We start from the raw sequence: 55,961 nt of genomic DNA, 5'->3' as shown, positions 1-55,961 counted from the left end.
GATCGGCGGCATCCTGGCGCTGTGCATCCGTGCCGAGCTGTTCCAGCCGGGCCTGCAGTTCTTCAATCCTGAGCTGTTCAACCAGTTCACGACGATGCACGGCCTGATCATGGTGTTCGGCGCGATCATGCCGGCCTTCGTCGGCTTCGCGAACTGGATGATCCCGCTGCAGATCGGCGCGTCGGACATGGCCTTCGCGCGGATGAACAACTTCAGCTTCTGGCTGATGATCCCGGCGGCGCTGATGCTGGTGGGCTCGTTCTTCATGCCCGGCGGCGCGCCGGCGGCCGGCTGGACGCTCTATGCGCCGCTGACGCTGCAGATGGGCCCGTCGATGGACGCCGGCATCTTCGCGATGCACATCCTGGGCGCGTCCTCGATCATGGGCTCGATCAACATCATCGTGACCATCCTCAACATGCGCGCCCCCGGCATGACGCTGATGAAGATGCCGATGTTCGCGTGGACCTGGCTGATCACCGCCTACCTGCTGATCGCGGTGATGCCGGTGCTGGCCGGCGCGATCACGATGACGCTGACGGACCGCCACTTCGGCACCAGCTTCTTCACGCCCGCGGGCGGCGGCGACCCGGTGATGTACCAGCACATCTTCTGGTTCTTCGGCCACCCCGAGGTCTACATCATGATCCTGCCGGCCTTCGGCATCGTGAGCCAGATCGTCCCGGCCTTCGCCCGCAAGCGCCTGTTCGGCTATGCCTCGATGGTGTACGCGACGGCCTCGATCGCGATCCTGTCCTTCATCGTGTGGGCGCACCACATGTTCGCCACCGGCATGCCGGTGACGGGCCAGCTGTTCTTCATGTACGCGACCATGCTGATCGCGGTCCCGACCGGCGTGAAGATCTTCAACTGGCTGGCGACGATGTGGCGCGGCTCGATGACCTTCGAGACCCCGATGCTGTGGGCCGTCGGCTTCATCTTCGTGTTCACGATGGGCGGCTTCACCGGCCTGATCTGCGCGGTCGCGCCGGTCGACATCCAGATCCAGGACACCTACTACATCGTGGCCCACTTCCACTATGTGCTGGTCGCGGGCTCGCTGTACGCGCTGTTCGCCGGCGTCTATTACTGGGGGCCGAAGTGGAGCGGCGTGATGTATTCGGAGACGCGCGGCAAGATCCACTTCTGGGGTTCGCTGATCTTCTTCAACGTCACCTTCTTCCCGATGCACTTCCTCGGCCTGGCCGGCATGCCGCGACGCTACGCCGACTACCCGATGCAGTTCGCCGACTTCAATGCGCTGGCGTCCATCGGCGCCTTCGGCTTCGGTCTGATGCAGGTCTACTTCTTCATCGCCGTGGCCATCCCGATGATGCGCGGCAAGGGGGAGAAGGCGCCGCAACGGCCGTGGGAAGCCGCTGAGGGCCTGGAATGGGAAGTGCCGTCGCCGGCGCCGTTCCACACCTTCGAGACGCCGCCCAAGCTGGACGTGACGGCCACGAAGATCGTCGGCTGACCGGCGCCGGTCCAAGGGAACGAGCCATGGCCCTGACACCCGAGCAACGCAAGAGCAACCGGCGGCTGGGCCTGATCCTGGCCAGCGTGGCCCTGGTCTTCCTGGTCGGCTTCGTGGTGAAGATCGCGTTCCTCGGCGTGTCATGACCGGGCCGACCAAGCGCGCCACCTGGATCCGCAAGGAGAACCTGCGGATGACCGGCAAGTTGCTGGTCGTGGTGGCGGTGATGTCGTGCTTCGGCTACGCGTTGGTGCCGATGTACCGCGCGATCTGCACGGCGCTGGGCATCAACGTGCTGTCGCTGTCGGAACGCCAGCACGCGGTGCGCGCCGAGGACGTGAAGAACACGCAGATCGACTACAGCCGGACGATCTCGATCGAGTTCGACGCCAACGCGCGCGGCCCGTGGGATTTCAAGCCGGCCAAGCGCCACCTGACGGTCCACCCGGGCGAACTGACGACGGTGATGTACACCTTCCAGAACATCCAGGCGCGGACCATGTCGGCGCAGGCGATCCCGAGTTACGCGCCCAAGCAGGCGACGCCGTATTTCAACAAGCTCGAATGCTTCTGCTTCAACGAGTACACGCTGAAGCCGGGCGAGCAGAAGGAATGGCCGGTGGTGTTCGTCATCGACCCGAAGATCCCGAAGGACGTGCGCACGATCACGCTGTCGTACACCTTCTTCGAGGTCGCGGGGAAGGGCAAGGCGCAGGCGGCCGCGCCGGTCGATGTGAAGGTCGGATCGGGCGCCTGAGCGTCCCGGGCCGGTGGAAACGACGATGTCCGATGACCTGCAGCCGGGCGAGGATCTGAAGCGGGCGATGCGCCGCAAGGGCTCCCTGCTGGGGACCTTCCGGGCGGTGGCCTGGTCCTTCTTCGGCGTGCGCAAGGGGTCGGGACACGAGGAAGATGTATCGCAGCTCAATCCGCTGCACGTGATCGTCGCCGGCGTCATCGTCGCGGCGATGTTCGTGGTCGGATTGATCCTGCTGGTCCGCTGGGTGGTGAGCAGCGGTGCGGCAATGAACTGAGAACCGAGTTCGAGGAGAAGAACGCATGTCGGCAACGACGACTCATGGCAACACGCCTTATTACTTTGTGCCCGGCCCGTCGCGGCATCCGGCGATGGCCGCGTTCGGGCTGTTCTGGGTGATCCTGGGCGCGGGCCAGTGGATCAACGGCCACGACTGGGGCAAGTGGTCGCTGCTGTTCGGGCTGCTGTGGTGGGCGTTCACGCTCAAGCAGTGGTTCGGCGACGCGATCCGCGAGAGCGAGAGCGGCCAGTACAGCGACCGCATCGACCTGTCGTTCCGCTGGAGCATGGGCTGGTTCATTTTCTCGGAGGTGATGTTCTTCGCGGCCTTCTTCGGCGCGCTATTCTGGTCGCGCGGCTACAGCATCCCGACGCTGGGCAGCCTCGACAACGCGCTGCTGTGGCCCGACTTCAACGGCCTATGGCCGAGCGTGGCGGCCGGTGCGACGGCCTCGCCGGCGGGCACGGTGGATGCGTTCGCGACGATGGGCCCGTGGCCCATCCCGACGATCAACACCGCGCTGCTGCTGACCTCGGGCATCACGCTGACCATCGCGCACCATGCGCTGATCGCCGGCAAGCGCGCGAAGACGATCGCCTGGATGTGGACGACGGTGATCCTGGGCGTGACCTTCCTGGGCTTCCAGGGCTACGAGTACTGGCACGCGTACCAGGAACTGAACCTGAAGCTGAGCTCGGGCATCTTCGGCTCGACCTTCTTCATGCTGACCGGTTTCCACGGCTTCCACGTGTTCGTGGGCATGCTGATGCTGCTGTTCATCACGTTGCGGCTGATGAAGGGGCACTTCACACCGGATCGCCACTTCGGCTTCGAAGGCGCGGCCTGGTACTGGCACTTCGTGGACGTCGTGTGGCTGGGCCTCTACGTCATCGTGTACTGGCTGTGACCGCGCTTCACAGCGCGATCCCCTGAATGAAGAAGCGCCGCTCGATGCGGCGCTTTTCTTTTCCGGCGGTCGGATCAGGCGATGATCGACCGCCGGTCAAGGACCCTTCATTTCCCGATCGGCAGTCCGGTGGGGTGGATCCATCCCATCCAGGCGCTGAAAAGGATGAACAGGAACAGCGCCACCGACAGCCCGACGCGCACCGCCAGTGCGCGGGCCATGGTGGCCTTGCCCTTCTGCTTGCGCAGCATCAGGACGCCGGCCGAGAAGAGCGCGGCCAGGATGCCGATGAACGCGATGAGGACGATGACTTTCATGGCGGACGATTATTCCCATCCAGGCCCTTCGGGGCCATCGGGCCGGGCCCGAAGGCCCCAGGCCAGAGGGCGTCAGGCTGTCGTGGTGATCGCGACCGTCGCCGGCGTGGCGGCGGCGCTGTCGCTCGGGGCCTGGCAACTCGATCGGGCCGATCAGAAAAAGACGATGCAGCGGGCGATCGACGAACGCGGGCAGGACGCGCCGCTCGCGACCGCCGCGCTGCCGTCCGCGGATCAGCCGCCGCCGTCGGGGCTTGAACATCGTCGCGCAGTGCTGACCGGCGAATGGGAGACGGCGCACACGGTGTACCTCGACAACCGCGTGATGGACGGCCGCACCGGCTTCTACGTGGTGACGCCGCTGAAGCTCACCGGCCGCCACGACGCGATCCTGGTGCAACGCGGCTGGGGTCCGCGCAACGTGGCGCAGCGCGAGGCGTTGCCGCCGATCGCCACGCCGACGGGCGAGGTGCGGATCGAAGGCCGCTTGGCGGCGTCCGTGTCCAAGGCCTATGCGCTGGGCCGGGACGCGGAGACGGGGCCGATCCGGCAGAATGTGGACCTCGCGGGCCTCCAGGCCGAGACCGGTCTGCGGCTGCTGCCGCTGGTGCTGCTCCAGACGGAGCCGGAACTGGCAGCGCCGACGGTCGGCGCGCCTGCGTCGGTCCCCGGCGCGGAGGCCGCCGACGGCCTGCACCGGCACTGGCCGCCGCCCGCGGTCGACATCCACAAGCATTACGGGTACGCGTTTCAATGGTTTGCGCTTGCGGCGCTGATCCTGGGTCTTTATGTCTGGTTGCAAGTCCTCGCTCCCTACCGCGCTGGCCGAGCCGCCCGTGCCACCAAGGTCTCCGATGAACAGCGTCTCCCGTGAACGGCGTCTCCCATGAGCAGCGCGATCCGCGATGAGCACGACCACGGTCGCGATGCCGCCCCGGCGCCGACCGACACCCCGCTGCCGCCTGACGGTCCGGTGACGATGGCGGTCCATTCGGTGCCGGTGCCCGACCTCGATCCGCCCAAGCGATCGCGCTGGACGCTGTGGCTGGTGATGCTGGTCTGCGCGGCGCCGGTGATCGCGTCGTACTTCAGCTTCTATGTGCTGGACCTGCGCGGTCGCGCCTACAGCGACCTGATCACGCCGACGCGCGATCTGCCGTCCGCGATGGCGCTGACGACGCTGCAGGGCGCGCCGGTGAGCGCCGAGTCGCTCAAGGGCCAATGGCTGCTGACCTACGTGCCGGACCGGGCCTGCGATGAAGGCTGCGAGCGCATGCTCTTCATGCAGCGCCAGCTGCGCGAGATGCTCGGCAAGGACCGCGACAAGCTCGACAAGCTGGTGCTGGTGCCGGACGACGTCACGCTGACGCCGGCGCAGATCGACGCCCTGACCGGTCACGGCGCGCCGGCGACGGTGCTGCGCGCCCCGCGCTCGGCGATCGAGGGCTGGCTGATGGCCGCGCCGGGACGCCGCATGGGCGAGCACCTGTTCCTGGTCGATCCGATGGGGCGATGGATGCTGCGTTCGCCGGCGACGCCGGAGCCGTCGCCGCTGAAGAAGGACCTCGAGCGCCTGATGCGCGCCAACGCCGGCTGGGACAAGCCCGGGCGGTGATGACGAGGACGACCCGCGCATGAACGGATTGGCGATCGGTTTCGATTTCGAGCCGCTGCTGGAGCTGCTGGCGATGGCCGCGCTCGTCGGCGCGGTGCCGCTGGTCTGGTGGCAATGGCGGCATCGCGGCGATTCCGCGGCGAAGCGGCTGCGCGCGCTCACGCTGCTGGCGACCTTCCTGACCTTCGACCTGATCCTGATCGGCGCGCTGACGCGGCTGACCGATTCCGGCCTCGGCTGTCCGGACTGGCCCGGCTGCTACGGCAGCGCCTCGCCGATCGGCGCGAAGGCCGAGATCCTCGCCGCGCAGTCGGCGATGCCGACGGGGCCGGTGACGCACGGCAAGGCCTGGATGGAGATGCTGCATCGCTACATGGCGGGCGGCGTCGGTTTCCTGCTCGTGGTGCTGGTGATCCTCAGCTGGTGGGTGTGGTCGCGCGGCCGCCGCACCGGCGAGACGACCCCGTCGCCGTGGTGGGCGACGCTGTCGCTGGTGTGGATCCTGGTGCAAGGGGTCTTCGGCGCCTGGACGGTGACGATGAAGCTGTTCCCTGCCATCGTGACGACGCACCTGCTGCTGGCGCTCGGGCTGCTGATGCTACTGGCGTGGCAGGCCGAATCGTATGCACCGAAGCCGCTGACCTGGCCCGCCGGCTTGAGACGCGCATTCGCGGCCTTCACGGTGCTCGCGATCGTGCAGGTCGCGCTGGGCGGCTGGGTCAGCACGAACTATGCGGTGCTGGCCTGCCAGGACTTCCCGACCTGCCAGGGACAATGGCTGCCGCCGACCGACTTCGAACATGGCTTCACGCTGTGGCGCGAACTGGGTCGCGGCGCCCACGGCGGCTGGTTGCCGTTCGAGGCGCTGACGGCGATCCACCTGGCGCATCGTGGCGGCGCGATGATCGTGTTCGCCGCGTTGCTGGCGCTGGCCTGGGCGCTGTGGCGCCAGGGCGGTGTCGAGGCCGGCGGTGAAGGGCTCGAAGCCCGGCGCTGGGCGCGCCGCCTGCTGGCGGTGGGCGCGTGGCAACTGGCCTCGGGCTTGTCGAACGTGGTGCTGGGGTGGCCGCTGGTGGCTGCGCTGGCCCATACCGGCGGCGCCGCGGCGCTCCTGCTGATGTGTGCGATCGTGCTGGCGCGGCTGCGTGCCGGCCGGACGACCACTGTGATTGAGCCGGCGCCGGTGCGCGCCGGCATCCTGACGATGGGTTCGAAATGAGTTCCGCGACGCAGGCCGCCATGCCCTCCCGCTGGTGGCAGTTCTACCAACTGACCAAGCCCCGGGTCGTGCAGCTGATCGTGTTCTGCGCGTTCATCGGCATGGCGCTGGCGATCCCCGGCCTACCGCAGGGCGACGAGTGGGTGCGGCTGATCGCCGGCACCGGCGGCATCTGGCTGGTGGCGGGCGCGGCGGCGGCGTTCAACTGCCTGATCGAGCAGCACATCGACGCCAAGATGAAGCGCACCGCGTGGCGTCCGACCGCGCGCGGCGAGCTCAGCCGCAACCAGACGTTGCTGTTCTCGGGCGCGCTGTGCGCGTTGGGGTCGGCGATCCTGTACGTGCTGGTGAACCCGCTGACGATGTGGCTGACCTTCGCGACCTTCGTCGGCTACGCGATCATCTACACGATGGTCCTGAAGCCGACGACGCCGCAGAACATCGTGATCGGCGGCGCGTCGGGCGCGATGCCGCCGGTGCTGGGCTGGGCGGCGATGCGCGGCGAGCTGGGCTCCGAAGCCTGGCTGATGTGCCTGATCATCTTCCTGTGGACGCCGCCGCACTTCTGGGCGCTGGCGCTGTACCGCAGCGAGGATTACCGCAAGGCCGGCCTGCCGATGCTGCCGGTCACGCACGGCAACGAGTTCACCCGGCTGCAGATCTTCCTCTACACCTGGATCCTGTTCGCGGCGACGCTGCTGCCTTTCCTGACGGGCATGAGCGGCTGGATCTACCTGGCTGCGGCCCTCGTGCTGGGGCTGATGTTCTGCTACTACGCCTTCAAGCTGTGGAGAGCATATTCGGAAGCGCTGGCGCGCAAGACCTTCATGTTCTCGCTCCTGCACCTGTCGCTGCTCTTCGGCGCGCTGCTGCTGGACCACTACGTCAGTCCGTGGATCAGTTGAGCTGACTCGGACGACGGACCTCGGAACCTTCCTTCGGATCGGATGTACGGATGATCTCGCGACGTTCTCTCGGACTCGGCGCCCTGGGTTCCCTGGGCGCCCTCGGCGCGGCGACGCTGCTGTCGGGCTGCGACAAGCTGGGCTTCTCCTCGGCGCCCAAGGCCAGCTTCCAGGGCGTGGACCTGACCGGCGCGGCCTACGCGCGCGGCTTCAGCCTGCCCGACCAGAACGGCAAGACGCGCACACTGGACGACTTCAAGGGCAAGGTCGTGGTCGTGTTCTTCGGCTTCACGCAGTGCCCGGACGTCTGCCCGACCACGCTGGCCGAACTGGCGCAGGTCAAGAAGGCCCTCGGGCCGGACGGCGACAAGGTCCAGGGCGTGTTCGTCACCGTGGATCCGGAACGCGACAAGCCCGAGCTGCTGAAGGCCTACCTCGACAGCTTCGACCCCGGCTTCGTCGCGCTGCGCGGCTCGCCGGAGCAGCTCAAGGAGACGGCCAAAGAATTCAAGATCTACTACGCCAAGGTGCCGGGAAAGACCCCCGACAGCTACACCATGGACCACACGGCGGCCAGCTTCCTGTTCGATCCGCAAGGACGGGTGCGGGTGTTCTCACGCTACGGCGCGGGCGCGCAGGCGTTGATGAGCGATATCAAGGCGTTGATCGCTGGGCAGTAAACCAGCGCTCGGCCTGCGGGGGCCAGGGGGCCGGCCCTCATACGTGTCACATGTTCCACAAATCGGGTCAACCCCCTGGCCCCCGCAGGCCTCAGGCACGGGTGGTGGTGGCATCGAAAAAGACAAAGGCCCCGCATCGCGGGGCCTTCGTCATGGGGCGTCTATCAGGCGATCGAGCAGGCTCGGATCAAGCGGCTTCCGCCACCATCGCCTTGCGCATCTTCTTCATCGCAGCGACTTCGATCTGTCGGACCCGCTCCGCGGAGACCTTGTACTCGGCCGCCAGCTCGTGCAGCGTCATGCCGCCCGAACCGTCGTCGTTGACGTTCAGGTAACGCTCCGTGACGATGCGGCGGCTGCGGTCGTCCAGCAGGTCCAGCGCCTTCTGCAGGCCGTCCGTGGCCAGACGGTCGCGGGACCGGGACTCGATCACCCGCGTCGGTTCCTGCGCGTCGTCCGCCAGGTAGGCGATCGGCGCGAAAGTCTCCCCGTCGTCGTCGGTCTGCGGTTCCAGTGCCACATCGCCGCCGGAGAGCCGCGTCTCCATCTCGACCACGTCCTCGGGCTTGACGTTCAGCTCTTCCGCCACCAAGGCGATCTCGGCTTCCGTCAGCGAGGTGCGCTGCTGGTTCTCGGCGTGTTCCTTCAGCGCGTGCTTCTTCGAGCGCAGGTTGAAGAACAGCTTGCGCTGCGCCTTGGTCGTCGCGACCTTGACCATGCGCCAGTTCTTCAGGATGTACTCGTGGATCTCGGCCTTGATCCAGTGCATCGCGTACGAGACCAGGCGGACGTTCTGCTCCGGATCGAAGCGCTTGACCGCCTTCATCAGGCCCACGTTGCCTTCCTGGATCAGGTCGCCCTGCGGCAGCCCGTACCCCAGGTACTGGCGCGAGATCGACACCACCAGCCGCAGGTGCGACAGCACCAGCCGGCCGGCCGCGTCCACGTCGCCATGCGTCTTCAGACGCGTGGCGTAATCCTTCTCTTCTTCCGGCGTCAGCAGCGGGATGTGGTTGATCGCCGTGATGTACGCATCCAGGTTCCCGAGCGACGGCACCAGGGACCAGGGATCGCGGACCTTCAATGCAAGGGTGTTGGACATGGGTTCGTTGCTCCTGTATCGGGGCGGTCCTCCGACCCGACGCCAACGATATTAGCACTCATGCGGGAGGAGTGCTAAGGCTCGCCAGATCGGCTGGGTCACGGGAGGGCTACCCTTGAAACCGAGTGTGAGCCTGCCGTCTTAGGACCGACTTAAGTCATTGATCTACCGAAGAAATCGGAAGATCAAAGCTGAAAGTGGCCCCCTCGCCGGCGATGCTGGCCACCCGCAGGCGGCTGCCCATCAGCGCCAGCAGCCGCTGCGTGATCACCAGCCCGATCCCCGTCCCCTCGATGGCGCCCACCTCGCGCCCCAACCGGTTGAAGGGTTGGAACAGCTGCCCCATCTGACCCTCCGTGAGGCCGGGGCCGGTGTCGCTCACGCTGAGTTCAACCTGCGAATCGTTGATGCGTCGTGCCCGCAGCCGGACCCGTCCGCCCTCGTGGTTGTACTTGACGGCGTTGCTGAGGAGGTTGGTCAGGACCTGCTTGAGCCGGGTGGCGTCGGCGCGCAGCCGGCCGGCGTCGGGCGCGAGCTCGACGTCCACCGCCACCCCCCGACGCTGGCGCTGGGTCTCGATCATCGCCAGGCTGTCCGAGACGATGGGCGCCAGGTCCTGGTCGTCGATCTGCACGCGCAGGCCGCCGGCGTCCAGGCGCGACAGGTCCAGCGTGTCATTGATCATGGCCAGCAGGTGCCAGCCCGATTGCTGGATCTGCGCCAGCCAGCCGCGCTGCCGCGCGCTCAGCGCCGACTCGGGGTCCGACTCCAGCAGTTGCGAGAAGCCCAGCATCGCGTTCAGCGGGGTGCGGAGCTCATGGCTCATCCGGGAGAGGAACTCGTTCTTGGCGCGGTTGGCCGCGAGTTCGGCCTCATGGATGCGCTCCAGCTCCGCGAGCCGGAGCTGTTCGCCGATGTCCTCGACCACGCCCAGCAAGCGCGACGGCTGGCCCTGCGCGTCGCGCAGCAGGCTGACGGTGGACCGGACGGTGATGACCTGACCCTGGCCGCCGATGTAGCGCTTGACGCGGCTGTAGCGACCGAGTTCGCCCCGGATCAGCGCCATGCCGAGCCGGCTGTCCTCGGCCCGGTCCTCGGGATGGGTGATCGCCAGGATGGAGCGCGCCTTCAGCTGCTCGAGGCTCATGCCCAGCAGCTGGCAGAAGTAGGGGTTGATCTCCTGAGGCCTGGCGTTGAGGTCGCAGGTAACCACGCCGATCGGCGCGTGTTCGACGATGTCCCGGAAGCGCTCCTCGCTGGCGCGCAGGCGGTGGGTGGCTTCCTCGACCCGCCGGGCGACCCGCGCGGTGCTGCCGGTGACGGACAGCAGCAGCAGGCCCAGCAGCGCGGTGCCGGCCAGACCCGCGATCGCGAAGGGCAGGGCGGCGCCGCCGTCGAGCATCGGCAGCCCGGACGGGTTGTAGACGACCAGCCGCCACGCGCGCCCGGCGAAGTCGAAGTCGCGCGAGCGGCTCGGCAGCGCGGCCGGCAGGCGCAGACAGCGCTCGTCGCCGGCCAGCAGCGGACGACGGCTGCCGGCGGTGACGTCGATCAGGCAGTAGTCCAGCCGACCCTTGCGCGCCGCCAGCGCGTCGTGCAGCAGCGTTTCGGGCCGCAGCGTCGCGAAGGCCACGCCGGTGGGCCGGCGGGCGCGGCCCGCGGCGTCGCGGAGATCGGTGGAGCCGCCCTCATAGAGCGCGCGGTAGACCACCACGCCCATCAGCGTCACGCCCGCGTCCTGAGACAGCGGGAAGCTCTCGCTGGCCGCCGGCTGGCCGGTCGCCATCGCGCGTTCCTGCGCGGCGCGCGCCTGCGGGATGTTGCGGACGTTGGCGCCCATCGCCGGCCGGTTGCGGGCGAACGGCGCGATCAGGCGGATCGGCAGCCGGTCTTCGGCGGGGTTGGGGGTCAAGTCGCCCGGCCGGCGCCGTTCATACACGCGATAACCGACGTAGCCGTCCGCCTGCGCCGCCTTCTCGAAGGCGGGCAGGTCCTGCGGACGCACCAGCGGCGCCCAGCCGACCGCGTACACGGCGCCGCCGGCGCGGGCCCGCTCGGCATGCGCGCGCTCGAAGTCGACGCGGCTGATGTTCGGCGCAACCAGCAGCAGGCTGTGGTTGGCCTCCAGCGCGGTCAGCGGCATCGACAGCGTGTCGGACAAGGTGTTCAGCGCATTGACCGCTTCCAGGTCGAAGGCGTGACGCCGACGTCCCTCCTCGTTCCGGGCGACATGCAGCGTGGCGCCGAACAGCAGTGCGCAGGCGATCAGCATGGGCAGCGCCACGCTCAGCCGTCGCGGCGCCCAGTGCTTGCGCGGCAGACCGAACAGCGCCAGCGATACGGGCGCGCCGATCAGCACGCCGATCGCGTCGCCCACCCACCACGCGAGCCAGTGCGGGATCACCTGCGCCGGTCCGATCGCGCCGGTGATCCACAAGGCGGCGACGCCGACGCTTGGCCCGACCAGACAGGCGATGCCGGCGGTCGCGACCAGGAAGCGCACCAGTTCTGCGGGTTCGCACAGCGGGGGATGGTCGCCGGTCCAGCGTCTGGCGAGCCAGGCGCCCAGCCACGCCTGCGCCGCGCCGCCCAGGCCGACGAGCACGGGCTGCAGCGGCTGGACGTGCGAGCGGTCGAGTCCGATCGTGAGGCTGACCGCTGCGCCGCCGATCGCGATGCCCGGCAGCACGCCGGGTCCCCAGCGCAGCGCGGCGGCGACCGCGAGTCCGGCGGCGGGATAGATGGGGGAAACGAAGTCCGGCGGCAGGATCAGCTTCAGGGACAGGACGCCGAGCGCGAGGTAGGCCAGCGCGAGGGCGACGTTGAGCAGGGCCGACCGGACCGCGGCGCCCGTGGCGGTCCCGGCAGACGGAGCGGGGGAGGACGCATCGGTCATGAGCGCCAGCCTACCCCCGCCCGAAGGTGCCCGATACGGCGGATTGCCCCCCGGATCGGGCGCTTGTCCTGCGAAACCAACGACGGCGTCAGGTCGGCAGATCCCAGCCGAGGCCGAGGCTCTTCTGCAAGGCCACGAAGTCCTTCAGCAGGGCGGTCTCGCCGTCCAGCGCCTTCAATCGTGCCTCGGTGTCGCGGCGTTGCGCGTCGAGCAGATCGATCTGGCTCGCGGCGCCGGCCTGGCGACGTTGCCGGGTCAGATCCAGCGTGCGCGATGTCGAGCCCTGCTGCGCCAGCAGATGCTGGACCGACTGACGCTGTCTGCCAAAGCGGGCCAGCGAGGTGTTCGCATCCTGCAGGGCAGCGAGCACCGCGGCCTTGTAGTTGGCGACGGCTTCGTCTCGGCCCGCTTCGGCCTCGCGCACCGCGGCTGCTGTCCGGCCGAAGTCGAGGAAGTTCCAGCTCAGGTAAGGCACGGCGGCCAGCGCGAGGTGGTCGGTGCGCAGCAGCTTGCCGGGGTCGGTGCCGGCGACGCCGATGTTGCCCAGCAGGCTGAGCTTGGGGAAGTACTTCGCCTTCTCCTGGCCGATCTGCGCGTTGCGGCCGGCGAGACGGCGCTCGGCCGCGCGGATGTCCGGACGGCGCTGCAGCAGGGCGGCGGGATCGCCGATGGCGACGCTGTCCGGCGCATGAGGCAGCGCGAGCGGCCCGGACTGCGAGGCGGCCAGTGGTTCGTCGAGCGCGCCGGGGGCCTGTCCCGTCAGCAAGGCCAGCCGGTCGAGCGAGGCGGCGATCTCCGCCGCCACGTCGGCGAGCGAGGACTGCGTCGCCTCGGCCTGCTGGGCGCGTTGCTCCACGTCGTCGGCGCTCGCGACGCCCTGGTCGCGCCGCTGGCGCACCAGCGTCAACGCCTGCGCGTCGAAGGCAGCCGTGTCGCGCAAGAGCGCCTGCCGACGCTGCTGGGCGCGCAGGCCGACGTAGGTCGATGCGACCTCCGCCGTCAACGAGACCTGCGCATCGGCGAGGTCCGCCTGCACGGCCTGCGCCTGCGCGGAGGCGGCCTCGACCGCGCGCCTGGTGCCGCCGAAGAGGTCGACTTCCCAGGTCGCGTCGAAGCCGACGCTGTAGAGATGGAGCGAGTTCTCGTGGTCGGTGCCCGGGCCTTGCCAGACACCGACGCCGAGCGCCGACGCCGAGCCCTTCGGACGACCGTTGGCTTCCTGTTCGTTGAACGCGGCGCGCGCGGAACGCAGACGCGCTTCGGCGGCCTGCAGCGTCGGGCTCTGGCTCAGCGCCTGGTCGACGAGTCCGTCGAGCGTGGCATCGCCGAGCGCGCGCCACCACTGCGCCGCGACCGGCGCTGAAGCGTCGTCGGAGGTCGGCGCCGTCGCGCCGGTCGACGCGTCGTCGCGCTTGAAGCGCGGTTGCTGGAGCGCATCGGCCGCGACGGCCGGCGCGCCCTTGTAGTCGGGACCGACCGTGGTGCAGCCGGCGAGCAGCAGCATCGCCGCTGCGGCCGCCACGGCCGACAGCGTCGTGAGCGTGGTGAGCCGGAGCGGTCCCGACAGCCGGAAGCGGGAGAGCGGAGCGGAAAGGAGCGGAAAGTGGAGCATGGGAATCTCAATGCGCGTCGTTGGACACCGGCGCCTTGCCGGGCTGCAGCGGTGTCTTGAGCGTGAGCGCGAGCGGGACGCAGAGCAGCAGCGCGGCCGCGAGCACGTAGAAGGTTTCGGAGAAGGTCATGACGCTGGCCTGCTGATGGATGGTCAGCACCATCTCCTTCATCGCCTGCAGCTGCGCGTAGGCGAAATCGCCGACCTGCGCGAAGTGGCTCGCGGTGCTGCCGGCCAGGCGTTCCTGGACCAGCGTGGCGTTCGCGTTGAGCGTCTCGCCGAGCCGGTCGATGTGCAGGCTGTTGCGGCGGTCGATGAAAGTGCCGATGACGGCCAGGCCGACCGAGCCGCCGAGGTTGCGCGCCATGTTGTAGATGCCGGCGGCGTCGCCCGATTCCTCGCGCGTGACCGTGGCCATCGACGCCTGGTTGAGCGGCATCATGCAGAGCATCTGTCCGACGCCGCGCAGCAGCTGCGAGCCGACGAAGTCGTGGCCGACGCTCTGGGCGGTGAGGCTGATGTCGAGCAGGCAGCTCGCGGCGAAGGCGGCCAGTCCCAGGATGACCATCACGCGCAGGTCCACGCGCGAGATCAGCCGCGGCAGGATGGGCATCATCAGGAAGGCGGGAAGCCCTGCCAGCAGCATGATCGCGCCGGACTGCTGCGCGTTGTAGCCGGCGATCAGCGCCAGGAACTGCGGCACCAGGTAGGAGATGCAGTACAGCCCGGCGCCGACGGTGAACACGATGACGATGACGCTGGCGTAGTGCCAGTTGCGCATCAGGCGCAGCCGCAGGATGGGCTTGGCGGCGTAGTGCTGCGAGAGCGCGATCATCGCCATGCCGATCGCGGAGACGAGGCTCAGCGCGATGATCAGCGAGGACTCGAACCAGCGCTCGCGCTGACCTTCCTCGAGGACGACGGTCAGCGTCGACAGCCCGACCGCGAGGCCGACGATGCCCAGCCAGTCGGCGCGGATGAACTCCTCCAGGTGCATGCGCTGCGCGGGCAGGCCGAGCAGGAGCAGCGCGAGCAGCGCCGCGCAGACCGGCACGTTGATGAAGAAGCACCAGTGCCAGCTGGCGTTCTCGGTCAGCCAGCCGCCGAGCACCGGCCCCAGCAGCGGCCCGAGCAGCACGATCAGCCCGAACAGCGTCATGCCGACCGGGAGCTGATGCCGCGGCAGTCGGGTGCGGATGATGGTCTGCGCGGTAGGGATCATGGCGCCGCCGGTGAAACCCTGCCCGATGCGGGCGAGGATCAGCATCGGCAGGCTGCCCGAGAGGCCGCACAGCACCGAGAAGAAGGTGAACAGCGCCGCGTTGCCGACCAGGAAGTTGCGCAGCCCGAAGACGCGCGTGAGCCAGGCGGCCAGCGGGATCATCACGATCTCCGACATCAGGTAGCCGGTCGAGATCCAGGTGCCCTCGGTGCCGGTCGCGCCGATGGCGCCCTGGATCTGCGGCAGCGCCGAGTTGGTGATCGAGATGTCCAGCGTCGCCATCAGCGCGCCGAGCGCGCCGGCCGCGACGGCGATCCAGTCGCCCGTGCCGGCGTTGGGCTCGGCGTGCGGGGCGGCTCCGGGAGCGTTCGACGCGCCTTGCGCACCGGGCACGGCCGACGGGGCGGCCTCAGCCATGGCGGGCTCCGCGGGTGTCGACGTCGGTGGTCACGGAGAGTCCGGGCAGCAGGCGATCGCGCAGCGCGGAATCCGCCTTCGGATCGAGGTCGACCCGGATGCGCACCGGCACACGCTGGACGATCTTCGTGAAGTTGCCGGTGGCGTTCTCCGACGGCAGCAGCGCGAATTGCGCGCCGGTGCCGGGCGAGAAGCTCTCGACGGTGCCGTGCAGGTCGAGGTCGGGCAGGGCGTCGACGTGCAGCGTCACCGGCTGCCCGGCGCGCATGCGGCCGATCTGCGTCTCCTTGAAGTTGGCGACCAGGTAGACGTCCTGCGTCGGCACCACGGTCATCATCCGCGTGCCCGGTTGCACGAACTGCCCGACGCGCACGGTCGTGTCGCCGATGCGGCCGTCGATGGCGGCGCGCACGACGGTGTCGTCGACGTCGAGGTGGTTCTGGCGCAGCGCGGCCTCGGCGGCCTCGACCTGCGCCTTCGACTGCGCGACCTGCGCCTCGCTCGACTTCAGCCGGCCGTCGGCGGCCTTCACCGCGGCCTCGGCGGCGGCGAGGCTGGCGACGGCTTGGTCGCGGTTGTTGCGCAGCTCAGCCAGGCGTTCTGCGGTCGTCGCGCCGGTGGCGGCCAGCGGCGTGTGGCGCGTCACCTCGTCCTGCGCATGCGCCAGCGCCAGGCGCGAGGCTTCGGCCTGGGCGCGCGTCTGCGCGAGCTGGCCCTGCTGCTGGAGGATGTCCGCCTCGAAGCGGCGGATGTCGGCCTTGCGGCCGTCGATGGTCGCCTTCGACTGGTCGGCGGCGGCCTGGTACTGGCGCGCGTCCAGCTTCACCAGCGGATCGCCGCGCTTCACGGTCTGGTTGGCGACCACGTAGACCTGCGTCACATAGCCGCCGACCTTGGGCGCGGCGGTGACGCTGTCGGCCTTCAGGTAGGCGTCGTCGGTGGTTTCGATGAAACGGCCGGTGGTCCACCAGTGGACGCCGTACGCGCCGGCGGCGACGAGCGCCGCGACGGCGACGGCCAGCAGCACGGGCCTGCGGTTCGAAGAATTTCCGGAGGTCTGGGAAGACATGGGGGAGCGCCGGGTCGACCGGTTTGCAGAATTATTCCGGTCGCTATCTTTTTCCAGTTGGAAGATTTCTGTCAACTGGTATATTTTTGACTTCAATCAGCTTTACACATGACCGAACGCCCCGTCAGAGCCCCCCGACACCGCGCCGACGCTGCCTATGCACGCGGCGAGGAGACGCGCCGCCGCATCATCGACGTGGCACTGCGGCTGTTCAGCGAGCGCGGCTTCGAAGGTGCGTCGACGCGCGAGATCGCGAAGGCGGCCGGCGTGAATGCGCCGGCGCTGCAGTACTACTTCGACAACAAGGAAGGCGTTTACCGGGCCTGCGCGCAGTACATCGCGGACAGCCTGACCGCGCATTTCGATCCAGTGGTGACGCGAACGCAGGCGGTGCTCGACGACCCCGCAGCCACGGGGGAGCAGCTCTTCGAGGCCTTCGGAGACATGCTGGATGCGCTGACCGACTTCCAGTTGCTGCCGGACGACGCCGAGCATCGCCGGTTGTTCATCGCTCACGAGCAGATCGGTCACGCGCCCGGTGTGCTGTTCGAGTTGTTCGACCAGGGACAACGTCCGAAGATGGGTGAGCTGTCGGCGCGCGTGCTGGCGCGCTACTGCGGCATGACGGAGAAGGATCCGCTGCTGGCGATGCGCGTGATGATGCTGTGCGGGCAGATCATGGTGTTCTCGCTCGGACGGCGGACCATGCTCACCAAGCTCGGCTGGGAGCGCTTCGGCCCGGAGGAGGTCGCGACGATCAAGCGCGCCTCGCGCGAGCACAGCCGGGTGCTGATGGACAGCTGGCGTCGCGAGTCCCTGACGCATGCCCCTGGCAGGTGACGAAGGTCAGTAGGGACTCGGCGACCGGATCCCTAGACTCCGCCGCTGTCGTCATCTCCGGGACTTCCATGACTTCCGCCGCCATTGCCACCCGCAACTACTTCGAACACCTCGGCGTCGTGCCGGACATTTCGCGCCAGGTCGGCCAGCCGCCGGTGCTGCGCGCCGACGGCGCGATCCAGTGCGCGGAGCTGGTGAAGGCCTTGGCCGGCGCGCCGCGCACGCAGCCGGACAACTGGAAGAAGGGCACGTCGCTGACCCCCGCTTTCGTGAGCTCGCTGCAGCCGGGCACGCCGATCGCGAGCGGCTGGAACGCCGGCGGCTTCTATCCGAACGGCTCGACGGGCCAGCATTCCGGTTTCTTCTCCGGCGTGGTCAAGGACAAGAGCGGCGTGGTGATCGGCTTCAAGATCGTCGAGCAGTACCGCGGCGTGGACGCGATCAAGGAACGTGAGGTCTACTTCGACCCCACGGCCCACAAGAAGGCCAACACCTATTTCTACCGCGGTCTCGACTACGCAACGATCCAATGGTGACCCTCTTTCTTCGGGCCGCGCTGCCCGCCTCGATGATCCTGGCCTGTGCGTCGGCGTTGGCCGCGCCGGAGCCCTTCTCCTGCCCCACGGAACTCGGCGCGACCGAGCAACGGGCCGCCGCCGCGCCGTCCGGCTGGGAAGCCGCCGTGGAAGGCGCCGGTCCGACGCGACACGCGCTCACGGGGTTCCAGATCAACCTGGGACCGGTGAGCAAGTCCGACGGCGCGATCTACGACGACCTCAAGGAGAAGAAGGACCCGAAGGGCGGCGTCACCGAGACGGCGACCTGGAAGGTCGGCGCGCTGGAAGACGCGTATGCGGTGTGCAGCTACCACCGCACGGCGGTCGTGCTGGTCCGTCCGCTGAAGGGCTACGCGGAATGCCGGCTGGTGAATCAGCGCACCAAGGACACAGCGTTCCGGCTGAAGGAAGCGGGCTGCCGCTGAGCGTGCCGACGTGCCCATGCAAAACGCCCGCGGAAGCGGGCGTTTTGCATCGCGGGGAGGCAGTGCGAGGCGATCAGCTCAGCTTGATCCTCGCCGCCTCGAAGTTCTTCGGCGCGGTGGCGAGCACGGTCAGCGCCTGGATGAGGCGCTCCAGGTCCAGCAGCTTGTCGTAGAAGCCGTCGATGCCGGCGTCCACGCACTGCGGACCGTACTCGCTCTCGTCCGCGGTCGTCAGGAGGTAGGAGGTGCCGTTGAAGCCGCCGGCGCGCAGCCGCTGCAGCGCCGTGAAACCGGACCCCGTGCGCAGTTCGACGTCCGCCAGCACCACGTCGGGCGCGCAGAGCGAGGCGGTGACCACCGCCTGCTCCTCGCTGCCGGCCTGACCCACCACCATCGCGCCGGGGACGACGCGCAGGCGTTCGGACAGGTACTTGCGGAAGGTGTCGGAGGCGTCGACGAGGAGGATCTTCATGATGGTGCTCAGCCAGGAAGTGGCCACACCATTCTGAGCCTCCACCCTGTCCCGGGGGAGCAGGGAAGGGCGCAACTTCCTGTCGGGATTTGCCTGACAAAAACGACAACGCCCGCGTGAGCGGGCGTTTGGCGGGTCGGGGAAGGGCCGGTCAGACGTTGAACAGGAAGTTCAGCACATCCCCGTCCTTGACGACGTAGTCCTTGCCTTCCGCGCGCATCTTGCCGGCGTCCTTCGCGGCCTGTTCACCCTTGAACTGGATGAAGTCGTCGAAGGCGATCGTCTGCGCCCGGATGAAGCCGCGCTCGAAGTCGGTGTGGATCACGCCGGCCGCCTGCGGCGCCGTGTCGCCGACGTGGATGGTCCACGCGCGCACTTCCTTCACGCCCGCCGTGAAGTAGGTCTGCAGTCCGAGCAGCTTGAAGCCGGCGCGGATCAGGCGGTTCAGACCCGGCTCGTCCTGGCCCATCTCGGCCAGGAACATCGCGCGGTCCTCGTCTTCCATCTCGGACAGCTCCGCCTCGGTCTTGGCGCAGATCGCCACCACCGGCGCGTTCTGGCCCGCCGCGTATTCCTTCAGCCGGTCCAGGAAAGGGTTGTTCTCGAAACCGTCTTCCGACACGTTGCCCACGAACATCGCCGGCTTGGCCGTGATCAGGCACAGCGGCTTCAGGATGACCAGTTCTTCCTTGCTGAAGTCGATGGAGCGCACCGGTTTGGCCTGGTCCAGCGCGACCTGGCACTTCTCCAGCACCTTCACCAACGCCGCCGCCTCCTTGTCGCCCGCACGCGCCACCTTGTTGTAGCGGTGCAGGCTCTTCTCCACGGTGCCGAGGTCGGCCAGGCACAACTCGGTCTGGATCACCTCGATGTCGGAGATCGGGTCCACCTTGCCGTTGACGTGGATCACGTTCGGGTCTTCAAAGCAGCGCACGACGTTCACGATCGCGTCGGTCTCGCGGATGTGCGACAGGAACTGGTTGCCCAGGCCCTCGCCCTTGGACGCCCCCGCCACCAGGCCCGCGATGTCCACGAACTCGACGATCGCCGGCACGATGCGCTCGGGCTTGACGATCTCCGCCAGCTTCCCCAGGCGCGGATCGGGCAGCTCGACGATGCCCACGTTGGGCTCGATGGTGCAGAAGGGATAGTTCTCGGCGGCGATGCCGGCCTTCGTCAGCGCGTTGAAGAGGGTGGACTTGCCGACGTTGGGCAGGCCCACGATGCCGCATTTGAGGCTCATGGTTGGCTTTCGGGGGAGACTGGGGGAAATGCTGGGGGAATGCTGGGGCGGTTCGGGCCTGCGGCAGCGCGCGGGCGAAACCGGCATTTTAGTCAGGCGGCGCCGCCACCGCCGATCCCGCCTTTGATCCCGCCTGGAAGTCCGCCCGGGACCCGTGCACCGCCCCTGCCTACAATCGCCGTCCATGGAAAAGTTCGACGTCCTGGTGCGCGGCAACGGCTGCGTCGGTCGCAGCCTGGCGCTGGCGCTCGGCGCGCGCGGCCTGCGCGTGGCCCTGCTGGCCCGGCCGACCACCCCTTCGGCCTCGGCCGACGTGCGCGCCTACGCGCTCAACGCGGCCTCCGTCGCGCTGCTGACCCGGCTGCGCGTGTGGGAAGGCCTGGCCGAGGATGCCCGCACCCCGGTGCACGACATGCGCATCCACGGCGACCGCGCCGGCGCGGAGCTGCACTTCAGCGCCTGGCAGCAGGGCGCCGGCGAGCTCGCCCACATCGTCGACGCGGCCGCGCTGGAGGACCAGCTCGACGCCGCGCTGCGCTTCGCGCCGCACGTGCAGCGCGTGACCGAACCGGTCCCCGCCACGCTGCAGGCCCTGTGCGAAGGCCGCGATACCGGCGCCGCGCAGGAATTCGGCGTCCACTACGAACGCCACGACTACGGCCACATGGGCGTGGCCACCCGGCTGACCGCGAGCAAGCCGCACCAGGGGCAGGCCTGGCAGTGGTTCCGTTCTCCGGACGTGCTGGCGCTGCTGCCTTTCGACCGCCCCGAGCCCGGCCACAGCTACGGTCTGGTCTGGTCGCTGCCCAAGGACGAGGCCCGCCGCCTGATGGCCGCCGGCCCGGCCGAATTCGAATCCGCGCTGCTCGAAGCCACCGGCGGCGCCGCCGGCACCTTGAAGCTGGCTGGCGAGCGTCAGGCCTGGCCGCTGCAGCTGTGCCGCGCCGATGCGCTGTGCGGCCCCGGCTGGGTGCTGCTCGGCGACGCCGCGCATCTCGTCCATCCGCTGGCCGGGCAGGGCCTGAACCTGGGCCTGGCCGACGTCGAGGCGCTGGTGGACGTGATCGTCCGACGCGAATCCTGGCGCAGCCTCGGCGACGAGAAACTGCTGCGCCGCTACGCCCGCGCCCGCATCGCCCCGACCTGGGCGATGGGCGAGTTGACCGACGGCCTGCTGCGTGGCTTCGCCAGCCAGGCGCCGGTGCTGGCGCGCCTGCGCAACGAGGGCCTGCGCCTGGTCGACCGCGCGGGCCCCCTCAAGAAATGGCTCACCGCGCGCGCGCTCGGCCATTGAACGGCTTCGCCCGTTCATCCTGAAGTTCCCTGAAAGTTCCCATGACCGCCTTGCTGTCCAAGTCCTTCTCCCGTGCTTCCCGCGTCTGCGGCGTCTCGCGCCTGTCGCGCAAGACCGTGGCCCTCGTCGCTTCCCTGGCCGCGCTCGGCCTGTACGGCTGCTCGGCCCAGGCCAACGAGGACACCATCCGCAAGAACCTCGCCACGGTGATGCCCAAGGAGATCAAGATCGATGAGATCCGCCCCAGCCCCATCGCCGGGCTGTGGGAAGTCCGCATCGGCAGCGAGATCCGCTACACCGACGCCAGCGGCCAGTACCTCATCGAGGGCGAGATCCTCGACCTGAAGAACCGCAAGAACGTCACCCAGGAGCGCGTCGAGAAGATCACCGCGATCGACTTCGCCTCGCTGCCGCTCAAGGACGCGATCGTCTGGAAGAAGGGCGACGGCAAGCGCCGCATCGCCGTCTTCGCCGATCCGAACTGCGGCTACTGCAAGCGCTTCGAGAAGTCGCTGCAGGAAGTCGACAACATCACCGTCTACACCTTCGTGGTCCCGATCCTCGGCGGCGATTCGCCGGAGAAGTCGCGCACGATGTGGTGCGCCAAGGACAACACCGTCGCCTGGCGCAACTGGATGATCGACGGCACGATGGCGCCCCCGGCCGACGCGAAGTGCGACAGCTCCGCCATCCAGCGCAACCTGGCCCTGAGCCAGAAGATCCGCGTCAACGGCACGCCGGCCATCCTGTTCGAGAACGGCACGCGCGCCCCGGGCGCGCTCAGCCCGCAGCAGCTCGAACAACGCTTCCAGGCGATCCAGGAAGCGGACAAGAACCAGAAGAAGTCCTGATCCCGATGAGCGACCGCACGCCCCACCATCCCGCGCCGGTGCACGCCGCCTCGGCCTCCGTCAACCCGATCGCCGCGCGACTGGGTTATGCGGGCCTGATCCCGTTTGTGCTGGGCGCGCTGCTGGTCTGGCTGGTGCGGGAGGACGCCCATCCCTACGTCACCGACGGCCTGTCGCGTTACGCGGCCATCGTGATCACCTTCCTGGGCGCGATCCACTGGGGCCTGGGCATGCGCCAGAGCGTCCCGTCGCCGTCGCCCTTCATCTGGGGCGTCGTGCCGGCGCTGCTGGCCTGGATCGCCTCGACGATGCCGCCCTATGCCGGCCTGGTGATCGAGGGCTTCCTGCTGATCGCCTGCTACGTCGCCGACCGCAAGCTGTACCCGTCGCTGGGCGCGTCGGCCTGGCTGACGCTGCGCTTCCGGCTCAGCGCCGTGGCGGCGCTCAGCTGCTTCATCGCCGCCCAGGGCACCTGAAGGCCCCGAACCCGCACAGGCGTCGATCCGGGCGAACCCTGGTCCGGCGCCCTGAACGGGAACCGCCCAAAAACGCGCGCCCCGTGCACCACGCGCGGGCCAGCCTTGGTAGGCTGTTCCTCATGACTGCTCGCCCCACGATCCATTACCGCATCGCCGTCGCCGACCCGCACGCGCACCGCTTCGAGGTCACGCTGACCGTGCCGGCGCCCGAGCCGCGCCAGGCCCTGAGCCTGCCCGTCTGGATCCCCGGCAGCTACCTGGTGCGGGAGTTCTCCCGCCACCTCGGCGCCGTGACGGCGCGCCAGGGGCAGCGCGAGGTGCTGGTCACGCAGACGGCGAAGAACCGCTGGGAGTTCGACTGCGCCGGCCGCGGCGCGCTGGTGGTCAGCTATCCGGTCTACGCCTTCGACACATCGGTGCGCGCCGCCTTCCTGGACGCGCAGCGCGGCTTCTTCAACGCGACCGGCCTGTGCCTGCGCGCGCACGGCAAGGACGACCTGCCGCATCGCGTCGAGCTGACCGGCCTGCCCGAAGGCTGGGACGTCGCCACGGCGATGCCGCCGGTCGAGGACGCGCCGCTGCAGTTCGAGGCGGCCGATTACGACGAACTCGCCGACCATCCCTTCGAGCTGGGCCCGTTCTGGCGCGGCGAATTCGTGGCCGGCGGCGTGCCGCATGAACTCGTCGTGTCGGGCGCGCTGCCGATCTTCGACGGCGAACGCCTGCTGCGCGACACGCAGAAGATCTGCGAGACGCAGATCGCCTTCTGGCACTGCGGCAAGAGCAAGCCGCCGATGTCGCGCTACGTGTTCCTGCTCAACTGCACCGACGACGGTTACGGCGGCCTGGAGCACCGTGCGAGCACGGCGCTGATCGCGGCGCGGCGCGACCTGCCGCGCCTGGGCCAGTCCGAGACCGGCGACGGCTACGTCAAGCTGCTCGGCCTGATCAGCCACGAGTATTTCCACACCTGGAACGTCAAGCGGCTGCGGCCGGACGTGTTCGAGCGCTACGACTACGAGCAGGAGAACTACACCGAGCTGCTGTGGTTCTTCGAGGGCTTCACCTCGTACTACGACGACCTTTTCCTGGTCCGCGCCGGCCTGATCGACGAGGCCCGCTACCTGAAGCTGATCGCCGCCACCTTCACGCAGGTGCTGGGCGCGCCGGGGCGCAAGCACCAGAGCGTGGCGCGCTCCAGCCTCGAGGCCTGGACCAAGTACTACCGGCAGGACGAGAACACGCCGAACGCGGTCGTCAGCTACTACGCGAAAGGGGCGATGGTGGCGCTGGCGCTGGACCTGTCGCTGCGCGGCGCGGAAAAGTGCGAGAAGCCGATGTCGGTGGACGACCTGATGCGCGGCCTGTGGAAGGACACCGGCGGCGGTCCCGTCAGCGAGGCGACCATCCTGCAGAAGCTGGTCGACATCGGCGGCGAGGCGATCGCGCAGACGCTGTCGACCTGGGTGCACGGGACCGAGGACCTGCCGCTGCCGCAGCTGCTGGAACGCGTGGGCGTGCGCTGGTGCCTGGACAAGCCGACGCTGGCGCAGCGCCTCGGGCTGCGGGTGACGGAGAGCGACGGCATCGTGACGGTCAAGAACGTGCTGCTGGAGAGCGCCGCGCTGGCGGCCGGACTGAGCGCGGGCGACGAGATCGTCGCCTGCAACGGCTGGCGGGTGCGCAAGCTCGAAGACCTGCCGCTGACGCTGAACCACGTCGATCCGCAACGGCTCGAACTGCTGGTGACGCGTGACCAGCGGATGCTGAACCTGGCCCTGACGCTGCCGACGCAGGACAGCGCGGCGCGGCCGGTCTGCCTGGGCCTGCTCGACAAGGCGCCCGCGCGCGCGCAAAGCCTGCGGCGCGCATGGCTGGGTGGCTGAGACGTCGACTCGCCCTGGAGATCCGGCAGATCCAGGACGCCGGACGGGTGGTCGGCCCCTGGCTGTCCGCGGCCGTCGCCGGCATCGCGACGGGTACCGCACGTCTCGTCGATCCGCGACGTTGGCGCGTGGCGGCGGGCAACATCCGCCGGCATCACATCGCGCTCGCGGTGCTGACGACGACGGTGATCGCCGCCCACCTCTGGCTGTTGAGCGGCGCCCGCGATCTGCACGAGCAGTGGATGCCGGACATCCCGGAGCCGGAACGGCTGCAGGCCGCGTTCGTCCGGGAACTGGCGCCGGCGCCACCGCCGCCGCCCGCAACCACGCCGCCCAAGGACGAGCCGGCGGGCACGCCTCAGCGTCGCATCGAATCGATGCCGGCGCTCGGCGAAGGGCCGCTGCCGCTGCCGCCCGATCCCGCCGCGAGCGAACCGCCGCCTGAGCTTCAGGCGCTGGCGATGCCGCCGGCGCTGGCGGTCTCCGACGCGGTCGGCACCTGGATGCCGGGCATCGAATGGCCGTTGTCGACGGAACTCGAGTACAAGCTCACCGGCGATTTCCGCGGGGCCATCTACGGCGACGCCCGCGTCCAATGGCTGAGGGACGGCGCGCATTACCAGGTCCATCTCGAGGCGTGGATCGGTCCGAAGATCGCGCCGCTGATGTCGCGCCGGATGAGCAGCGACGGCGAGATCACGCCGATGGGACTGGCGCCCAGGCGCTTCGACGAAGTGACGGGCGGGCTCGCGGGCGGGAGCCGCCGGTCGACCATCCTCTTCGACGTCGGGGGCGCTCGCCTGGCCAACGGGCGCCGCGAGCCGATTCCCGACGGCACGCAGGACGCGGCCAGCCAGTTCGTGCAGTTCACGTGGCTGTTCCTCACCGGTCGTCAGGCTTCGCAAGGCGGGCAACTGATCCAGCAGCCGCTGGCGCTGCCGCGCAACGTGCACCTGTGGCGCTACCAGGTGACGGGGTTGGAGGAGGTCGCGACGCCGCTGGGGCCGATCACGGCCTGGCACATCGACTCGGACATGACCGACACCCGCGGGGACATGCAGGCGGAGTTCTGGCTGGCGCCGTCGCTGCAGTACCTGCCGGTGCGGGTAAGGATCTGGCAGAACCGGCCGGCGGATCCGCGCACGCACATCGACCTGGTGCTGAAAGCGCCGCCGAAGCAGGCGCAGGCGCCGGCCGCATCGACAGCGGCATCGGGCGCGGCGAGCGCGCCGGCCGCCACCGCGAGCCCCTGAGCGAGCGTGCCGGGGACGCGGACATCGTCCGGCGCCGGCGCCTCTATAGTTGCCGCCATTCCAGTACGAGGAGACATCCCATGATTGCAGCCCTGACCGGCGTGACGTTCGAGAACATCCTGGTGGAGGTGGCTGGGAGCGGCGACCGCAAGACCGGGGTGATCCGGCTGAACCGGCCCAAGCAGTTGAACGCGCTGAGCGACCCGCTGATGGACGAGCTGGGCCGCGCGCTGCTGGCCTTCGACGCGGACGACGGTATCGGGTGCATCGTGCTGACCGGCAGCGAGCGCGCCTTCGCGGCGGGTGCGGACATTCCCACGATGGCGCCGCACACCTTCCTGTCGGCGTTCAAGAGCGGGCTGATCTCGAAGAACTGGGAAACCATCCTGCAGGTGCGCAAGCCGGTGATCGGCGCGGTGGCAGGTTTTGCGCTGGGCGGCGGTTGCGAGCTGGCGATGATGTGCGACTTCATCATCGCGGCGGACACGGCGCGCTTCGGCCAGCCGGAGATCAAGCTGGGCATCATCCCCGGCGCTGGCGGCACGCAGCGCCTGCCGCGGGCGGTGAGCAAGAGCAAGGCGATGGACATGCTGCTGACGGCTCGCATGATGGACGCGGCCGAGGCGGAGCGCGCCGGTCTGGTGTCGCGCGTGGTGGCCGCGGAGCAGCTGATGGCGGAGGCGCTGACGGCGGCGGAGACGATCAACGGCTTCAGCGGCCCGTCGACGATGCTGATCAAGGAACTGGTCAACCTGGCCTATCAGGGTCCGCTGACCGACGGCGTCGCGATCGAGCGCCGCTACTTCCATGCGCTGTTCGGCACCGACGACCAGCGCGAAGGCATGGAAGCCTTCCTGGCGAAGCGGGCACCAGCGTTCAAGCACAGCTGAAATCGCAAGGATTGAAACAATCCTTGATCCTAACCGCTGTACGCTAACTGTGCGCTGAGGGGATTGTTGACGATCGGTGAACGGATCTTTCCAGTTTGCCTAGTGTTTCCCCTAGGCGGCGGCGCCTAAAGTCCACCCCATGGACGACGCGGAGTGCGGAGTCCGGTGCAACGAACCGCCAAGGAGCCCGCCATGAACACCCTGATCAAGACCACCCTGATCGCCGCCGCCTTCCTGACCACCAGCGCCACCTTCGCCGCCGAACCGGCCCAGAAGACCCGCGCCGAAGTGATCGCCGAACTGCAAGCCGCCCGCGATTCCGGCGAGATCGCCTCGCTGAGCGCCGAGCAAGCCGGCGTCGGCTCGCTGGAAAACGGCATCAGCGCGCCGACCTCGGCCCAGATCGCCGCCAAGAAGACCGCCGTCAAGACCGCCGCCAAGAAGGGCGCGACGACGGAAGGCAACTCGGCCAAGTGAGGCCGGGGCTCCCCCCCCAAGACATTGCCGGACGCACCGGCCGGCCTGGGGGCAGCAAGGAAAAAGGACACCCTCAGGTGTCCTTTTTTTCGTTCGTGAGGCCAGGCGCGGGCACTCCACGCAGCAGGGGGCATCCCTCCGGGAACCCCCAGCAGCATTCCGGCCCCACCCGCAGCCGCTGACTGCACGTTGAAGAGGGTCAGCTGGTGTGCGGCTGGTGCGTCTGGTGCGTCTGGTGCGGCGGGATCAGGATTCCCGGCGCAGCGCGGGGAAGAGGATCACGTCGCGGATCGACGGGCTGTCGGTGATCAGCATCATCAGGCGGTCGATGCCGATGCCGCAGCCGCCCGTCGGAGGCATGCCGTACTCCAACGCCCGGATGAAGTCGGCGTCGAAGAACATCGCCTCCTCGTCGCCCGCATCCTTGTTGGCCACCTGCGACTGGAAACGCGCCGCCTGATCCTCGGCATCGTTCAGTTCGGAGAAGCCGTTGGCGTACTCGCGGCCGGTGATGAAGAGCTCGAAACGCTCGGTGATGGTGGGATCCGCATCCGACGCCCGCGCCAGCGGCGAGACCTCGACCGGGTAGTCGACGATGAAGGTCGGCTCCCAGAGCTTTTCCTCGACCGCCGCCTCGAACAGGCCGAACTGCAGCGCCGACAGACCCCAGTGCTTGGGCGCCTCTTCACCCAGCTCCTTGAGCTTGGCGCGCAGCACGTCGGCGTCGTCAGCCTCGGCTTCGGTCACGCCCGCGTGCACGATCAGCGACTGGCGCACCGACAGGCGCGTGAAGGGCTTTTCCAGATCGACCGGCTTGCCCGCGTAGGTGACCTGGGCGCTGCCGGTGGCGGCGCGCGCGGCGTGGCGGATCACTTCCTCGGTGAAGCTCATGACCTCCTGGTGGGTCCAGAAGGCCGCGTAGAACTCCATCATCGTGAACTCGGGGTTGTGCCGGACACTGATCCCCTCGTTGCGGAAGTTGCGGTTGATCTCGAAGACCCGCTCGAAACCGCCCACCACCAGGCGCTTCAGGTAGAGCTCCGGCGCGATGCGCAGGTACATCTCCTGGTCCAGCGCGTTGTGGTGCGTGATGAAGGGCTTGGCGTTCGCGCCGCCCGGGATCGGGTGCAGCATCGGCGTCTCGACTTCCAGGAAGCCGTTCTCGACCATGTAGGAGCGGATCGAGGACACAGCCTTGGAACGCGCCACGAAGCGGTCGCGCGCCTTGCCGTCGGAAATCAGGTCGGCGTAGCGCTGGCGGTACTTCTGTTCCTGGTCCGCCATGCCGTGGAACTTGTCCGGCAACGGACGCAGCGACTTGGTCAGCAGGCGCAGGGTCGTGACCTTGACGGACAGCTCGCCGGTGCGGGTGCGGAAGAGCGTGCCCTCGGCGCCGAGGATGTCGCCCAGGTCGAAGTGCTTGAAGTCGTTGTAGACCTCTTCACCCAGCGCATCCCTGGACAGGAAGAGCTGGATCGCGCCGGTGGCGTCCTGCAGCGTGGCGAAGCTGGCCTTGCCCATGATGCGCTTGAGCATCATGCGGCCGGCCACCGTCACGGCGACCGCCTGCGGCTCGAGCTCCTCGTTGGAAAGCTCGCCGTACTGGGCCTGCAGCGGCTGCGCGCGGTGCTGCGGTTTGAAGTCGTTGGGGAAGGCCGCGACCCCCTTGGCCTTGGCTTTTTCGCGGACGGCGGCGAGTTTCTCGCGGCGTTCTGCGATCAGCTTGTTCTCGTCTTGGGCGGGCGCCGGCGTGTCGTTGCCGGTCTGGGGGTCTTGGGGCTGGCTCATCGTGGGCTGCAAAAAAGGCAGGGCGCGATTTTAGGCTCTTAAAATCGCGCCCCATGCCTCAGTTCCCCATCCTGGACCGCCCGGTCCGCGTCGCCCTGGTCGGTTGCGGCCGGATTTCGAAGAATCACGTCGACGCGCTGACCCGGCACCAGGGCCGCGCGGAGCTGGTCGCCGTCTGCGATACCCGCCCCGAGGCCGTGACCGCCGCGCTGGCCCAGACCGGCCTGCCCGCGGACCGCGGCTTCGCCTCGCTGGACGCGCTGCTCGCAGGCTCCGACGCCGACCTGATCGTGCTGTCCACGCCCAGCGGCCTGCACGCGCAGCAGGCGATCGCCTGCGCCCAGGCCGGCCGCCACGTGCTCAGCGAAAAGCCGATGGCGACGAAGTTCGAGGAGGGCCAGGCCATGGTCCGCGCCTGCCGCGACGCGGGCGTGAAGCTCTTCGTCGTCAAGCAGAACCGCTTGAACGCGACCGTGCAGCTGGTCAAGCAGGCGCTGGACGAAGGCCGCTTCGGCCGCATCTTCATGAGCACGGTCAACGTGTTCTGGACCCGCCCGCAGAGCTATTACGACGCCGCCCGCTGGCGCGGCCGCTGGGACATGGACGGCGGCGCCTTCATGAACCAGGCCAGCCACTACGTCGACCTGCTGGACTGGCTGGTGGGGCCGGTGGACAACGTCCACGCCTATACCGCCACGCTGGACCGCGACATCGAGGCCGAGGACACCGGCGTGCTGGCCCTGCGCCTGCGCCACGGCGGCCTGGCCAGCATCAACGTGACGATGCTGACCTACCCGCAGAACCTGGAAGGCTCGATCACCATCCTGGGCGAGAAGGGCACGGTCAAGATCGGCGGCACCGCCGTGAACAAGATCGAGCACTGGACCTTCGACACGCCGCACCCCGACGACGAGCGGGTGAAGAACGCCAGCTACGAGACCACCAGCGTCTACGGCTTCGGCCACGCCGCTTACTACGACAACGTCATCCAGACGCTGCGCGGCGAGGCGCAGGCGCAGGTGGACGGCTACGAGGGCCTGCGCTCGCTGGAACTGCTGGTGGCCTGCTACCGCAGCGCGCGCGACGGCCAGCGCGTCGGCCTGCCGCTGGTGTTCTGAGATGGCGTTCTGGCAGCACGCCTCGGCCGTCGTCGACGACGGCGCCCAGCTCGGCGAGGGCACCAAGGTCTGGCACTTCAGCCACGTGTGCGCCGGCGCGCGTGTCGGCGAGGGCTGCTCGCTGGGGCAGGGCGTCTACGTCGGCAACGACGTGACCATCGGCCGCAACGTGAAGATCCAGAACAACGTGTCGGTCTACGACGCGGTGACGCTGGAGGACGACGTCTTCTGCGGCCCGTCGATGGTGTTCACCAACGTCTACAACCCGCGCTCGGCGGTGCCGCGCAAGAGCGAGTACCGCCGCACGCTGGTGAAGCGCGGCGCGACGCTGGGCGCGAACTGCACCGTGGTCTGCGGCGCGACGATCGGCGAATACGCGTTCGTCGGCGCCGGTGCCGTGGTGAAGGGCGATGTGGCGCCTTACGCGTTGATGGTCGGCGTGCCGGCGCGCCAGATCGGCTGGATGAGCCGCCACGGCGAGAAGCTCGATCTGCCGGTCGACGGCCGCGGCCGCGCGGGCTGCCCGGCGAGCGGCGACCTCTACGAACTCGACGGCCGGACGCTGACGCTGGTCACTCCCCAGGATTCCCAGACATGAGCCTTCCCTTCATCGACCTCAAGGCGCAGTACGCCGCGCTGAAGACGACGATCGACGCGCGCATCCAGCGCGTGCTGGACCACGGGCAGTACATCATGGGCCCGGAGGTCAAGGAGCTGGAGACCGCGCTGGCCGCCTACGTCGGCACGAAGCACTGCATCACCGTGGCCAGCGGCACCGAGGCGCTGCTGATCGCGCTGATGGCGCTGGACCTGCAGCCCGGCGACGAGGTCATCACGACGCCGTTCACCTTCGCCGCGACGGTCGAGACCATCGTGCTGCTGGGCGGCGTGCCGGTGCTGGTCGACATCGAGCCCGACAGCTGCAACCTGGACGCGACGCTGATCGAGGCCGCCATCACGCCGCGCACGAAGGCGATCATGCCGGTGAGCCTGTACGGCCAGGTCTGCGACATGGACGCGATCAATGCGATCGCGGCGAAGCACGGGAACATCCCGGTGATCGAGGACGCCGCGCAGAGCTTCGGCGCCTCCTACAAGGGGAAGAAGAGCGGCGGCCTGTCGACCTGGGGCGCGACCAGCTTCTTCCCGAGCAAGCCGCTGGGCTGCTACGGCGACGGCGGCGCGCTGTTCACCGACGACGACGCGCTGGCGCAGGCCGCGCGCGAGATCCGCGTCCACGGCCAGAGCCAGCGCTACACGCACACCCGCGTGGGCGTCGGCGGCCGCATGGACACGCTGCAGTGCGCGGTGGTGCTGGGCAAGCTGGAGCGCTTCGACTGGGAGATCGCGCAGCGGCTGGCGATCGGCGAACGTTATCAGCGCCTGATCGCGGACCTGCCGCTGCAGCGCCTGGCGGTGCGAGAGGACCGCGACTGCGTCTGGGCGCAGTTCACCGTGCAGGTGGACCGCCGCGACGCGGTCCTCGAGGCGCTGAAGCGGGCCGGCATTCCGACGGCGGTCCACTATCCGAAACCGCTGCACCGGCAGCCCGCCTATGAGCAGCGCTGCCGCGTCGCGACGCCGCTGCCCAACGCCGAGGCCGCCGCGCAACGCGTCATGAGCCTGCCGATGAGCCCCGACCTGAGCGAGGCACAGCAGGACCAGGTCGTCGCCGCGCTGCGCGTCGCGCTGAGCTGACCCCCCGATGCTGATCGGCTACACGCTGGATGCGGTGCGCGCCCGGATGCGCGCGCGGGTCGCGGCGTGGCTGGGGCTGGCAGTGGGCGTCCGCGCGCAGATCCATCCCGGCGCGCGCGTGCGCTGCGGCGCGGGCAGCGCGATCGGCGCGGGATCCATCCTGTACCGCGACGTCCAGGTCCTCGCGACAGGCGCGGGCCGCTTCACCATAGGCGCGCGCAGCCACGTCGCGCCGGGCGGCTACCTGCTGGTCGGCGACCAGTGCCTGTCCATCGGCGACGACGTCGCGATCGGCCCCGGCCTGATGCTGTTCTGCGAATCCAACGCGGTGACGGGCACCGGCCTGTTCCGCGACCACTACCGACGCGCCGAGATCCGCATCGGCAGCAACGTGTTCATCGGCGCCCGCGTGACGGTGCTGCCGGGCAGCGTCATCGACGACGACGTCGTCGTCGCCGCGCACGCGGTGGTGCGCGGCCACCTGCCCGGCGGCTGGGTCTACGGCGGCGTGCCGGCGCGGCCGCTCCACCGGATCGACGGGGCCCGGCCGCCGTCGATCGCCCCGTGAAGGGCCACGTCGCCGGCGCGCTGCGCTGGCGCGACCTGCCCGGCGCGCTCCTGCACTGGCTCCGTCGCGGGCCGGGCAGCGCCGAGGACTTCCGCGCCGCCTTCGCCCGCAGCCTGGGCCTGGATCCGGCCCAGGCGGGCGAGGTCCACCTCTTCGGCACCGGCCGCGCGGCGTTGCACGCCTTCACCGCGTCGCTGGACCTGCCGATCGGGTCCGAGGTCCTGTTGCCGGGTTACACCTGCGTCGTCGTGCCCAACGTGTTCATGCACCTGGGGCTCGCGGTGCGCTATGTCGACATCGCGCGGGACGACTTCAATCCCACGCCGCACGCGATCTCCGACGCCATCAGCGCGGAGACGCGGCTCGTCGTCGTGCCGCACAACTTCGGCCTCGTCACCGAGGGCCTGGACGCGCTGCGCGCCAAACACCCCGACGTCGTCTTCATCGAGGACGCCGCCCACGCCTGGGGCAGCACCGACGCGATCGGCCGCATGGTCGGCACGCTGGGGCATGCGGCGTTCTTCAGCTTCGAATATTCCAAGCCGCTGACCACGGGCATCGGCGGCGCGCTGGTGATCCACCACCCGGCGTCGCGCGAGCGTTTCGCGGCGCACATGACGACGCAGGAGCCGGCGAACAAGCCGACGGAGGTGGCGGCACACGGGGGGGCGCATCGGGCCGCGCTGCGCTCACCGTCGACGTCGACGGTGTTCAAGCAGTTGTTGACGCTGTGCTGGCACCGTCTGACGATGAGCCTGCCGCGCCCCGCGCTGCAGATGCTGACCGCGCTGCTGCGGGCGCCGTCCCGGATGCTGGGCGTCGTGGCGAAGACGCCCGACAGCGAGGTCGCCGGCGAGACGGAGCCCGACTACCGCGCCGGCCTGCATCCGTTGAGCGCCGCGATCGGCCTGATGCAGGCGCGGCGCTTCGACGAGGTCCACGCGCTGCGGCGCGCGCAGGCGTCCGACTACGACGCGCTGCTGACGAGCCTGCCGGGCTGGGAGTGGCCCGTGCGCGCGCCCGGTGCCGTGCTGCTGCGCTACCCGCTGCTGCTGCCCGACGCCGCGACGCGCGACGCGGCCATCGCGGCGCTGGAGGACGCCGGCATCGTCGGCGGCACCTGGTTCGACGACGTCGTCCACCCGCGCGGCAGCCGCCGTTTCGGCTACAGCGACGGCGATTGCCCGAACGGCGAGCGCGCCGCGCGGACCGTGCTCAACCTGCCGCTGGGACGGCATGCGCGGCTGAGCCCCTCGCAACGCGCCGCCGTGCGCGCGATCGCGGAACGCCACGGCGGCCGGACGCCATGACCGTCCGCCGCCGCTTCGCGCAACTGGCCGGCGCGTCCATGCTCACGCAGGCGATCCCGATGCTGATCGCGCCGCTGCTGACGCGCTGGTACGGCGCGGAGGCGCTCGGCCACTGGGCGCTGTTTGTCGCGCTCGCGGCGAACCTCGCGACGATCGCCAATGCGCGTTACGAATTCGCCATCGTCCTGCCGCGCCGCGACGGCGAGGCGGCGCTGGTGCTGCAACTGGCGCTGTGGATCGCGCTCGGCGTCGGGGCGGTCACCGCGCTCGGCGCCACCGCCTGGCACGTGCTGATGGCGCAGCACGCGAAGCTGGGCGGACGCTGGGTCTCGCTCGACCAGCTGGACCCGTGGCTGCTGATGCTCGCGCCGGTCGTGGCGCTCGCCGGCATGCAGCAGGGCTTGAGCCTGTGGAACAACCGCCAGGGCCGCATCGACGTCATCGCCCAGGCCCGCGTGCTGCAGCAGGGCGTGATGGCGGCGGCGCAGACCGTGGCCGCGTTGGGCGGGTTCGCGGGCGTCGCCGCGCTCGTGCTGTCCCAGAGCCTGGCCGCGCTGCTCGCGCCGCTGTGGCTGCTGCGGCGCGGCGCGCGCTGGCGCCGCGCCACACGGCTGGACCGCGCCGGCAAGACCTGGCACTGGCGCCACCTTCGACGGCTGGCCTGGCGCTACCGCCAGTTCCCCTTGCTCAACAGTCCGCACGCCTTCGTCAACGCGGCGCAGGAGACGCTGGTGCTGGCGATGATCGCCGCCTGGGCCGACGCCGCGACGGCCGGTTATTACGCGCTGATGGTGCGCCTCGTGAAGGCGCCGGCGACGCTGGTCGGCGGCGCGCTGTCCGAGGCGCTGCTCGGCGAACTCGCCCGCGACTGGCAGCGCGGCGTCGATCTCCGCCCGCGCCTGCTGCGCGGCATCAAGCTGCTGGCGATGGTCGCGCTGCCTTGCATGGTCGTGCTGATGGCCGTCGGTCCGGCGTTGTTCGGCTGGCTGCTCGGCGCGGACTGGGCCCGCGCCGGCGAATATGGACGCTGGCTCGCCCCTTACGTGGCGGCGCACTTCATCGCGGCGCCGCTGACGGTCACGCCCATGGTCACCGGACGCCAGCGCGGCGCGCTGGCCTTCAGCCTGGCCGGCAATGCGCTGTACGTGCTGCCGGTGGCGCTGGTGCTGAGTACCGGCGGCTCGCTGACGACGGCGCTGGGCGCCATCGCCGTGCTGCTGCCGATCTATTTCGCGATCTATCTGGCGTGGCTGGTGCGCGGCTCGGCGCCGCGACCCGCCCGGCACGGAGTTCCCGCATGAGACTGGTCCTGATCGGTGACGGCGACAGCCCCCACCTCCTGAAATGGGCGCGCGCGCTGTCGCAGCAGCGCGACCTCGAACTGTGGGCGGCGTCCACGCGCGGCTTCGCGCCGGAGTTCCAGTTCCTGATCCCGGAGGATCGCCGCCTCGCGCTGGACACCGATCCGGTGCATGCGGGTGGCAACATCTCGGTGCTGCGGCAGTTGCCCGCGCTGGGCGCCTGGCTGAAACGGGTCGACGCCGACTGGCTGCACGCGCATTACCTGACCTCGCACGGCACGCTGGCCTGGGCCGCGCGACGCGGCTGGAAACTGCGCGCGAAGATCGCCGGCTCCGCCTGGGGCAGCGACATCCTGGTCGCGCCCGACCAGGGCTGGGCGTACCGCTGGTTGACGACGAAGGTGCTGAAGGCCTGCGCGATCACGACCTCCGACTCGGAGCACATGAGCGCCCGCATGCGCGAGCTCGGCGCGTCCGAGGTGATGACCTTCCCGTTCGGGCTGGAGCAGCTGCCCAAGCAGAACGTGCGCAAGCAGCCCTGGCTGTTCTACGCCAACCGCGGGCTGGAGCCGATCTACCGGCCGCATCGCGTGATCGAAGTCTTCGCCGCGATCGCGGCGAAGCAGCCCGAGGCGCGTCTGGTCGTCGCGAACGACGGCTCGCTGCGGGGCGCGATGGAAGCGCAGGTGGCGTCGCTCGGCCTGGCGGATCGTGTCGAGTTCGTCGGGCGCCTGGACGCCACCTCGCAGGGCCGTCGCTACGCGCCGGCGCGCTGGTTCCTGAGCCTGCCGCAGAGCGACTCGGTGTCGGTCTCCGTGCTGGAGGCGATGGCCCACGAGTGCCTGCCCATCCTGTCGGACCTGCCCGCCAACGACGAGGTGCTGGGCACCGGCGGCACGGGCAGCATCGACGCGGCGATGCATCCCAACGTCAGGCTGCTGGGCCGTCACGGCCTGATCCTGAAGGACGGCGACGACCTGGCGACGCTGGCCGACCGGCTGCAGCTGATGGTCGGCCAGAGCGACGTCGCGGGCCACTCGGTCGACGCCGACCGCCTCGGCGCCGCCAACCGCGCCTGGGTCGCCGAGCACGCGATGTTCGGTCCCGCCGTCAAGACTTTCATCGAGCGCCTGAAGCGCCTCTGAGCCTGTCCATTCCCCATGAAGCTGCTGCTGATCAACCACTACGCCGGCTCGCCGAAGCACGGCATGGAATTCCGCCCGTTCTATCTCGCCCGCGAGTGGGTCCGGACCGGGCACCAGGCGCTGATCCTGGGCGCGTCCTACTCGCACGTGCGTACCACCCAGCCCGAGCCCGGCATGGCGGCGATGAGCGGCGTGAACTACCTTTTCTACGACACGCCCGAATACCAGGGCAACGGCACCGGCCGGGTCAAGAACATCTGGTCCTTCTGCCGCCAGGTCTGGAAGGACGCCGACATCCTCGCCCGTGAGTTCGAGCCGGACGTCGTCATCGCGTCCAGCACCTATCCGATGGACATCTGGGTCGCGCGGCGCGTCGCGAAGCTCGCCAAGGCCAAGCTGGTCTACGAAGTGCACGACCTCTGGCCGCTGTCGCCGATCGAGCTGTCGGGCATGTCGAAGTGGCACCCGTTCGCGATGCTCTGCCAGAAGGCGGAGAACGACGCCTATCGCGATGCCGACGTCGTCGTGTCGATGCTGCCCAAGGTGCACCAGCACATGGCCGCGCACGGCCTCGACCTGAAGAAGCTGCACATCGTGCCCAACGGCATCACGCTGGACGAATGGTCCGAGGACGGCGAACCGCTGGACACCGCGATCCAGGCGCACCTGAGCGCCGAGCGGGCGGCGGGCCGCACCGTCGTCGGATACGCCGGCTCGATGGGCGAGCCGAACGCGCTGGACGTGCTGCTCGACGCGGCGAAGCTGCTGAAGGACCGGCCCGACGGCGCCGGGCGCCTGCTGAGCTTCGTGCTGGTCGGCGGCGGCCATCTGCGGGACAGGCTCGAGGCGCGCGTGCGGGACGAGGGCCTCGGCAATGTCGCGATGTTCCCCGCGATCCCGAAGGCGCAGATCCCGTCGCTGCTGAAGGGATTCGACATCGCCTACATCGGGTGGCAGCGCACGCCGATCTACCGTTTCGGCATCGCCCCCAACAAGCTGATGGATTACATGATGGCCCGGCGACCGGTGCTGCATTCGGTGGAGGCCGGCAACGACCCGGTGGCCGAGGCGGGCGCCGGGCTGACGGTGCCGCCGCAGGATGCCAAGGCGGTCGCGGACGGGCTGCTGAAGCTCGCCGCCGTCCCGGCGGAGGAGCGCGCCGCGATGGGCCGCCGCGGTCGCGAGTTCGTGCTGGCGAATCACACCTATCCTGTGCTCGCGCAGCGTTTCATCGCCGCGGTCACTTGAAACGGACCTCACCATGACCCAGGACCGGGAACTCCAGGCCATCGCCCAGCGTTATGCCGACCGCGACCGGCGGCTGGCCGGACTGGAGCGCTACAGCCTGCTGCGCCCGGAGGTCTGGCAGATGCTGCACGAGCGCCAGGCCGCGATGCTGCGGCTCCTGGCGGCGCATCGCGCGTCGCTGGCCGACCCCGGCGCGCCGCTGGGTGGCTGGCGCATGGCCGAGGTCGGCTGCGGGGCCGGCGGCAACCTGATGGACATGCTGCGGCTGGGCCTGCTGGCGCAGCACCTGACCGGCATCGAGCTGCTGCCCGAACGGCTGGAGGCGGCGCGCGCCGCGCTGCCCCCGCAGGTGCGGCTGCTGGCCGGCGACGCGTCGCAGGCGGAGGTCGAGTCCGGCAGCCAGGACCTGGTGCTGCAGTCGACGGTGTTCTCCTCCATCCTGGACGACGGCCTGCAGCGTCGCCTCGCCGACGCCATGTGGCGCTGGGTGAAGCCGGGCGGGGCGGTGCTCTGGTACGACTTCATCGTCGACAATCCGCGCAATCCCGACGTCCGGGGCGTGCCGCTCAAGCGCGTGCGCGCGCTGTTCCCCGAGGGCCGCCTGGCGGTGCGCCGCGTCACGCTGGCTCCGCCGATCGCGCGTGCCGCCTGTCGCGTCCACCCCGGCGCCTACCGCGTCCTCAACACGATCCCCTTCCTGCGCAGCCATGTGCTGGCGCTGATCACCAAGTCATCATGAACATCAACGATCTGAAGCCCGGTCAGGCGGCCGATGTCGCGGCCGAGGCCAAGCTGCCCTTCCTCCCCTTCGCCCTGCCCGAGCTGGGCGACGAGGAGATCGCCGAGGTCGTCGACACGCTCAAGAGCGGCTGGATCACGACCGGACCGAAGGCCAAGCGCTTCGAACAGGCCTTCGCCGAGTTCCTGGCCGAGCCGCAGATCGAATGCATCGCGGTCAACTCCGCGACTGCCGGCCTGCACCTGGCGCTGGAGGCGCTGGGCATCGGTCCCGGCGACGAAGTGATCACGACGACCCACACCTTCACCGCGACGGCCGAGGTGGTGCGCTACATGGGCGCGGACGTGAAGCTGGTCGACATCGACCCGGCGACGATGAACATCGCGATCGACCAGATCGAGGCCGCGATCACGCCGCGCACGAAGGCGATCATCCCGGTGCACTACGCGGGGCTGGCGGTGGACATGCTGTCGCTGCTGGACATCGCGCGCAGGCACGGCCTGAAGGTGGTCGAGGATGCCGCGCACGCGCTGCCCACGACGCTGGAGAAGGAGCTGATCGGCACCATGGGCAGCAATGCCACCGTGTTCAGCTTCTACGCCAACAAGACGATGACGACGGGCGAGGGCGGCATGCTGGTCACGCGCGATCCGGAGCTGGCCAGGCGGGCCCGCGTGATGCGGCTGCACGGCATCAACCGCGACGCCTTCGACCGCTTCACCGCGAAGGTGCCGAGCTGGTACTACGAGATCGTCGCCCCCGGCTTCAAGTACAACCTGACCGACATCGCCGCGGCGCTGGGGCTGCACCAGCTCAAGCGGCTGCCGGCCTTCCAGAAGCGGCGCGAGCAGATCGCCGCGCGCTACTTCGAGGCGCTCGCCGACCTGCCGCTGATCCTGCCGCCCAAGGCGCCCAACGAGGACGTGCACAGCTGGCACCTCTACGTGCTGCGCCTGTCCGACGAGGCGGTGGCGGCCGGCGTGTCGCGCGACCTCTTCATCGAGCGCATGTTCGAGCAGGGCATCGGCTGCAGCGTGCACTACGTGCCGCTGCACCAGCATCCGTACTGGAAGGAGCGTTACGGCCTGACGGCGGAGATGTTCCCCGAGTCGCAGAAGGCCTACGAGCGCACGGTGACGATCCCGCTGTACACGGCGATGACCGATGACCAGGTCGAGCGCGTCATCGGCGCGGTGCGCCGCAGCCTGGGCTTCTGAGCCAGCAACGCGGGAACGGGACGGCCAATGGCCAAGCGACTCTTCGACATCCTCTGCGCCGGCGTCGGCCTGCTGCTGCTGAGCCCGCTGCTGCTCGCCGTGGCCGTGTGGATCAAGCTGGATTCGCGCGGGCCGGTGATGTTCCGGCAGGAGCGGGTAGGGCGCTTCGGGCGGACCTTCCGCATCCACAAGTTCCGGACGATGCGCGTGGACGCGCCGGCGCTCGGTCCGCAGATCACCATCGGCGACGACGCGCGCATCACGCGCAGCGGCCGCTGGCTGCGCGCGAGCAAGGTCGACGAGCTGCCGCAGCTGTGGGACGTTCTGCGCGGCGCGATGAGCCTGGTGGGGCCGCGTCCCGAGGTGCCGCGCTACGTGGCTTTGTATCCGGCGGAGCTGCGAGCGCTGGTGCTCTCGGTGCGGCCGGGCATCACCGATCCGGCCTCGCTGAGCTTCCGCAACGAGAGCGAGCTGCTGGCGCGGGCCGCTGATCCGGAGCGCGAGTACGTCGAGGTGGTCATGCCGATGAAGCTGGGGCTGGCCGCGGACTACGTGCGCAACGCCAGCCTGATGGGCGACATCCGGCTGATCCTGGCCACGCTGGGCGCGATCAAGACCTGACCCCGTCTTCGACAGATACAGACGTTCAAGAAGAAGAGCACACGATGAACTGGTTGTCCCTGGACGCATTCCTGACGCGCATCCGCCCGTACCGCGAGGCGGCGGCGCTCGCGCTGGACATGGTGGCGGTGGCGCTCGCGTGGCAGGCGACGTATCTGTTCCGGTTGGGCTTCGAGCGTTGGTTCGAGGCCCGGCCCGACTACGACCACTGGGTGATGCTGGGCATCGTCGGCTTGTACGCGGTGTTCCTGAAGCTGTTCCACGTGCCCAAGGGGATGTGGCGCTTCAGCGGCTTCGGCGAGGTCAAGCGGCTGGCGGCGGTGTGCGTCCTCGCGGGCTTGCTCGCGGCGGTGGCGGTGCTGATGGCGCAGCTGACCAAGGTGCCGCGCGCGGTGCTGGCGTTGCATCCGGTGTTCACGCTGATGGCGCTGGCAACCATGCGCATGGGCTACCGCATGCTCTACGAGCACATGCGCAGCCGCATCAGCGGCAGCGCGCTGGAGCAGCGCCGGGCGCTGGTGATGGGCGCGGGGGATGCCGGCCGGCTGTTGGTCGCGGGGATCCAGCACCAGCAGGGCTGGGTGGTGGTGGGATATCTGGACGACGCGCCGACCAAGCGCGGCGCGCGTGTCGCCGGCGTGCCGGTGATCGGGGCGCTGGAGGACGCGACGCGGCTGGCCGATCTTCATGGCATCACGCATGTGATCGTGGCGATGCCGGCGGCGAGCACCGCGGAGCGGCGCCGGGCGCTGGACCTGGCGGGGAAGACCGGCCTGGCGGTGCTGACGGTGCCGAGCAGCCAGGAGCTGCTGGCCGGGCGAGCGGTGAATCAGGTGCGTGACATCGAGCCGGAAGACCTGCTCGGGCGCGAGCCGGTGGAACTCGATGAAGGCGGCATCAGCGAGTGCATCGGCGGCAAGGTGGTGCTGATCACCGGGGCGGGCGGATCGATCGGGTCGGAGCTGTGCCGGCAGGTGGCGCGGTACGGGCCGTCGAAGATCGTGCTGTACGAGCTGAGCGAGTTCGCGCTCTATTCGATCGAGCAGGAACTGAGCGAGAAGTTCCCGCACGTGCCGCTGGTGCGGCTGATCGGGGATGTGAAGGACCTGGAGCACCTGCGGTTCACGTTCGGGAAGTACCGGCCGCAGGTCGTCTTCCATGCGGCGGCGTACAAGCATGTGCCGTTGATGGAGGAAGAGAACGCGTGGGCGGCCTTGCGCAACAACACGCTGGGGACGTATCACGCGTGCATGGCGGCGGCGGAATCAGGCGCAGAGCGCTTCGTGATGATCTCGACCGACAAGGCGGTGAATCCGACGAACGTGATGGGGGCGACGAAGCGGGCCGCGGAGCTGGTGATCAGTCATATGGCCGGGCAAGGGCACGCCACTAAGTTCATGGCTGTCCGCTTCGGTAATGTGCTCGGATCCAGCGGCAGCGTGATTCCGAAGTTCAAGGAGCAGATCGCGAAGGGCGGGCCGGTGACGGTGACGCATCCCGACATCATTCGTTATTTCATGACCATTCCCGAAGCGGCCCGGCTGGTGCTGCAGGCCGGCGCGATCGGCGAGAGCGGGCAGGTGCTGGTCTTGGACATGGGGGATCCCGTGAAGATCGTGGATCTGGCGAAGACCATGATCCGCATGGCGGGGCGGCACGAGCAGGAGATTGGAATCCGGTTCACGGGGCTGCGGCCGGGCGAGAAGCTTTATGAGGAGTTGATTGCGGATTCGGACAGGACGGTGCCGACGCGCATCTCGCGGGTGCGTATCGCCAAGCTGGGCCAAGTGGAGGCCGACGGTGGGCTCATCGAATGGGTCATGGGTACTGTCGATCAGTCGCAGTCCGCGCGGGACATCGTGGTGGCGGGCCTCAAGCGCTGGGTCGTCGAGTACGGCGCGCCCGGCGCCACGCGCGAGGCGGGCACCGTGGCATCGGGAGGTGGAGATCGCGCCGCGTCTGTGCGCGCTCGATGGCCCGACGAGGCCGCAGGATGACGCGATCGCTGTCGGTGGGGATCGCCCTGACAGGGTTCATGTTCATTGCGGCGATCGGGCTGGCCGCAACGGTCAGTGGCCGCCAATGGCTGCACCGTGTCGATGCAACGCTGCTCGGCGAACGCGCGATGGACACGTTGGCGCGACTGCGCTCGGATGAGGATTGGTCCACGGCCGCGGCTTTGCGGCCGGATCAGGACTACACCTGGCTCCAGGCCGGAGGCGCGCCGCCGGTGCGCATCGCCCATGCACTCGGGGAGTCGGGATCGGCGACGGCCAACACGCTGGCCGCGGCGCGCCGCGCGTACGCTGCGGGCTTCCGCGTGCTGGAGGTCGATCTTGTCGAAGAGTCGGGTGTGCTGCGCTGCCGGCACGACCCGGGGCCGCAAGGGGATCTGGTGCAGGACGGCTGCACCTTCGAGACCCTGATGACTGCGCTGCCGCGGGATGCGTGGGTGGTACTCGACATCAAGACGGATTTCGAGGGCGTGGGCCGCCGCATTGTTGATCGCGTGACGGACACCGCCAATGCGACGCGCGTCGTGTTCCAGCTGTATCGCCCCGGGGACTTCGCGCTGTTCAATCGCTGGCAAGCGCAGGCGTCGCTGCCAGGGCCGATATTGACGGCGTATCTCGCGCATCGCCGCATCGATCACCTGGCCGCGGAGGCCGCAAGGATCGGGGTCCGCGCGTTCACACTGCCGATGGACAGGATGCCGGCGCTGACGGCTCGGCCCGCCGGCGCGGCCGTGCTGGTGCATCCCGTTCACAATTGCGCGTCCTGGGCGGACGCGAGGCGTTTCGCCGATGGTGCCTACCTGCTGTCGTCGCTGCATTGCGGCGCGCCGTCCTCATTGGGGTCTCGATGAGTTCCATTTTTCACAGCCGTCGGGCGATCGGGGCGCGCCCCGCGGCGCGTGCGGTCTCGCGAGGATGGCTGGTCGTCCGTTTCGTCTGCATCGTCGTGGCGTTGCATGCACCGTCGTGGCTGAGCGTCTGGATCTTCCAGACGCCCTTGGCCGAGGAGCGGCCGCTGTTCAACCTCGACCTGCTGGTCGCTGCGGCGCTGGCCTGTGTGTCGACGCTGGCGGGCGGTGTCGTGCTGGTCCTGGCCTGGTCGGCGGACATCATCCGGGCCGCGGCCAAGAACTACCACTTCATGTCGACCTTCGACTTCGTCGATGCGGCGCGTTTCGTCGACATGCTCAACCTGCGGACCTTCCTGTCCCCGTCGCTGCTGGGCGCGGTGACGGGCTTCGCGATCTGTCTCTGGCTGGCGCTGCGTCTGACACGTCGTTCGCGCACGCTCGCCTTGCCATTGCTGGGCCTGGCCCTGCTGGCTGCGGGGGGCGACGCCGCCAACGGATCCTTCCATATTTTTGGTCTGGACAAGGACAGCCGAATCGTCAACATGAACTTCGCCGGGAGTCCGGCATGGAACGTGTGGCGTGCGGAACGGCAGAGTCTGTCGATGTCCGGGCCGCCGTCGCCGATGCGCGATCCGGCCACTTTCCGGGCGCTGCAGGCATGGCAGTCGGCGCATCCTGGACAGAGCTCGATGCTGGTGCTGGTCGAATCGTTGGGCCTGCCGCGCGATCCTGCGCTCCGCGACTGGATGGCGCAGCGCCTGGCGACGCCACGTCTGGCGGCCCGTTGGTCGATCCAGATCGCGGATGAGGAGTTTGTCGGCTCGACGACGTCGGGGGAACTGCGCACGCTGTGCGGCCTGCAAGGCCACTACACCCGGTTGAGCAACGACATCGCCGCCGGCTGTCTGCCGCGGCGCCTCGCGGACCAGGGTGTGACCAGCACCGGCATCCATGGTTTCGGCCTGCGGATGTTCGATCGCAGCGAATGGTGGCCACGCGTCGGCCTGCAACCCTGGCGGTGGGCCGAGCGCGACCCGTCTGTGCCGATGAACTGCAACCAGGCCTTCCCCGGTGTCTGCGACAGCGCGGTGCTGGGGGAAGCCGTGAAGCAGGCGCAGACGCCCGGGCGTTTCGTGTATGCCCTGACGCTGGACACCCATCTGCCTCTGGACCTTCGTCACGCGGCACCGCTGCCAGCAGCGCTACAGACCGCTTGTGCGGCGTCATCGACACCGGAGCAGGCCTGCCGGATGGTGCACGAGCTGGGAGAGGTGCTGGCGCGTCTGGAATCGACACTGGCGGCATCGCAGGCGACGCCGTTCCTCGTCGTCGTCGGCGATCACATGCCGCCCTTCAGCGAGACCGTCAACCGCGAGTCGTTCTCGGCACATCGGGTGCCGATGTTCGTGATGACGCCCCGCTGAGGGGGCGGAACAGCGGTCCGGTCCGGGCCGTCCGTCAGCGTCGACCCTCGTAGATCGCGGTGATCCTGTCCATGCGGTCGGACAGCCTGTAGTGCCTCAGCACCTTGGCCCGCGCCTGCGCGGAGAAGCGCGAACGCAGTGCGTGGTCGTCGACGAGATCGATCAACGCCGAAGCCAGCGCCTGGTCGTCGTCCAGTGGGAACAGTCGCCCGTCGCTGCCGTCCTGCACGAGATGGTGGTTGCCGGGAATGTCGCTGGCGAGGACGGGCACGCCGGAAGACATCGCCTCGAGGATCGCCAGCGGCATGCCTTCCCATCGCGACGGCAGCACCATCAGGTCCAGCGCTTTCAGGAGCGCGGGCACGTCGCTGCGCCAGCCCAGGATGCGGATGCGGTCCGCGTGGCCGGAAGCGAGGATGGCCGCATCGAGTTCGGCGCGGTACTCGCCGTCGCCGATCATGAAGAAGCTGACCTTGCCGCGTTGCGCCGCGACCCGGATCGCGGCGCGGACGAAGCATTGGGGATTCTTCTGGAGCCACAGCCGGCCGACCATGCCGACGATGACGTGGTCGTCCGCATCGATGCCGAACGACGATAGTCGGAGCGCCCGCCGTGACTCGGGCGCGGCGGGCGCGTACGTGTCGATATCCACGCCGTTGGGCAGCAGCGCCAGGCGGGCGTCCGGGACGCCGAGCAGATCGCGGGCGATGGCGGCGTCGGTGTCGTTGAGCACGATCATCCGGTCGGTCACCTTGCCGGCACGCCGTTCCAGGAACTTGAAGACAGCCTTGATGGCGGGACGCGACTCGGCGGGGAAGGCGTAGCCATGCACCGTGTGGACGATGGTCGGGACGCCGGCGGCCTTGGCGGCGAGGCGCCCCAGGATGCCGGTCTTGGAGGAGTGGGTATGGACGATGTCGGGACGCTCCGCCCGGAAGAAGTCCCGCAGGCGCAGGTAGGCCTGCACGTCCCGCCGGGGCGAGATGGCGCGCTCGAGTTCCGGGATCAGGTGCACGCGCACGCCGATCTTGCGGAGCTGTTCGGTGAACTCGCCTTCGCACTTGCAGACGGCGATGCGTTCATAACGCACCGGGTTCAGGTGCGACAGTTCATCGAGGGAGACCTTCTGCACGCCGCTCATCAGCGGCAGCAGTTGCAGGTGGACGATCTTCTTGCGAGGGGTCATGAAGGCCAGATCAGGACGGGTCAGGCGCGCGCCTGGCGCGGTTGCATCACGCCGATGTCGGACAGCGTGCGGACGAGGCTCAGCGCGGCGTTGTGCCAGGTGAAGGTCTCGGCGCGGACGCCGCCAGCCCGGCGAAGCTCCGCCAGCCAGGCGTCGTCGTGCAGGGCGCGTCGCATCGACGCGCGGATGTCGTCCACCGAGTAGGGGTCGAAGAACGCGGCGCCGTTGCCGCAGATCTCGGGAATCGACGCGGCACGCGCGGCCAGGACGGGGCAGTCGCAGAACATCGCTTCGACCGGTGGCAACCCGAAACCTTCATAGATGGACGGGAACACGTAGACGCGGGCGTGGCTGTAGAGCGCCTTGATCTCGTCGTCGGTCAGACGTCCGGCGCGGACGATGCGCGGATCGTCGCGGGCCGCATCGGAGCTGTCGGCGAACACGGTGGCATTGCTGCCCCCGACCACGACCAGGCGTGCATCCGGGTCCTCGAGGCCGGCGAAGGCTTCGATGAGGCGGGAAAAATTCTTGTTGGGATTGGCGCTGCCGACGGCCAGGAAGTAACGGCCGGCGTCGACGCCGAGCTTGCCCAGCACCGCGGCATCGGCCGGCTGGCGCCGCATGTGGTCCGCGCCGCAATGGACGACGGCGACCTTGCCCGCGTCGATGCCGAGATGGTGGACCAGCCGTTCCTTGGAGAACTCCGACACGGTGAGGATGCGACGGCTCAGTCGTCCCTGCGCGTTGAACAGCAGCCGGTACCAGCGCACGAAGTTGGCGCTGAACGAGGACGGCACGTCGAAGACGGCAGTGTCGTGGAAGGTGCTGACCTGCCCGAACTTGATCAGCGGCGTGCTGCCGGCCAGGTTGATCAGCATCGCGCCGCGCGCGGCCCAGGGCAGGCGGACCTGCTCCCAGACGTGCAGGTTGCCGGACGGGATCTCGCGGATCTGGATGTGGCGCAGTGCCGGCAAGGGCTGGACGCGCGTCGAGGGGACCAGCAGCACCACGGGGCCGGTGGCGGTCCATGCGCCGTCGGCCAGCAGCGCATCGAAGGCCTGCAGCAACTCGATCGCGTAGCGTTGGACGCCGGTCAGGGATTGGGCGAGGAACTTGCCGTTGATGAAGATCATTCGGGGGAAATCAGGCGATGGTCGCAGGCGCCTGCAACCCGGGGTGTTGCCGGGCGGCGCGCCTTCTCTTTTTCACGAGGGGTGGGGGCGGCGATCTGCCGGACAGTGCGATCGCAATGATGACGGCCGCGGCAGGATTGAAGAACATGTAGGAACTGATCGACTGGACCAGCAGACCGACGAGCGCAATGCGGATCCAGCGCGCGGGCGTCGACGACAGCGCGTAATGGAAGACCCAGAAGTAGGCGAGCAGGTACAGGATGCCGCCATAGGCCAGGAACATGGCAGGGTCGTTGTTCGGATACCAGTCCAACTGTGGCGCAGGGAAGCTGGCCAGGTCGTAGAGATTCATGAAGTAGCCGTACAGACCGGGACCGACACCGAACGGATGGTCCAACCACATGTTGATGCAGATGCCCAGGGCGTTGACGCGTTCCGACGCCGAGCGCTGGAACGACAGCAGGGCCAGGAGTTCGTCCAGGTTGGCCCAGACGACGATGCACAGCGCCGTGAACAGCAGCGCGTACAGGGGCGTGACGAATCGGCGCAGCCGATGCGGGTAACCGATGAGCAGTGCCACGGCGGACGCGACGATCGCCCCCGCACTGAAGGTGTGACCCAGCACGACAAGTCCGAGCAACGGCCAGCGGTTGCGGGCGAACACGCGGAGGCAGCAGACCACCATCAGGCTGGTGCCGTAGCCGAGCGGCTCGAATTCGAAGCCCATCAGCCGCAGATACCCGGAGTCGTAGACACCGCTGAACGGGCCGAGGCCCGCGCGCTCGAAATACGGCAGGTCGAAGTGGAAGCCCGAGTACATCCGGAGCATCTGCAGCACCCCCGGCAGCAGTGTCAGGATGTAGCACCAGTCCAGCGCCTTGCGCATCAAGGTGTCGGACGCGGTGCGGAAGAAGTGGGTCAGGCCCGTCACCACCAGCAGATAGGCCAGGGTGCGCACCACGGTCATCAACACGGAGGCTTCGGGGGAGGAATACAGCCCCTTGTCGCTGGTGATCGTGTTGTCGCCGGTGCCCAGCGTGAACATCGCGGGCAGGCAGGCCAGGATCGTCGCCAGCAGGAAGAAGCCATAGCATTTGAAAATGCGCTGGAGCGTCCGGGGGGAGGTCACCGCGCTGGCCAGGCTGATCAGTGCCAGCACCTCGGTGAACTTGAACGGTCCGACGCGCGGGAAGGTCCAGGACAGCAGCGCGACGCTGGGCGCCATCGCGGGCGCGCGTGCGATGCCGTGGGGACGCTTGGGGGCAGGAGCGTTCATGTGTGCAACGGGAGCGTGGGGCTCGATTGTGCGTCGGTCGCCTTGGCGTTGGTATCCAGACCCATGGCCGAGACGATCCGGTTCGCGCAGACCTGCCAGGAGAACCGGCCATGGTCGTCGGCGACGACGGACCGGTCTGCCACCGCCAGCAACCGGGTCAGCCCGGCGGCGATCTCGGCGGGCGGCCCTTGGAAGTCCATGAGATGGACGCCATCGATGGCGGCCGCGAGTTCACGGAACACGGGAATGTCGTTCGCGATCACCGCGCAGTGCCCCACGGCCTCCAGGATGGGCAGACCGAATCCCTCGTACAGGCTGGGAAAGATCAGGTAGTCGGCGCCATCGTAGAGCGCGCGCAAGGCCTCGTCCGAAATGCGCTGGTGGATGCGGATGCGAGGATGCTGGCGGATCTTCCTCCAGACAGCGTCCCCCAGCACGTCGCCCCACGCGTCGCCGCTGACGAGGTCGAGCGTCAAGCGCGGATCCTGCTCGGCGGCGATGAGGAACGCCTGAAGGAAACGCGGCACGTTCTTGCGAGGCTCCATGGAGCCCACCACGAGCAGCGAGAGGCTGCCGGGCTTCGGGGGGACTGCGCGCCCGACGTCTGCACCGCCCAGGTCGGGCGTGCGTCCGGGATAGCACACCGTCGATCGCGCGGGCGTGATCCCCAATTCGGACACCATGTCGTCGCGGGTCGTCCTGGAGACGCAGAAATGGTGATCGGCGCGGTGGATCGAACGAGGTGCGAAGAATCCGGTGAGCAGCCGGTTCGTGCGCGCCATGGTCTCTGGGAACAGCTCGAACACGAGGTCGTGGACGATGACGCCCTGTTCAAGGCCCCCGGTGCGCCAGAGCGGCAGAGCGTGCTGCGTGCCGAGAAAATGGGTCGCGCCAAGCCTGCGGGCCAATGCCGGCACGCGCAAGGTCATCCAGAGCGTGCCGGGCAGGCGGGAGGAGGCATGCGTGTCCTGCAGGCATCGGATCCCGGCGGGCAGCGTGGCATTGCTCAGGATGGGCTTGTTGGAGATCAGCGTCGTCTGGAAGGCACCGGTTGCGGGCCACGTCGCGATCAGCTGTTCGACGAATCGCGTGATGCCGTTGCGCGCGCCGTTGAGCGGGCGCGCGTCCACCAGCAGGTGTGGCTCGGACGGGACGGGACGCTTCACCATGGCCCGCTCAGCCGCGCTTGTCGAGGAGGAAACGGTGATGCTCGAAGCGGCCGAGCCAGGCCGCGAGCTTCACCAGCTGTGCATAGCGCCGCACGCCGACGACCTTCAGCAGCAGGCGCATGGCGCGTTCGACGGTGCGGATCTTTCCCGCCATGTCGCCCACCGTGGCCTTCGAATAGTTCGCCTTCGCGGCGGGGCTGCGGTCGAGCAGTCCGGCCGACGCGAGTGCCGCATAGAAGGCGCCACTGGCCGCGAACGGTGACGCGATGGCGGTTTCCTTGACGCGCACGCGGTACAGGCGGCGGTGCGGCTGGGTGATGGGCGTGCCGTCGTCGAAGGTGGCAAACGCGTAGGGCACAGCCAGCAGCCGCTCATAGCCGTTGGCATGGACCGCGTCGCGGTACTGCTGGGCGAAGGCGAGCAGGGTTGGCGTGGTGTAGCTGCCCTGGTGATGGGCGGGGGTGTGCTTGGTGAGCGAATTGCCCCGGAACTCGAAGCCGGAGAAGTGGAAGAAGATCAAGGGATCCCGCCCCGCGAAGTAGGTCCCGTCGCGCTCTTCAATCGGGCGCTCGCCGAGGTTCCAGTGGGCCGCATTCACGCCGTAGTGACGCACGACTTGCAGTTCATCCTGAAAGAAGACCGGCGCGTAATCCATCCACTTCTGGTCGGTATGCAGGCCGTCGACATGATCAGCAAAACAGTAGTCGCGCAGGCGGGCGTCCCACCAGTCGAGGATGCGGGCAGTGGCGCCGGTGCGGCGAATCGCGCAGAAGCCGAGGTTAAAGATGCCTTCCCAGAGATGGCGGAACTCCGGGTAGGGGTGGTCGTCGGCCAGGCGACAGTCGATCAGGTGAGGAGCCAGGTACAGCGTCTTGTCCGGCGTCCCCGCGGTGATCGGGTCGAGTCGCTGGTACAGGTGAGTGTCCGGGTCCATGTAGTAGACGAGGTCCACCGACGGGTCTGCAAACAGCGTCTTGAACATCAGCGGCTTGATCGCCGTGCAGTACTCGGTGATGTTGTACTTGAACGCGAGATCGTCGAGCTGTTCGCGCGGCAGGAGGTCCGGCGCGGAGACGAGTCGATGGCCTCGATGGGGCGAGGCCGGGAGGAGACCTTCCAATTGGTCGAGCCCGTCCGCGACGCAGATCGTGAAGTCCGCTTCGGGATGGTGGCGCGCGATGGAGTCGCCGAGGGTCAGCGCCAGGCTGAGGTAGTTCCTGGCGGTGATCGTGAAGATGTGGATCATGGCGTGGTCGACGTGGCGGGGGGCTCGCCGGGGGACAGGGTCTTGAGGGGGCGGGCGGGCACGCCGCCGACGATGGTGTAGGGCGGCACGTCGCGAGTCACCACCGCATTGGCGCCGACGATGGCGTGGCGGCCGACTCGCACACCCGGCAGGATGCAGGCGCCTTCGCCGATCCAGGCGCCGTCCTCGATGACCACGGGGCCCTTTGAGAACACCTTCCGCGCGGATGGCGGGGTGTCGATGTCGTGATAGTCCGGTGCGCCGTGGCTGTGGTCGGAGATGTAGACGCGGCTGGCCAGCAGTACGTCGTTGCCGATCGTGACGCTGTCGACGCAGCCGATGTGGCAGTCGTAGTTGATGCTGACGCGGTCGCCGATCGTGATGCGCGGCGTGAAGCGCTTGTCCAAGTGGCGGTCGAAGGCCTCGATGCGCAAACCGGGGAAGGCGTCGAAGCCGCTGCCCAGCGTCATGTGTCGCCCACCGACAATCTTGCGGGGGCTTCGGATGAGCGCGTTGCGTCCCACGCGGGAGAACTTCAAGAGGTGCCACCGGGTCAGACACCGCGTCACCAGCATGTCCAGACGGCTCAACAGGGCGAACAGGATTCGCATCATGGGGCTCAGTTCTCGAAACGGTCCATCAGGGCGTCATCGAGCGGGAAGATATCGATGCCGGCGTCCAGTCCTGCGATCCAGTCGCGGTGGTAGAAGCGCGCCTTCTGCCGAGCGGTCGGATCGGTCGAATAGGTCGGATTCTCGGCAAGTGAATATTCGCCGCAGTGGTACTTGTGCCAGTACAGGTCCACCTGCTCCTTGTCAATGACGATGAAGTGGTCGAGCAGCGCCTGATAGTAATTGCGCATCGACACCGCGCTGTCCGCCTTGATCTTCTCCAAATACTTCCGGTGCAGGTAAATCTCTCCGATGTTGGCCTCGGAGACGTCGCGCGACGTAAGCTTCCTAGACGAGAACTGCTTGGTCGACATGTGGCGCTCGTCCAGCTCCGCGAACCACATGTCCTTCATGTCGCTGATGTGTCCGAACTGGAACATGTCGCACATCGAATAAGGGCGATAGCGGCAGATGTTCATGCTCAGCTCCACGATCCGATGCTTTTGGTGCTCGGAGCGGGAGGGGTACTGGTGGAGCTGCGCGATCAGGTAATGGTCGAGGTTGGCGGCGTAGACGCGCTGGTCCGACCGGGTCTTCAGCACATACTGGCAGCCGAGCGCTTCAAGCCGTTCGATGCCGGCCCGTGTGGACACCAACTGGTAGTTCGTCGTGCCTAGGCCGCTGGTCTTGGGCGGCACGCTCTTGACCACATGCAGGCGCGCGTTTTGGTGAATCTCGTGTTGGCCAAGGTCCTCGTTCTGCCACGTGGAGATGACCACGTGGGCGGTCGGGAAGGTCCGCAGATACAGGGCGGCGGTTTCCATCGTGAAGTCGGCTTCGCGCAGCAGTGGACCTTGAATGACGATGCCGATCATGCCGTCCGTCGGGATCGGCGCGACCGGGTCCAGCCCCACGGCCGCCGCCCGCTGGGGGCGCGTGTGGTACGTGTAGAACCGCTCGCTGGAATTCTTGCGAAGCGCGAAGAGGAATCGGTTGACCAGCCGCTCCACCACGGCGCCGTCGCGCGCCACGGTGTTTAAGAAGCGGTCCGTCCACTTAAGCGCGAGGGAGCGTGCCTTGCTCATGTCGACGATCCAGGAAGAGGGTGATCAAGGCCAGGCCGATCAGGCCCGATGAAAGAAGGAGGCCCAGGACGCCCCCTGCCAAGGCCTCAGCCCGGCCCGCTAGCGCGATCAGCGCCACGAGCAGGGCGGAGATCGCGTGCTGGCGAAGATAGGCCAGCACAGGCAGCCCGAAGGCCCGCAGCGTCTGCCGGGTGTTCCAGTAATGGCAGGTGAGCAACTGCGCGGCCAGACAGGCCAGCGCCACGCCGCAGAATCCGAACCAGCGAATGAAAGGCGTGTATGTGACGACCGTGAGCACAGCCGATAGGACCGTCACCCGCCAAAAGTTCACATAGCCGGTGGAGACCAACGAAGTCGTGAGCGTCGTCTGCTGGATCTCGAACCAGATAGCGACCAAGTACAGCAGTAAGAAGCGGGTGTCGAAAGGAACGTGCTTGCCAAGCCACAGCTGAAAGATCTGCTCGTGGAAGACGAAGACGGTCGCGAGCGCGCCCGAGGAGAGCACGGAGACGATGCGCACGTTCCTGATCAGGCCGGCGTTGCTTCCCTCCCCACCGCTGCGGGCGAAGTACTCGTCCGCGATCCTCTTAACGAGCAAGGAGGTGGGGATCGAGCACAGCAGGGTCACACCCATGGAAATCTGGGCGGCGAGACCGATCTGCACGGTCAGGGCGGCACCGAAGTCATGGGCCACGCGGTACGGAAGGATGTTGTAGATGAACATGCCCGGAAGTGCGGCGACCAAGAATTTGCCCGACGTGCCTAGAACCTCCCTGGATAGCGAGGCCGAGAAGAGCGTGCGGTCGAAGAGCGGTGTGATGCGCCTCGAGATGTGGCGGACGGCGATGGTCAGCACGAACGTTGACGAGATCAGCCAGCTCCACGGCATGGCGAAGACCGAATAGCCGTGCGACAACAGGAAGGGCATCGGCGCCACTGCGGCGATGCTGCCAACAGTCTTGAGCGTCTTCTCCATCGGGATGTGCCCTGCGGCGAAGATGATGCCCAGCAGCACGTTCTGCGCGACCCGGCAGGCGATCGCGACGATGAGCAGCATCGACAGCGTGCCCACCTCCGCCGCGGAGAACCAGCGCCCGCCGATCCACGGAACGATGAGCGCGGCCAACGCGGCCACGGCCGCGATCGTGCCCATGGCCGTCTGGAAGAAGGTGGCGACGTATTCACGGACGCGGCGCGGTTCTCCCGCTTGGCCGTAATAGGACATCTTGCCCGGCACGATGGAATACGCGCCCAGGTCCAGCAGCATGCAGAAGGGCAGGGCCCCCAGCATCAGGAACCAGAGCTGCAACTCCTCGGCGGAGAGGTTCCTCGCGCCGAGCCGGCTCGTGATTAAGCCCGTGAGCACCATGGACACCGCGCTCGTCGTCGAGATGGCGAGCGCCCACGACCGCTTCCCGAAGACGATGGCGAATAGCGGCGCCCATCGGCGAGTCCCCATGATCAAGCGCGCTTCCCGCGTTGCCTGCGCATCCAGCCGGCCATGTTAGCTGCCGAGGGAATCGAGGATCGACGACAGCATCTTGCCGTCCCGTTCCACATTCACCGACATGGCGGTCGGATAGGGGTTGGTCGGCGAGTAGTCATTGACGAGGATGCGGCGCGTGTGCGGCAGGCCCATCACGTAACGATCCGGATGGACCTCGAATTCGGCCAGACGGATGCGCAGATAATCGATCTCCGATTCCGGACGGCTGGACGTGATGATCAGGTACAGCAGGCCGGATTTCTGCATCCGGGCGATGGTCTGAAGGTTCTCGGAGATCGGTTCGGTATCCCATCCTTTCTTGCCGAACTTGCTGCCGTTGTAGAGCAGCACGCCGTCGACGTCGCAGAACAGGGTCAGGAAGGAGCGCGTGTAGTGGCGATATTCGCGCAGCGTGCCCCAGTCGATGTAGCCGTCCGCCTTGCTGATACGGAAACTCTCCTCGCCCATCAGCATGCTGTAGATCACATGCGAGATGTAGACCTCCTGCTGGCTTTTGATGGAGCGGAAGTGGGTCAGAAACTCTTCCGCGCTGCGGAAGCCGTAGCCGCCGCAGCAGAAGAAATTGCTGATGACCTGCTTCTCGACGATGTTGGAGATGTTGCCGAGCGCATCGACGTTGACGTAGCTCTTGTTCTTCGCGTCGATCAGGCCGACGCTATTCAGATCCAGCACGGCGACTTCGTTGCCGCCCTGCCAGCGGACCCGGAACATGTTGTCGCAGTCCTTCACGAAGAAGGCCCCGTCGATCCTCGCGCGCTCCAAGGCCAGCGCGACGGTTTCGGATTGCGAGGAGGTGGGCTCCTCCAACACGCACAGGTCGACCTTTGAGTGACCGATGCCCGCCAGGACGGTGGCGAGCGACTCCGGTGTCAGATAGGCATCAAGGTGCTCGCGCAGGCAGACCACGACCACGCGGTCGTAGTCGCTCATGTCAAGGCTCTCGACCGCCTTCTCCAGCATCAGCTTACCGTCGGGCATGGTGAGCAGCCACTTGGGGCGCATGCTGGGGAAGCGAGAGGAGCGGCCGGCGACGGGCAGGATCAGCGTTTTCATGGTGTCAGTAGCTCTTGATGATGGTCTTGGCGTGCGCCAGGCATGCGCGCAGTCCCTCGGTCATGTCGACCTTCGCGGACCAGTCGAATTCACGCTGCACCTTGTCGAGGCTGGCCAGCGTGTGCTTGTTGACCTCCCGCTCGATGACTGCGCGGTCGATCACGATCTCCTTGTGGAAGAGCTCGGAATATTTGTCCCAGTACTGGGTCGCCGGCATGCGCTTGACGCGAAGCCGCAGCCCCGACACGGACTCGAGCGTCGCGATGATCTCGTTCACCGAGATCGAATGGCCGCTGCCCGCGTTAACCGCGCTGAAGCGACCCCCCTCGGCGCTGGCCTTCATCTTCGCGGCGCTGGCCATCACCAGGTTAAGAAGGTCATCGATGTAGACGTAGTCGCGGCTCTGGGTACCGGACGAGAACAGCACCGCTTCTTCGTCCTTCAGCAGGCTGGTCAGCAGATAGCCGATCAGTGGAGGCTGCTTGCGGAAGTAGTCCTGGTGCGGGCCGTACAGGTTGAAGAGGCGGATGGCAGTGACATTCAGCCCGTGCGAGCGGCACATCGCCTGGAAGTAGAGTTCCGCCATGTGCTTGGTAGTGGGATAGACCAGGCTGGTGGCGATGGTCGTGCTCTCCGGCGTCGGGAACTCGGTGGTCGACTCGTAGATCGCGCCGCTGCTGAAGAACACGATGTCGCGCGAACCGGACACCAGAGCGTAGTCCGCCACGGAGCCGCAGATCGCGACGTTCTGGGCGATCGCCCGATGGCTGTCGCGCTGGCATTCCGGCAATGGGGCGATGGCGGCGCAGTGCACGATCGAATCGAACTTCCGGTCACCGAGCAGCTGCTGGATGTTCTGGAGGTCGCCCTCGATGAACTCGATGCGGCCCTCAAGGTCGGCCAGGCGCTCGCGATAGCCGAAGGACAGGTTGTCGATGCCAGTGATGGTGGCGTCGGGCGTCCGGGCCAGGATGGCGCGAGCCAAGCTCGATCCGACGAAGCCGGCGATGCCGGTGACGAGGTAGTTCATGCTGGGTCAGCCCTTCATGCAATGCGTCAGGCTGTTGATCAGCCATTGCTTGGTGGTGAGGTCCCTGACATAGGGCGCGATGCGCGCCAGGGCCATCAAGGTCATCAGCCAGACCTGCCGCGGATACATGCGCTCGATCTGTGTGATGGCCTGGGGAAGATGGTATCGACAGAGGATTTCCGCCTTAATACCTAGCGACGCGGGCTCTTTGCGGAACGACCAGCCGTAGACGAAGTCCTGCTTCAGCTTCGCGACGTCCTGCAGCGGCGTCTCGAGATAGGTATCCAGGAAGTCGATCAGCGTGACGCCGGCGAGCGGGTCGAGGATCACGTTGCTGAGCGTCAGGTCACCGTGGCAGTCGCCCATGGGGAAAGGGAGTTGCCCGGGGAGGACCGCCAGCAGCTCGCTCGCGCGAATCACCAGGGTTCGCAGCTCCTCGTCGGTGGTCGACTGCGCCACCACCTGGAGCTTGTCGAGGAA

General features: G+C 68.3%; 53 protein-coding genes and 1 pseudogene (1 of these 54 running past the window's edge). 34 read left to right on the top strand and 20 right to left on the bottom strand.

From position 1 onward, the window contains the following. The 5 genes in view from ctaD to PV762_RS09990 are tightly spaced (at most 26 nt apart) and all read left to right on the top strand, a layout consistent with a single transcriptional unit that may run on beyond the window. Positions 1 to 1,477, top strand: partial view of a cytochrome c oxidase subunit I gene (gene ctaD, locus PV762_RS10010; protein WP_421034890.1) — the 3' portion only. 155 nt of this gene lie to the left of the window's left edge; only the last 1,477 of its 1,632 coding nucleotides appear in the window; its start codon lies beyond the left edge, outside the window; the stop codon is at positions 1,475 to 1,477. 26 nt (positions 1,478 to 1,503) lie between these two features. Further along, on the top strand, positions 1,504 to 1,623 hold the full coding sequence (locus tag PV762_RS10005; protein ID WP_421034889.1) for a cytochrome oxidase small assembly protein: 120 nt from the start codon (positions 1,504 to 1,506) through the stop codon (positions 1,621 to 1,623). After that, positions 1,620 to 2,234: a cytochrome c oxidase assembly protein gene (locus PV762_RS10000; RefSeq protein ID WP_421034888.1), complete on the top strand. Its 615-nt coding sequence runs from the start codon at positions 1,620 to 1,622 to the stop codon at positions 2,232 to 2,234. The genes PV762_RS10005 and PV762_RS10000 overlap by 4 nt, the downstream gene beginning before the upstream one ends. Before the next feature lie 25 nt (positions 2,235 to 2,259). Next, on the top strand, positions 2,260 to 2,511 hold the full coding sequence (locus PV762_RS09995; protein ID WP_421034887.1) for a DUF2970 domain-containing protein: 252 nt from the start codon (positions 2,260 to 2,262) through the stop codon (positions 2,509 to 2,511). Between the two features lie 25 nt (positions 2,512 to 2,536). Further along, complete coding sequence (locus PV762_RS09990) at positions 2,537 to 3,421, top strand: cytochrome c oxidase subunit 3 (protein ID WP_421034886.1); 885 nt, start codon at positions 2,537 to 2,539, stop codon at positions 3,419 to 3,421. A gap of 107 nt (positions 3,422 to 3,528) precedes the next feature. Here the strand turns inward: PV762_RS09990 and PV762_RS09985 are convergent, their stop codons facing one another. Beyond that, a complete protein-coding gene (locus tag PV762_RS09985) occupies positions 3,529 to 3,738 on the bottom strand; it encodes a DUF2909 domain-containing protein (protein WP_421034885.1) in 210 nt (69 codons plus the stop codon). Between the two features lie 85 nt (positions 3,739 to 3,823). On the opposite strand from PV762_RS09985, the gene PV762_RS09980 reads away from it, so the two are divergent. The 5 genes from PV762_RS09980 to PV762_RS09960 are packed head-to-tail and all read left to right on the top strand — an operon-like array spanning position 3,824 to position 8,157. Next, positions 3,824 to 4,612: an SURF1 family protein gene (locus PV762_RS09980; protein WP_421034884.1), complete on the top strand. Its 789-nt coding sequence runs from the start codon at positions 3,824 to 3,826 to the stop codon at positions 4,610 to 4,612. A gap of 12 nt (positions 4,613 to 4,624) precedes the next feature. Then, positions 4,625 to 5,353 (top strand): SCO family protein, encoded by a 729-nt coding sequence (locus PV762_RS09975; protein ID WP_421034883.1) that lies wholly within the window; start codon positions 4,625 to 4,627, stop codon positions 5,351 to 5,353. A gap of 19 nt (positions 5,354 to 5,372) precedes the next feature. After that, complete coding sequence (locus tag PV762_RS09970) at positions 5,373 to 6,572, top strand: COX15/CtaA family protein (protein WP_421034882.1); 1,200 nt, start codon at positions 5,373 to 5,375, stop codon at positions 6,570 to 6,572. Further along, positions 6,569 to 7,477: a heme o synthase gene (gene cyoE, locus PV762_RS09965; RefSeq protein ID WP_421034881.1), complete on the top strand. Its 909-nt coding sequence runs from the start codon at positions 6,569 to 6,571 to the stop codon at positions 7,475 to 7,477. Before PV762_RS09970 ends, cyoE begins: the two co-directional genes overlap by 4 nt. A 50-nt stretch (positions 7,478 to 7,527) precedes the next feature. Continuing rightward, positions 7,528 to 8,157: an SCO family protein gene (locus tag PV762_RS09960; protein ID WP_421034880.1), complete on the top strand. Its 630-nt coding sequence runs from the start codon at positions 7,528 to 7,530 to the stop codon at positions 8,155 to 8,157. A gap of 187 nt (positions 8,158 to 8,344) precedes the next feature. Here PV762_RS09960 and rpoH read toward each other — a convergent pair whose 3' ends face one another. The 5 genes from rpoH to PV762_RS09935 all read right to left on the bottom strand — a co-directional run bounded on the left by rpoH (position 8,345) and on the right by PV762_RS09935 (position 16,475). After that, positions 8,345 to 9,259, bottom strand: coding sequence for an RNA polymerase sigma factor RpoH (rpoH, locus tag PV762_RS09955; RefSeq protein WP_421034879.1), 915 nt, complete (start codon positions 9,257 to 9,259; stop codon positions 8,345 to 8,347). A 157-nt stretch (positions 9,260 to 9,416) separates the two neighbouring features. Then, the gene (locus PV762_RS09950; RefSeq protein ID WP_421034878.1) at positions 9,417 to 12,155 is read right to left on the bottom strand and encodes a CHASE domain-containing protein; all 2,739 of its coding nucleotides are present in this window, start codon (positions 12,153 to 12,155) and stop codon (positions 9,417 to 9,419) included. Positions 12,156 to 12,243: 88 nt separating this feature from the next. Beyond that, entirely contained in the window at positions 12,244 to 13,659 is a 1,416-nt protein-coding gene (locus PV762_RS09945; protein ID WP_421034974.1) for an efflux transporter outer membrane subunit, read from the bottom strand. A gap of 115 nt (positions 13,660 to 13,774) precedes the next feature. After that, positions 13,775 to 15,406: an MDR family MFS transporter gene (locus PV762_RS09940; RefSeq protein WP_421034877.1), complete on the bottom strand. Its 1,632-nt coding sequence runs from the start codon at positions 15,404 to 15,406 to the stop codon at positions 13,775 to 13,777. Continuing rightward, complete coding sequence (locus PV762_RS09935; protein ID WP_421034876.1) at positions 15,399 to 16,475, bottom strand: HlyD family secretion protein; 1,077 nt, start codon at positions 16,473 to 16,475, stop codon at positions 15,399 to 15,401. The genes PV762_RS09940 and PV762_RS09935 overlap by 8 nt, the downstream gene beginning before the upstream one ends. 108 nt (positions 16,476 to 16,583) lie before the next feature. Here PV762_RS09935 and PV762_RS09930 point away from each other — a divergent pair, with 108 nt between their 5' ends. The 3 genes from PV762_RS09930 (at position 16,584) to PV762_RS09920 (ending at position 18,297) form a co-directional block, all read left to right on the top strand. Then, a complete protein-coding gene (locus PV762_RS09930) occupies positions 16,584 to 17,315 on the top strand; it encodes a CerR family C-terminal domain-containing protein (RefSeq protein ID WP_421034875.1) in 732 nt (243 codons plus the stop codon). A gap of 68 nt (positions 17,316 to 17,383) precedes the next feature. Beyond that, entirely contained in the window at positions 17,384 to 17,851 is a 468-nt protein-coding gene (locus tag PV762_RS09925) for a BPSL0067 family protein (RefSeq protein WP_421034874.1), read from the top strand. Beyond that, complete coding sequence (locus tag PV762_RS09920) at positions 17,848 to 18,297, top strand: STY0301 family protein (RefSeq protein WP_421034873.1); 450 nt, start codon at positions 17,848 to 17,850, stop codon at positions 18,295 to 18,297. The genes PV762_RS09925 and PV762_RS09920 overlap by 4 nt, the downstream gene beginning before the upstream one ends. 73 nt (positions 18,298 to 18,370) lie before the next feature. On the opposite strand, the gene PV762_RS09915 is transcribed toward PV762_RS09920, so the two are convergent. Both PV762_RS09915 and ychF read right to left on the bottom strand, forming a co-directional pair. Further along, a complete protein-coding gene (locus PV762_RS09915; protein WP_421034872.1) occupies positions 18,371 to 18,769 on the bottom strand; it encodes a response regulator in 399 nt (132 codons plus the stop codon). 151 nt (positions 18,770 to 18,920) lie between these two features. After that, complete coding sequence (gene ychF, locus PV762_RS09910) at positions 18,921 to 20,012, bottom strand: redox-regulated ATPase YchF (RefSeq protein ID WP_421034871.1); 1,092 nt, start codon at positions 20,010 to 20,012, stop codon at positions 18,921 to 18,923. Between the two features lie 184 nt (positions 20,013 to 20,196). Here ychF and PV762_RS09905 point away from each other — a divergent pair, with 184 nt between their 5' ends. From PV762_RS09905 to PV762_RS09875, 7 genes are all read left to right on the top strand, one after another. Further along, positions 20,197 to 21,306 carry an FAD-dependent monooxygenase gene (locus tag PV762_RS09905; RefSeq protein WP_421034870.1) on the top strand — a complete coding sequence of 370 codons (1,110 nt, stop codon included), beginning with the start codon at positions 20,197 to 20,199 and terminating at the stop codon, positions 21,304 to 21,306. Between the two features lie 41 nt (positions 21,307 to 21,347). After that, positions 21,348 to 22,157 carry a DsbC family protein gene (locus PV762_RS09900; protein WP_421034869.1) on the top strand — a complete coding sequence of 270 codons (810 nt, stop codon included), beginning with the start codon at positions 21,348 to 21,350 and terminating at the stop codon, positions 22,155 to 22,157. A gap of 5 nt (positions 22,158 to 22,162) precedes the next feature. Continuing rightward, positions 22,163 to 22,633 carry a DUF3429 domain-containing protein gene (locus tag PV762_RS09895; RefSeq protein WP_421034868.1) on the top strand — a complete coding sequence of 157 codons (471 nt, stop codon included), beginning with the start codon at positions 22,163 to 22,165 and terminating at the stop codon, positions 22,631 to 22,633. Between the two features lie 122 nt (positions 22,634 to 22,755). Next, a complete protein-coding gene (locus PV762_RS09890) occupies positions 22,756 to 24,522 on the top strand; it encodes a M61 family metallopeptidase (RefSeq protein ID WP_421034867.1) in 1,767 nt (588 codons plus the stop codon). Then, positions 24,507 to 25,775, top strand: a complete 1,269-nt coding sequence (locus PV762_RS09885) for a DUF3108 domain-containing protein (protein ID WP_421034866.1) — start codon at positions 24,507 to 24,509, stop codon at positions 25,773 to 25,775. Before PV762_RS09890 ends, PV762_RS09885 begins: the two co-directional genes overlap by 16 nt. A 101-nt stretch (positions 25,776 to 25,876) precedes the next feature. Further along, entirely contained in the window at positions 25,877 to 26,665 is a 789-nt protein-coding gene (locus tag PV762_RS09880) for an enoyl-CoA hydratase (RefSeq protein WP_421034973.1), read from the top strand. A 192-nt stretch (positions 26,666 to 26,857) separates the two neighbouring features. Next, entirely contained in the window at positions 26,858 to 27,142 is a 285-nt protein-coding gene (locus PV762_RS09875) for a DUF4148 domain-containing protein (protein WP_421034865.1), read from the top strand. A 246-nt stretch (positions 27,143 to 27,388) separates the two neighbouring features. Here PV762_RS09875 and lysS read toward each other — a convergent pair whose 3' ends face one another. After that, positions 27,389 to 28,930 (bottom strand): lysine--tRNA ligase, encoded by a 1,542-nt coding sequence (gene lysS, locus PV762_RS09870; RefSeq protein ID WP_421034864.1) that lies wholly within the window; start codon positions 28,928 to 28,930, stop codon positions 27,389 to 27,391. Positions 28,931 to 28,983: 53 nt separating this feature from the next. Between lysS and PV762_RS09865 the strand changes: the two genes are divergently transcribed. Genes PV762_RS09865 through PV762_RS09800 form a run of 14 tightly spaced genes read left to right on the top strand, consistent with a single transcriptional unit; the run spans position 28,984 to position 44,185 of the window. Continuing rightward, positions 28,984 to 30,048: a Gfo/Idh/MocA family protein gene (locus PV762_RS09865; RefSeq protein WP_421034863.1), complete on the top strand. Its 1,065-nt coding sequence runs from the start codon at positions 28,984 to 28,986 to the stop codon at positions 30,046 to 30,048. A gap of 1 nt (position 30,049) precedes the next feature. Continuing rightward, complete coding sequence (locus PV762_RS09860; RefSeq protein ID WP_421034862.1) at positions 30,050 to 30,646, top strand: acyltransferase; 597 nt, start codon at positions 30,050 to 30,052, stop codon at positions 30,644 to 30,646. Continuing rightward, complete coding sequence (locus tag PV762_RS09855; RefSeq protein ID WP_421034861.1) at positions 30,643 to 31,746, top strand: DegT/DnrJ/EryC1/StrS family aminotransferase; 1,104 nt, start codon at positions 30,643 to 30,645, stop codon at positions 31,744 to 31,746. The genes PV762_RS09860 and PV762_RS09855 overlap by 4 nt, the downstream gene beginning before the upstream one ends. Before the next feature lie 7 nt (positions 31,747 to 31,753). Further along, on the top strand, positions 31,754 to 32,314 hold the full coding sequence (locus PV762_RS09850) for an acyltransferase (RefSeq protein ID WP_421034860.1): 561 nt from the start codon (positions 31,754 to 31,756) through the stop codon (positions 32,312 to 32,314). Then, entirely contained in the window at positions 32,311 to 33,624 is a 1,314-nt protein-coding gene (locus PV762_RS09845) for a DegT/DnrJ/EryC1/StrS family aminotransferase (RefSeq protein WP_421034859.1), read from the top strand. The genes PV762_RS09850 and PV762_RS09845 overlap by 4 nt, the downstream gene beginning before the upstream one ends. Further along, positions 33,621 to 34,925 carry a lipopolysaccharide biosynthesis protein gene (locus PV762_RS09840; RefSeq protein WP_421034858.1) on the top strand — a complete coding sequence of 435 codons (1,305 nt, stop codon included), beginning with the start codon at positions 33,621 to 33,623 and terminating at the stop codon, positions 34,923 to 34,925. The genes PV762_RS09845 and PV762_RS09840 overlap by 4 nt, the downstream gene beginning before the upstream one ends. Further along, on the top strand, positions 34,922 to 36,070 hold the full coding sequence (locus PV762_RS09835) for a glycosyltransferase family 4 protein (protein ID WP_421034857.1): 1,149 nt from the start codon (positions 34,922 to 34,924) through the stop codon (positions 36,068 to 36,070). The genes PV762_RS09840 and PV762_RS09835 overlap by 4 nt, the downstream gene beginning before the upstream one ends. A gap of 15 nt (positions 36,071 to 36,085) precedes the next feature. Further along, positions 36,086 to 37,318, top strand: a complete 1,233-nt coding sequence (locus PV762_RS09830) for a glycosyltransferase family 4 protein (protein WP_421034856.1) — start codon at positions 36,086 to 36,088, stop codon at positions 37,316 to 37,318. A gap of 13 nt (positions 37,319 to 37,331) precedes the next feature. Further along, positions 37,332 to 38,057 carry a class I SAM-dependent methyltransferase gene (locus PV762_RS09825; protein WP_421034855.1) on the top strand — a complete coding sequence of 242 codons (726 nt, stop codon included), beginning with the start codon at positions 37,332 to 37,334 and terminating at the stop codon, positions 38,055 to 38,057. Then, entirely contained in the window at positions 38,054 to 39,274 is a 1,221-nt protein-coding gene (locus PV762_RS09820) for a DegT/DnrJ/EryC1/StrS family aminotransferase (RefSeq protein ID WP_421034854.1), read from the top strand. The genes PV762_RS09825 and PV762_RS09820 overlap by 4 nt, the downstream gene beginning before the upstream one ends. A gap of 27 nt (positions 39,275 to 39,301) precedes the next feature. Continuing rightward, positions 39,302 to 39,895 (top strand): sugar transferase, encoded by a 594-nt coding sequence (locus tag PV762_RS09815; protein ID WP_421034853.1) that lies wholly within the window; start codon positions 39,302 to 39,304, stop codon positions 39,893 to 39,895. Positions 39,896 to 39,939: 44 nt separating this feature from the next. Beyond that, on the top strand, positions 39,940 to 41,892 hold the full coding sequence (locus tag PV762_RS09810; protein WP_421034852.1) for a polysaccharide biosynthesis protein: 1,953 nt from the start codon (positions 39,940 to 39,942) through the stop codon (positions 41,890 to 41,892). Further along, positions 41,889 to 42,761, top strand: a complete 873-nt coding sequence (locus PV762_RS09805; protein WP_421034851.1) for a hypothetical protein — start codon at positions 41,889 to 41,891, stop codon at positions 42,759 to 42,761. Before PV762_RS09810 ends, PV762_RS09805 begins: the two co-directional genes overlap by 4 nt. Next, positions 42,758 to 44,185 (top strand): sulfatase-like hydrolase/transferase, encoded by a 1,428-nt coding sequence (locus PV762_RS09800; protein WP_421034850.1) that lies wholly within the window; start codon positions 42,758 to 42,760, stop codon positions 44,183 to 44,185. The genes PV762_RS09805 and PV762_RS09800 overlap by 4 nt, the downstream gene beginning before the upstream one ends. 34 nt (positions 44,186 to 44,219) lie before the next feature. On the opposite strand, the gene PV762_RS09795 is transcribed toward PV762_RS09800, so the two are convergent. The 11 genes and pseudogenes from PV762_RS09795 to PV762_RS09745 form a co-directional block, all read right to left on the bottom strand. Continuing rightward, positions 44,220 to 45,371, bottom strand: a complete 1,152-nt coding sequence (locus PV762_RS09795; protein WP_421034849.1) for a glycosyltransferase family 4 protein — start codon at positions 45,369 to 45,371, stop codon at positions 44,220 to 44,222. Positions 45,372 to 45,391: 20 nt separating this feature from the next. After that, positions 45,392 to 46,504: a glycosyltransferase family 4 protein gene (locus tag PV762_RS09790; RefSeq protein WP_421034848.1), complete on the bottom strand. Its 1,113-nt coding sequence runs from the start codon at positions 46,502 to 46,504 to the stop codon at positions 45,392 to 45,394. Between the two features lie 10 nt (positions 46,505 to 46,514). Next, a complete protein-coding gene (locus PV762_RS09785) occupies positions 46,515 to 47,780 on the bottom strand; it encodes an O-antigen ligase family protein (protein ID WP_421034847.1) in 1,266 nt (421 codons plus the stop codon). After that, complete coding sequence (locus tag PV762_RS09780) at positions 47,777 to 48,949, bottom strand: glycosyltransferase family 4 protein (protein WP_421034846.1); 1,173 nt, start codon at positions 48,947 to 48,949, stop codon at positions 47,777 to 47,779. The genes PV762_RS09785 and PV762_RS09780 overlap by 4 nt, the downstream gene beginning before the upstream one ends. A 7-nt stretch (positions 48,950 to 48,956) precedes the next feature. Next, a complete protein-coding gene (locus PV762_RS09775) occupies positions 48,957 to 50,195 on the bottom strand; it encodes a hypothetical protein (protein WP_421034845.1) in 1,239 nt (412 codons plus the stop codon). Between the two features lie 41 nt (positions 50,196 to 50,236). Further along, a pseudogene (locus PV762_RS09770) lies at positions 50,237 to 50,398 on the bottom strand (DapH/DapD/GlmU-related protein); the annotation flags it as partial. Between the two features lie 416 nt (positions 50,399 to 50,814). Further along, the gene (locus tag PV762_RS09765) at positions 50,815 to 51,891 is read right to left on the bottom strand and encodes a WavE lipopolysaccharide synthesis family protein (RefSeq protein ID WP_421034844.1); all 1,077 of its coding nucleotides are present in this window, start codon (positions 51,889 to 51,891) and stop codon (positions 50,815 to 50,817) included. After that, positions 51,863 to 53,356 carry a hypothetical protein gene (locus PV762_RS09760; RefSeq protein WP_421034843.1) on the bottom strand — a complete coding sequence of 498 codons (1,494 nt, stop codon included), beginning with the start codon at positions 53,354 to 53,356 and terminating at the stop codon, positions 51,863 to 51,865. The genes PV762_RS09765 and PV762_RS09760 overlap by 29 nt, the downstream gene beginning before the upstream one ends. 39 nt (positions 53,357 to 53,395) lie before the next feature. Next, positions 53,396 to 54,451, bottom strand: a complete 1,056-nt coding sequence (locus tag PV762_RS09755; protein WP_421034842.1) for an NTP transferase domain-containing protein — start codon at positions 54,449 to 54,451, stop codon at positions 53,396 to 53,398. A 4-nt stretch (positions 54,452 to 54,455) separates the two neighbouring features. Next, a complete protein-coding gene (locus PV762_RS09750) occupies positions 54,456 to 55,481 on the bottom strand; it encodes an NAD-dependent epimerase/dehydratase family protein (RefSeq protein WP_421034841.1) in 1,026 nt (341 codons plus the stop codon). A 6-nt stretch (positions 55,482 to 55,487) separates the two neighbouring features. Next, a partial coding sequence (locus PV762_RS09745; protein ID WP_421034840.1) for a phosphotransferase occupies positions 55,488 to 55,961 on the bottom strand: 474 nt, incomplete at its 5' end.

This window comes from Mitsuaria sp. CC2 (genome assembly GCF_048957715.1).
Taxonomy (GTDB): domain Bacteria; phylum Pseudomonadota; class Gammaproteobacteria; order Burkholderiales; family Burkholderiaceae_C; genus Roseateles.
Note: the sequence above shows the minus strand (reverse complement) of the source record. Positions and strands in the feature narration are given on the sequence as shown.

Bases quoted from the DNA above. Each gene is read 5' to 3' on its own strand.
- PV762_RS10005 (WP_421034889.1), top strand. From the start codon at position 1,504: ATGGCCCTGACACCCGAGCAACGCAAGAGCAACCGGCGGCTGGGCCTG.
- PV762_RS10000 (WP_421034888.1), top strand. From the start codon at position 1,620: ATGACCGGGCCGACCAAGCGCGCCACCTGGATCCGCAAGGAGAACCTG.
- PV762_RS09995 (WP_421034887.1), top strand. From the start codon at position 2,260: ATGTCCGATGACCTGCAGCCGGGCGAGGATCTGAAGCGGGCGATGCGC.
- PV762_RS09990 (WP_421034886.1), top strand. From the start codon at position 2,537: ATGTCGGCAACGACGACTCATGGCAACACGCCTTATTACTTTGTGCCC.
- PV762_RS09985 (WP_421034885.1), bottom strand. From the start codon at position 3,738: ATGAAAGTCATCGTCCTCATCGCGTTCATCGGCATCCTGGCCGCGCTC.
- PV762_RS09975 (WP_421034883.1), top strand. From the start codon at position 4,625: ATGAGCAGCGCGATCCGCGATGAGCACGACCACGGTCGCGATGCCGCC.
- PV762_RS09970 (WP_421034882.1), top strand. From the start codon at position 5,373: ATGAACGGATTGGCGATCGGTTTCGATTTCGAGCCGCTGCTGGAGCTG.
- cyoE (WP_421034881.1), top strand. From the start codon at position 6,569: ATGAGTTCCGCGACGCAGGCCGCCATGCCCTCCCGCTGGTGGCAGTTC.
- PV762_RS09960 (WP_421034880.1), top strand. From the start codon at position 7,528: ATGATCTCGCGACGTTCTCTCGGACTCGGCGCCCTGGGTTCCCTGGGC.
- rpoH (WP_421034879.1), bottom strand. From the start codon at position 9,259: ATGTCCAACACCCTTGCATTGAAGGTCCGCGATCCCTGGTCCCTGGTG.
- PV762_RS09950 (WP_421034878.1), bottom strand. From the start codon at position 12,155: ATGACCGATGCGTCCTCCCCCGCTCCGTCTGCCGGGACCGCCACGGGC.
- PV762_RS09945 (WP_421034974.1), bottom strand. From the start codon at position 13,659: ATGCTGCTGCTCGCCGGCTGCACCACGGTCGGTCCCGACTACAAGGGC.
- PV762_RS09940 (WP_421034877.1), bottom strand. From the start codon at position 15,406: ATGGCTGAGGCCGCCCCGTCGGCCGTGCCCGGTGCGCAAGGCGCGTCG.
- PV762_RS09935 (WP_421034876.1), bottom strand. From the start codon at position 16,475: ATGTCTTCCCAGACCTCCGGAAATTCTTCGAACCGCAGGCCCGTGCTG.
- PV762_RS09930 (WP_421034875.1), top strand. From the start codon at position 16,584: ATGACCGAACGCCCCGTCAGAGCCCCCCGACACCGCGCCGACGCTGCC.
- PV762_RS09925 (WP_421034874.1), top strand. From the start codon at position 17,384: ATGACTTCCGCCGCCATTGCCACCCGCAACTACTTCGAACACCTCGGC.
- PV762_RS09915 (WP_421034872.1), bottom strand. From the start codon at position 18,769: ATGAAGATCCTCCTCGTCGACGCCTCCGACACCTTCCGCAAGTACCTG.
- ychF (WP_421034871.1), bottom strand. From the start codon at position 20,012: ATGAGCCTCAAATGCGGCATCGTGGGCCTGCCCAACGTCGGCAAGTCC.
- PV762_RS09905 (WP_421034870.1), top strand. From the start codon at position 20,197: ATGGAAAAGTTCGACGTCCTGGTGCGCGGCAACGGCTGCGTCGGTCGC.
- PV762_RS09900 (WP_421034869.1), top strand. From the start codon at position 21,348: ATGACCGCCTTGCTGTCCAAGTCCTTCTCCCGTGCTTCCCGCGTCTGC.
- PV762_RS09895 (WP_421034868.1), top strand. From the start codon at position 22,163: ATGAGCGACCGCACGCCCCACCATCCCGCGCCGGTGCACGCCGCCTCG.
- PV762_RS09890 (WP_421034867.1), top strand. From the start codon at position 22,756: ATGACTGCTCGCCCCACGATCCATTACCGCATCGCCGTCGCCGACCCG.
- PV762_RS09885 (WP_421034866.1), top strand. From the start codon at position 24,507: ATGGCTGGGTGGCTGAGACGTCGACTCGCCCTGGAGATCCGGCAGATC.
- PV762_RS09875 (WP_421034865.1), top strand. From the start codon at position 26,858: ATGAACACCCTGATCAAGACCACCCTGATCGCCGCCGCCTTCCTGACC.
- lysS (WP_421034864.1), bottom strand. From the start codon at position 28,930: ATGAGCCAGCCCCAAGACCCCCAGACCGGCAACGACACGCCGGCGCCC.
- PV762_RS09865 (WP_421034863.1), top strand. From the start codon at position 28,984: ATGCCTCAGTTCCCCATCCTGGACCGCCCGGTCCGCGTCGCCCTGGTC.
- PV762_RS09860 (WP_421034862.1), top strand. From the start codon at position 30,050: ATGGCGTTCTGGCAGCACGCCTCGGCCGTCGTCGACGACGGCGCCCAG.
- PV762_RS09855 (WP_421034861.1), top strand. From the start codon at position 30,643: ATGAGCCTTCCCTTCATCGACCTCAAGGCGCAGTACGCCGCGCTGAAG.
- PV762_RS09850 (WP_421034860.1), top strand. From the start codon at position 31,754: ATGCTGATCGGCTACACGCTGGATGCGGTGCGCGCCCGGATGCGCGCG.
- PV762_RS09840 (WP_421034858.1), top strand. From the start codon at position 33,621: ATGACCGTCCGCCGCCGCTTCGCGCAACTGGCCGGCGCGTCCATGCTC.
- PV762_RS09835 (WP_421034857.1), top strand. From the start codon at position 34,922: ATGAGACTGGTCCTGATCGGTGACGGCGACAGCCCCCACCTCCTGAAA.
- PV762_RS09830 (WP_421034856.1), top strand. From the start codon at position 36,086: ATGAAGCTGCTGCTGATCAACCACTACGCCGGCTCGCCGAAGCACGGC.
- PV762_RS09825 (WP_421034855.1), top strand. From the start codon at position 37,332: ATGACCCAGGACCGGGAACTCCAGGCCATCGCCCAGCGTTATGCCGAC.
- PV762_RS09820 (WP_421034854.1), top strand. From the start codon at position 38,054: ATGAACATCAACGATCTGAAGCCCGGTCAGGCGGCCGATGTCGCGGCC.
- PV762_RS09815 (WP_421034853.1), top strand. From the start codon at position 39,302: ATGGCCAAGCGACTCTTCGACATCCTCTGCGCCGGCGTCGGCCTGCTG.
- PV762_RS09810 (WP_421034852.1), top strand. From the start codon at position 39,940: ATGAACTGGTTGTCCCTGGACGCATTCCTGACGCGCATCCGCCCGTAC.
- PV762_RS09805 (WP_421034851.1), top strand. From the start codon at position 41,889: ATGACGCGATCGCTGTCGGTGGGGATCGCCCTGACAGGGTTCATGTTC.
- PV762_RS09800 (WP_421034850.1), top strand. From the start codon at position 42,758: ATGAGTTCCATTTTTCACAGCCGTCGGGCGATCGGGGCGCGCCCCGCG.
- PV762_RS09795 (WP_421034849.1), bottom strand. From the start codon at position 45,371: ATGACCCCTCGCAAGAAGATCGTCCACCTGCAACTGCTGCCGCTGATG.
- PV762_RS09790 (WP_421034848.1), bottom strand. From the start codon at position 46,504: ATGATCTTCATCAACGGCAAGTTCCTCGCCCAATCCCTGACCGGCGTC.
- PV762_RS09785 (WP_421034847.1), bottom strand. From the start codon at position 47,780: ATGAACGCTCCTGCCCCCAAGCGTCCCCACGGCATCGCACGCGCGCCC.
- PV762_RS09780 (WP_421034846.1), bottom strand. From the start codon at position 48,949: ATGGTGAAGCGTCCCGTCCCGTCCGAGCCACACCTGCTGGTGGACGCG.
- PV762_RS09775 (WP_421034845.1), bottom strand. From the start codon at position 50,195: ATGATCCACATCTTCACGATCACCGCCAGGAACTACCTCAGCCTGGCG.
- PV762_RS09765 (WP_421034844.1), bottom strand. From the start codon at position 51,891: ATGAGCAAGGCACGCTCCCTCGCGCTTAAGTGGACGGACCGCTTCTTA.
- PV762_RS09755 (WP_421034842.1), bottom strand. From the start codon at position 54,451: ATGAAAACGCTGATCCTGCCCGTCGCCGGCCGCTCCTCTCGCTTCCCC.
- PV762_RS09750 (WP_421034841.1), bottom strand. From the start codon at position 55,481: ATGAACTACCTCGTCACCGGCATCGCCGGCTTCGTCGGATCGAGCTTG.